At 27.9% G+C, this 57671-nt stretch carries 47 protein-coding genes and 2 tRNA genes; 30 read left to right on the top strand and 19 right to left on the bottom strand.

Annotation, left to right across the window (positions count from 1 at the left end; translation table 11 throughout):
- Positions 1-44: 44 nt before the first annotated feature.
- The 3 genes from F811_RS0108705 to F811_RS0108695 form a co-directional block, all read right to left on the bottom strand.
- On the bottom strand, positions 45-1112 hold the full coding sequence (locus F811_RS0108705; RefSeq protein ID WP_020004864.1) for a M42 family metallopeptidase: 1068 nt from the start codon (positions 1110-1112) through the stop codon (positions 45-47).
- 367 nt (positions 1113-1479) lie between these two features.
- Entirely contained in the window at positions 1480-2157 is a 678-nt protein-coding gene (locus F811_RS0108700) for a FliO/MopB family protein (protein ID WP_020004863.1), read from the bottom strand.
- 13 nt (positions 2158-2170) lie between these two features.
- A tRNA-Ser gene (locus tag F811_RS0108695) sits at positions 2171-2256 on the bottom strand.
- Between the two features lie 172 nt (positions 2257-2428).
- Here F811_RS0108695 and F811_RS0108690 point away from each other — a divergent pair.
- Entirely contained in the window at positions 2429-5548 is a 3120-nt protein-coding gene (locus tag F811_RS0108690; RefSeq protein ID WP_020004862.1) for a type ISP restriction/modification enzyme, read from the top strand.
- 67 nt (positions 5549-5615) lie between these two features.
- Here the strand turns inward: F811_RS0108690 and nagA are convergent, their stop codons facing one another.
- From nagA to F811_RS0108670, 4 genes are read right to left on the bottom strand one after another with little or no spacing between them, the layout of a single operon-like run.
- Positions 5616-7580 carry an N-acetylglucosamine-6-phosphate deacetylase gene (gene nagA / locus F811_RS15685; RefSeq protein WP_020004861.1) on the bottom strand — a complete coding sequence of 655 codons (1965 nt, stop codon included), beginning with the start codon at positions 7578-7580 and terminating at the stop codon, positions 5616-5618.
- A gap of 11 nt (positions 7581-7591) precedes the next feature.
- Entirely contained in the window at positions 7592-8365 is a 774-nt protein-coding gene (locus tag F811_RS0108680; RefSeq protein ID WP_020004860.1) for a sugar phosphate isomerase family, read from the bottom strand.
- Between the two features lie 15 nt (positions 8366-8380).
- Positions 8381-11134, bottom strand: coding sequence for a hypothetical protein (locus F811_RS0108675; RefSeq protein WP_020004859.1), 2754 nt, complete (start codon positions 11132-11134; stop codon positions 8381-8383).
- Between the two features lie 32 nt (positions 11135-11166).
- On the bottom strand, positions 11167-12771 hold the full coding sequence (locus F811_RS0108670; RefSeq protein ID WP_020004858.1) for a coiled-coil domain-containing protein: 1605 nt from the start codon (positions 12769-12771) through the stop codon (positions 11167-11169).
- A 186-nt stretch (positions 12772-12957) separates the two neighbouring features.
- On the opposite strand from F811_RS0108670, the gene secG reads away from it, so the two are divergent.
- A complete protein-coding gene (gene secG, locus F811_RS0108665) occupies positions 12958-13314 on the top strand; it encodes a preprotein translocase subunit SecG (RefSeq protein WP_020004857.1) in 357 nt (118 codons plus the stop codon).
- 251 nt (positions 13315-13565) lie between these two features.
- Here the strand turns inward: secG and F811_RS0108660 are convergent, their stop codons facing one another.
- Together F811_RS0108660 and F811_RS0108655 are read right to left on the bottom strand one after the other, a co-directional pair.
- Positions 13566-14252 carry a hypothetical protein gene (locus F811_RS0108660; protein ID WP_020004856.1) on the bottom strand — a complete coding sequence of 229 codons (687 nt, stop codon included), beginning with the start codon at positions 14250-14252 and terminating at the stop codon, positions 13566-13568.
- Between the two features lie 10 nt (positions 14253-14262).
- A complete protein-coding gene (locus tag F811_RS0108655; protein ID WP_020004855.1) occupies positions 14263-14955 on the bottom strand; it encodes a hypothetical protein in 693 nt (230 codons plus the stop codon).
- A gap of 881 nt (positions 14956-15836) precedes the next feature.
- On the opposite strand from F811_RS0108655, the gene F811_RS17115 reads away from it, so the two are divergent.
- Positions 15837-15965: a hypothetical protein gene (locus F811_RS17115; RefSeq protein WP_281167085.1), complete on the top strand. Its 129-nt coding sequence runs from the start codon at positions 15837-15839 to the stop codon at positions 15963-15965.
- A gap of 255 nt (positions 15966-16220) precedes the next feature.
- Here the strand turns inward: F811_RS17115 and F811_RS0108645 are convergent, their stop codons facing one another.
- Positions 16221-17120, bottom strand: a complete 900-nt coding sequence (locus tag F811_RS0108645) for an ABC transporter substrate-binding protein (RefSeq protein ID WP_020004853.1) — start codon at positions 17118-17120, stop codon at positions 16221-16223.
- A gap of 34 nt (positions 17121-17154) precedes the next feature.
- A complete protein-coding gene (nadD, locus tag F811_RS0108640) occupies positions 17155-17736 on the bottom strand; it encodes a nicotinate (nicotinamide) nucleotide adenylyltransferase (RefSeq protein WP_020004852.1) in 582 nt (193 codons plus the stop codon).
- 127 nt (positions 17737-17863) lie between these two features.
- On the opposite strand from nadD, the gene F811_RS16520 reads away from it, so the two are divergent.
- From F811_RS16520 to F811_RS0108605, 8 genes are all read left to right on the top strand, one after another.
- A tRNA-Sec gene (locus tag F811_RS16520) sits at positions 17864-17953 on the top strand.
- A 114-nt stretch (positions 17954-18067) separates the two neighbouring features.
- Complete coding sequence (gene selA, locus F811_RS0108635) at positions 18068-19423, top strand: L-seryl-tRNA(Sec) selenium transferase (protein ID WP_020004851.1); 1356 nt, start codon at positions 18068-18070, stop codon at positions 19421-19423.
- Positions 19424-19751: 328 nt separating this feature from the next.
- Positions 19752-21569, top strand: a complete 1818-nt coding sequence (gene selB / locus F811_RS0108630) for a selenocysteine-specific translation elongation factor (RefSeq protein WP_020004850.1) — start codon at positions 19752-19754, stop codon at positions 21567-21569.
- 123 nt (positions 21570-21692) lie between these two features.
- Entirely contained in the window at positions 21693-23699 is a 2007-nt protein-coding gene (locus tag F811_RS0108625; protein ID WP_020004849.1) for a hypothetical protein, read from the top strand.
- 29 nt (positions 23700-23728) lie between these two features.
- Entirely contained in the window at positions 23729-24976 is a 1248-nt protein-coding gene (gene hisS / locus F811_RS0108620) for a histidine--tRNA ligase (protein ID WP_020004848.1), read from the top strand.
- A gap of 73 nt (positions 24977-25049) precedes the next feature.
- Positions 25050-26057, top strand: a complete 1008-nt coding sequence (gene mltG / locus F811_RS0108615) for an endolytic transglycosylase MltG (protein ID WP_020004847.1) — start codon at positions 25050-25052, stop codon at positions 26055-26057.
- A 4-nt stretch (positions 26058-26061) separates the two neighbouring features.
- A complete protein-coding gene (locus tag F811_RS0108610; RefSeq protein WP_026364393.1) occupies positions 26062-26403 on the top strand; it encodes a DUF5674 family protein in 342 nt (113 codons plus the stop codon).
- Positions 26404-26412: 9 nt separating this feature from the next.
- Positions 26413-26742, top strand: a complete 330-nt coding sequence (locus tag F811_RS0108605) for a hypothetical protein (protein WP_020004845.1) — start codon at positions 26413-26415, stop codon at positions 26740-26742.
- A 3-nt stretch (positions 26743-26745) separates the two neighbouring features.
- On the opposite strand, the gene F811_RS0108600 is transcribed toward F811_RS0108605, so the two are convergent.
- The 3 genes from F811_RS0108600 to F811_RS0108590 form a co-directional block, all read right to left on the bottom strand.
- Positions 26746-27351 carry an HNH endonuclease family protein gene (locus F811_RS0108600; RefSeq protein ID WP_020004844.1) on the bottom strand — a complete coding sequence of 202 codons (606 nt, stop codon included), beginning with the start codon at positions 27349-27351 and terminating at the stop codon, positions 26746-26748.
- A 74-nt stretch (positions 27352-27425) separates the two neighbouring features.
- Positions 27426-28541, bottom strand: a complete 1116-nt coding sequence (locus F811_RS0108595; RefSeq protein WP_020004843.1) for a M24 family metallopeptidase — start codon at positions 28539-28541, stop codon at positions 27426-27428.
- 18 nt (positions 28542-28559) lie between these two features.
- A complete protein-coding gene (locus F811_RS0108590) occupies positions 28560-29000 on the bottom strand; it encodes a type II 3-dehydroquinate dehydratase (protein ID WP_020004842.1) in 441 nt (146 codons plus the stop codon).
- 308 nt (positions 29001-29308) lie between these two features.
- Here F811_RS0108590 and tyrS point away from each other — a divergent pair, with 308 nt between their 5' ends.
- The 8 genes from tyrS to rarD all read left to right on the top strand — a co-directional run bounded on the left by tyrS (position 29309) and on the right by rarD (position 41846).
- Positions 29309-30499: a tyrosine--tRNA ligase gene (tyrS, locus tag F811_RS0108585; RefSeq protein WP_020004841.1), complete on the top strand. Its 1191-nt coding sequence runs from the start codon at positions 29309-29311 to the stop codon at positions 30497-30499.
- 26 nt (positions 30500-30525) lie between these two features.
- Positions 30526-33465 carry an LPS-assembly protein LptD gene (locus F811_RS0108580; RefSeq protein ID WP_033425247.1) on the top strand — a complete coding sequence of 980 codons (2940 nt, stop codon included), beginning with the start codon at positions 30526-30528 and terminating at the stop codon, positions 33463-33465.
- A 71-nt stretch (positions 33466-33536) separates the two neighbouring features.
- Positions 33537-34967 carry an ankyrin repeat domain-containing protein gene (locus F811_RS0108575; RefSeq protein WP_020004839.1) on the top strand — a complete coding sequence of 477 codons (1431 nt, stop codon included), beginning with the start codon at positions 33537-33539 and terminating at the stop codon, positions 34965-34967.
- Between the two features lie 93 nt (positions 34968-35060).
- On the top strand, positions 35061-37688 hold the full coding sequence (locus tag F811_RS0108570; protein ID WP_020004838.1) for an ankyrin repeat domain-containing protein: 2628 nt from the start codon (positions 35061-35063) through the stop codon (positions 37686-37688).
- A 90-nt stretch (positions 37689-37778) separates the two neighbouring features.
- Positions 37779-38093, top strand: a complete 315-nt coding sequence (locus tag F811_RS0108565; RefSeq protein ID WP_020004837.1) for a hypothetical protein — start codon at positions 37779-37781, stop codon at positions 38091-38093.
- 247 nt (positions 38094-38340) lie between these two features.
- Positions 38341-39375: an NADH:flavin oxidoreductase/NADH oxidase gene (locus F811_RS0108560; protein ID WP_020004836.1), complete on the top strand. Its 1035-nt coding sequence runs from the start codon at positions 38341-38343 to the stop codon at positions 39373-39375.
- A gap of 442 nt (positions 39376-39817) precedes the next feature.
- Positions 39818-40567 (top strand): ankyrin repeat domain-containing protein, encoded by a 750-nt coding sequence (locus F811_RS0108555; RefSeq protein WP_026364392.1) that lies wholly within the window; start codon positions 39818-39820, stop codon positions 40565-40567.
- A 424-nt stretch (positions 40568-40991) separates the two neighbouring features.
- On the top strand, positions 40992-41846 hold the full coding sequence (rarD, locus tag F811_RS0108550) for an EamA family transporter RarD (protein ID WP_020004834.1): 855 nt from the start codon (positions 40992-40994) through the stop codon (positions 41844-41846).
- 43 nt (positions 41847-41889) lie between these two features.
- Here rarD and F811_RS0108545 read toward each other — a convergent pair whose 3' ends face one another.
- Both F811_RS0108545 and F811_RS0108540 read right to left on the bottom strand, forming a co-directional pair.
- Positions 41890-42636 carry a hypothetical protein gene (locus F811_RS0108545; protein WP_020004833.1) on the bottom strand — a complete coding sequence of 249 codons (747 nt, stop codon included), beginning with the start codon at positions 42634-42636 and terminating at the stop codon, positions 41890-41892.
- A gap of 17 nt (positions 42637-42653) precedes the next feature.
- Positions 42654-43316 carry a hypothetical protein gene (locus tag F811_RS0108540; RefSeq protein ID WP_020004832.1) on the bottom strand — a complete coding sequence of 221 codons (663 nt, stop codon included), beginning with the start codon at positions 43314-43316 and terminating at the stop codon, positions 42654-42656.
- Between the two features lie 204 nt (positions 43317-43520).
- Here F811_RS0108540 and F811_RS0108535 point away from each other — a divergent pair, with 204 nt between their 5' ends.
- From F811_RS0108535 to rsmA, 4 genes are read left to right on the top strand one after another with little or no spacing between them, the layout of a single operon-like run.
- Positions 43521-43826, top strand: a complete 306-nt coding sequence (locus tag F811_RS0108535; RefSeq protein WP_020004831.1) for a hypothetical protein — start codon at positions 43521-43523, stop codon at positions 43824-43826.
- An 11-nt stretch (positions 43827-43837) separates the two neighbouring features.
- A complete protein-coding gene (locus F811_RS0108530) occupies positions 43838-44272 on the top strand; it encodes a tetratricopeptide repeat protein (protein ID WP_026364390.1) in 435 nt (144 codons plus the stop codon).
- Complete coding sequence (locus tag F811_RS0108525) at positions 44269-45996, top strand: tetratricopeptide repeat protein (RefSeq protein WP_020004829.1); 1728 nt, start codon at positions 44269-44271, stop codon at positions 45994-45996. Before F811_RS0108530 ends, F811_RS0108525 begins: the two co-directional genes overlap by 4 nt.
- A complete protein-coding gene (rsmA, locus tag F811_RS0108520) occupies positions 45986-46837 on the top strand; it encodes a 16S rRNA (adenine(1518)-N(6)/adenine(1519)-N(6))-dimethyltransferase RsmA (protein ID WP_020004828.1) in 852 nt (283 codons plus the stop codon). Before F811_RS0108525 ends, rsmA begins: the two co-directional genes overlap by 11 nt.
- Here the strand turns inward: rsmA and F811_RS0108515 are convergent.
- Positions 46834-47388, bottom strand: a complete 555-nt coding sequence (locus F811_RS0108515; protein ID WP_020004827.1) for a hypothetical protein — start codon at positions 47386-47388, stop codon at positions 46834-46836. The genes rsmA and F811_RS0108515 overlap by 4 nt on opposite strands.
- A gap of 165 nt (positions 47389-47553) precedes the next feature.
- On the opposite strand from F811_RS0108515, the gene pyk reads away from it, so the two are divergent.
- The 7 genes from pyk to F811_RS0108480 all read left to right on the top strand — a co-directional run bounded on the left by pyk (position 47554) and on the right by F811_RS0108480 (position 54990).
- A complete protein-coding gene (pyk, locus tag F811_RS0108510) occupies positions 47554-48987 on the top strand; it encodes a pyruvate kinase (protein WP_020004826.1) in 1434 nt (477 codons plus the stop codon).
- 178 nt (positions 48988-49165) lie between these two features.
- Positions 49166-50554, top strand: coding sequence for a sodium-dependent transporter (locus F811_RS0108505; protein WP_020004825.1), 1389 nt, complete (start codon positions 49166-49168; stop codon positions 50552-50554).
- Positions 50555-50892: 338 nt separating this feature from the next.
- Positions 50893-51822: an Rpn family recombination-promoting nuclease/putative transposase gene (locus F811_RS0108500; RefSeq protein ID WP_020004824.1), complete on the top strand. Its 930-nt coding sequence runs from the start codon at positions 50893-50895 to the stop codon at positions 51820-51822.
- A 349-nt stretch (positions 51823-52171) separates the two neighbouring features.
- Positions 52172-52513 carry a PaaI family thioesterase gene (locus F811_RS16050; protein ID WP_020004823.1) on the top strand — a complete coding sequence of 114 codons (342 nt, stop codon included), beginning with the start codon at positions 52172-52174 and terminating at the stop codon, positions 52511-52513.
- 175 nt (positions 52514-52688) lie between these two features.
- The gene (gene proC / locus F811_RS0108490; protein ID WP_020004822.1) at positions 52689-53480 is read left to right on the top strand and encodes a pyrroline-5-carboxylate reductase; all 792 of its coding nucleotides are present in this window, start codon (positions 52689-52691) and stop codon (positions 53478-53480) included.
- A 138-nt stretch (positions 53481-53618) separates the two neighbouring features.
- Positions 53619-53981, top strand: coding sequence for a response regulator (locus F811_RS0108485; RefSeq protein WP_020004821.1), 363 nt, complete (start codon positions 53619-53621; stop codon positions 53979-53981).
- Between the two features lie 7 nt (positions 53982-53988).
- The gene (locus tag F811_RS0108480) at positions 53989-54990 is read left to right on the top strand and encodes a galactose-1-phosphate uridylyltransferase (protein ID WP_020004820.1); all 1002 of its coding nucleotides are present in this window, start codon (positions 53989-53991) and stop codon (positions 54988-54990) included.
- Here F811_RS0108480 and proB read toward each other — a convergent pair.
- Together proB and F811_RS0108470 are read right to left on the bottom strand one after the other, a co-directional pair.
- Complete coding sequence (proB, locus tag F811_RS0108475; RefSeq protein ID WP_020004819.1) at positions 54985-56130, bottom strand: glutamate 5-kinase; 1146 nt, start codon at positions 56128-56130, stop codon at positions 54985-54987. The genes F811_RS0108480 and proB overlap by 6 nt on opposite strands.
- Before the next feature lie 141 nt (positions 56131-56271).
- Positions 56272-57522: a hypothetical protein gene (locus tag F811_RS0108470; RefSeq protein ID WP_020004818.1), complete on the bottom strand. Its 1251-nt coding sequence runs from the start codon at positions 57520-57522 to the stop codon at positions 56272-56274.
- Between the last annotated feature and the right edge of the window lie 149 nt (positions 57523-57671).

The raw sequence follows: 57671 nt of genomic DNA, 5'->3' as shown, positions 1-57671 counted from the left end.
TTTTTTTATAGCATAATACCATTTTATTATTTAATTAACTTTTATTAAAATTCTTTTATCTTTTCTTTGTTTAGAGTTTTTATCAATTCTTTAGCAATATCAATAGAAGCTATTATATCATCATAAGAAGCATAACAGTAATGACTATGAGCATATCTTGTTGCTACACCTAATACTACGCTTGGAGAACCTAAATTAGTTTTATGATAAACAGCTCCATTAGTAGAACCTTTTTCACGTACAATCACTTGATGAGCTATATTATTTTTTTTAGCTATTCCTATTGTGTATTTATTTAATCTAGGATTAGTAATCATACCGCCATCAATCACTCTAAGCTGAGAACCTCTTCCTATAGCACCATGGGCTCTATCTCCATAATAAAATGTGTCATCTGCAGGTGAGCCCTCAAATACTATAACCAAATCAGGCTTTACTTTATTTGAGGCTACAGCAGCACCTCTTGCACCTACTTCCTCTTGGGCTGTCATCATTCCAACCAAATTAACATCTAGTTTTTCATCTTTTAAAGCTCTTAAAGTTTCTATTACGCATAAAGCACCAACTCTGTTATCTATTGCCTTAGCACATATACTTTTTGTTCTGTCATCATATCTAAAATCAACATCTGGAGCTATAGGGTCTCCTATTTGTATGCCGAATATTTCTTCAGTTTCCTTTTTACTTCTAGTTCCCACATCAATATACATATCTTTTAATGAAGGAAGTTTTCTTCTATCTTCGTCAGTCATAAAATGAGGAGGTTTTGAACCTATTACACCTTTAACATATTCTCCGCTTGAAGATTTTATTACCACAGAGTTTGATACTATATTAGGTATATGCCATCCTCCTAATGGTATAAAAGATATAGTTCCATTATCATTAATATGTTCTGCCATAAATCCTAATTCATCTATATGACAGTCTAAACCTACTATTGGTTTATTTCTGTCTATTTTATTTAACCCTAAATAAAGATTATTTATAGAATCTCTTTCACTGTCTATAAATGAAGTATTATTCTTTATAACTTTTATAACATCATCTTCAAAACCAGAAGGTCCGAATGCATTAGTTAAATCTCTCATTAAATTCAAAATATCATTCATTGAAATTCCTTTATTAAAATATTTAATTGCAAATATAATAAATCATCTGAATAAAATATCAATTAATAATTAGGTTTTATTATATACCTAAATTAATTTTTTTAATTTAAAATATTTGTAGGGTTTTGCAACACAGCTTCCAAGTTCTTTTATGACGAATGTTTGGCGTGCCGTAGGCAGGCGAGAACCATACTCTGTACGCCTCGCTCTACATGTCGTAGGCAAAGTGTAGTCTAGATTATATTATACATTTAATAAATATTAAAAAAATATAAAGTTCTGTCAATTGCATTTTTTATGGCGTGAAAAAGTTGAATAAAAAATTGACAAACTTAAAAATTTTCAGTATATACTATGTATTAATTTTTTATTTCTGACCATCTTCTTTATTGGTAGGATTATTCGAGTTAAGATCATGAAGTCTTTCTCTTATTTCAGAAGTAGTTTTTAAAGGGTCTTTTTCTTTCATCTTTGGCTGCTTGAACACAGAAAGAGTTTGATTTAATATATTTTTAAAGCTGTCATCTACAATATTATTTTTAGAATTAATATACATCATTTTAATCTGATCTTTAGTCTCTTTATCTTCAATTTTTGAAAGCATATTAATATTATGATCCGATATAGAAACTAAGTACATATCATCAACAATTTCTATTATAGAAACATATCTGTTAGGTGCTAATGGAGTAGTGGCAAGTACTTTTATAATTTCAGATGAACCAGATACTTTTTTTGATTTATTTTTCATATACATAAATACTAAATATATTCCAACTAAAGTAACTATAAAACCAATAATAGCTTTAAAAAACATCCAGCCGTTACTTACTTGGGCTCTGTTTTCTATATTTCTAATATCCTGAAGTATAGCAGGTTCATTAATATTGTTTGTATTGTTTAGCTGAGCATTGAAAAAATTTGTTTCTGTATTTTGTATATTTTCATTAGTAATTATTTGATTAGTTATTGTGTTATTATTTGTTTCCTGAGAAAGCGCTGCCATAAAAACAGCTAGGAATATAATAGAAATTTTTTTAATCATATATAAACCGATGCGGAGAGAGCGGGATTCGAACCCGCGGTAGGGGTTGCCTACGACAGTTTAGCAAACTGCTCCCTTCGGCCTCTCGGGCATCTCTCCATAACTATATATTTTCTCAAATAGTTTTGTTATCATAACATAAATATAATTTTTAGTCAAGTTCATATTTAATTAAAGTTTATTTTTTATTAGTTTGTTATTAGTTTGTATAGATGTATAATTTTGACAAATGGTATATTTTTTATTATAATATAAAATTAAGGATTATATTATGATTAAAGAACTATATTTATATTTAGAAGGCATAAAAGATATAACTACTGAAGATAAAGAGCATAGTTATAGAGCTTCTTTAGAGAGTTTATTAAATGGTATGAAAAATCATCTTAATTTTAATAAGATAAATATAAAACATGAACCAAACAATGATAAAGAGGGCAGAGGAGCACCTGATTTTTTAGTTACTATTGATTCTCTTGTTTTGGGCTATATTGAAAATAAAAGAGTAAATGCCAATCTTGATGAAATTATTAAAAGCGAGCAGATAAAAAAATATCTTCTTTTGAGCGATAATATTATAATTACGGATTATTTGAGATTTATATTAATTGATGAAAACTTAAATATTATTGATGAAGTTAGAATATGCGAATTAAGTGAGATTAAAAATTATAAAAAAATTAAACTTGAAGAAGTAAGTAAAAAACTTTCAGATATATTTAAAATATTTTTCTCAAGAGAGCCTAAACCTATAAATACAGCTTTAGAGTTTGCAGATGCTTTAGCTATGCGTACTAGAATATTAAGAGATGATTTATACGAACTTGAAAATAATAATCATATAGAGCGTTTATATAATATATTTAAAAGTACAATTTATTCTCAAATAGATTTTGCAGACTTTTGCGATAATTTTGCACAGACACTTACTTATAGTTTGTTTTTAGCAAGACTCAATACTAATGAAAAAATCGATTTATATAATGTGACTAAGTTTATACCTAAATCATTTCCATTAATAAGAGCTATGAGTAAATTCCTTCAGGATTTGGAAGAGTTAAATATTAATGACTTAAAAACTATAGAATGGCTTTTAAATGAAATAATAAATATAACTAATCATATAAATATTGTATCTATTGTAGAAGAATTAAATAAATATGATAATACAGTTTCGCAGAAAGATCCTTATATGCATTTTTATGAAACTTTTTTGTATAAATATAATCCAGAACTTAGAGAATTAAGAGGCGTTTATTATACTCCTCAAAGCGTAGTTAATTTTATTATTGATTCTATAGATATAGTTTTAAAAGAGTATTTCAATAAAAATAAAGGTTTAGGCGATGCATTAGAAAAAGAAACTAATATAACTCTTTTAGATTTTGCTACAGGAACAGGTACATTTTTACTTGATTCTTTTAGAAAATCTTTATCATATTATCAAAAAAACTCTGTTAAATATAACCCTAAAGAATTAATAAATAAATTTTACGGCTTTGAGTTTATGATAGCACCGTATACAATAGCACATCTTAAAATATCTCAAACACTTAAAGAAGAGTTTAATTATAATTTAGAAGATGATGAGAGATTAAATATATTTTTAACTAACACTTTAGAAAATATAGATTTAGATGAGAGCAAAGGGAAAAACAATATATTTGAAGAGCTTAATGAAGAGATGAACCTCGCACAAAAAACAAAAGAAAAAGAGATCCTTATAATAACAGGCAATCCTCCATACAGCGGAGCAAGTGCCAATAAAGGTATATTTGAGGAAGAGGTGAGAAAAGAATATAAAGACGGATTAGAATCTCCTCCTTTGGCTATAACAAGAAACGGTAAAGTAGAAAAAGAGAAAAATCCTAAATGGCTTCTTGATGATTATGTGAAGTTTATAAGATTTGCACAGCAGAAAATAGATAATCAAAAGGCAGGCGGAATATTCGGATTTATTTCTAATAACTCATTTTTAGATAATCCCACTTTCAGAGGTATGCGTTACAGCTTATTAAAAAGTTTTGATGAAATATATATTGTTAATCTTCATGGCAATACAAGAAAAAAGGAAGTATGTCCAGACGGCAGCAAAGATGAAAATGTATTTGACATAATGCAGGGCGTAAGTATAAATATATTTTTAAGACATACCCAAAATATAGAAGATGAAAAATTAATTAATGTAAACTCTATCACACATAAATACAGCAGAGAAAATGCAGCAGTTTATTATTATGACTTGTACGGAAAGAGAGAGTATAAATATAATTTTCTTCTTGATAATAATATAAAAAGTATAGAGTGGAGTAAATTAGAATATAAAGAGCCTTTCTTTTTGTTTGTCAAACAAGATGAAGAATTACGCGAAGAGTATGATAAATTTTATAGCGTAAAAGATATGTTTAGAATTTGTAATGTTGGTATAGTAACATCAAAAGATTCTGTATTAATAGGTTTAAACAAAGATAAATTGGAAGAGCAAGTCAAAAATTATTATAATGAATTTGATAGTTCTTTTATAGAAACTATAAATTACCGTCCTTTTGATAAAAGATTTGTATATTATGATACAGATAAAATAGAAAGGGCAAGAAAAGATATAATGGAGCATTTTCTAAAATATAATAATATAGGATTAGTATGTGATAGAGGTACTAAATTAAAAGAGATATCAAATATTTTTATTTCTGATAATTTGATTGATTTACACCTTGTAGGTTCTGGCAGTTATATATTTCCTATTTATATATATGACACACCTAATGCTAGAAAGGTTATTCAGTCTCAAGATTATGGAGATACTGTTTTATTTAATAAATCAGCTTCAAACCCTTTTGAAAATTCCAACAAAATAGAAAATTTTACGCTCAATTTTAGAAATTTCATCGACAAAAAATACGGCTCTCATTTCCCGCCTGAAGATGTTTTGGGATATATTTATGCTATACTCTTTCACAAAACTTACAGAACTAAATATATTGATTTCCTAAAAATAGATTTTCCTAAAATTCCTTTTACTGATTCTAAAGATATATTTATAAAATTAAGTTTTCTAGGTACTAAGCTTTACAATCTTCATTTGATGAAAGACAATGATTTGAATGCTGATATAGGAGAGGGTTTATACAAAGATGACAAAAATAACAAAATAGAAAAACCTGTTTATAATGAAAAAGAAAATAAACTATTTATTAATAAAACTCTTTATTTTGATAAAGTTTCAAAAGAAGTTTGGCTTTATAAAATAGGAGGCTATCAGGTATTGGATAAATATTTAAAATCTCATAAAGGCGAAGATATTGATTACTCATATTTTCAGAAGATTATACAGATTTTGTATAAATCATTGATTATAGAAAGTGAAATTTCGGCTATTGATTTTTTGTAAATAAAAGGCTTTAACTAAAATATATTTAATCAAAGCCTTTTTACAAACATTTATATTAATTTTTTATTTAAGCATGTGTTACCCATTCATGGTCATAATTATACTCTTTGTAGTTTCCTTTAAATACCACACCTTTTACTATTAGGTTTTCATCTAGTATCACTAAGTCAGCAATATGTCCTTCTTTTATTCTGCCGTATTTGTCATCTATACCCATAACTTTAGCAGGATAAAGCGAAGCCATTTTTAAAGCCTCTTCTACAGCAGCACCTACATGATTAACTACATTTCTTACAGATTGACTCATAGTAATTGAAGAGCCTCCCAAAGTACCATTATCATCAATAAGTCTGTTGCCGTCTCTGTGTATTTTTTTACCAGCCCAAATATACTCTTTTATCTCTGGGGCAGCAGCAGGAGCTATAGCATCAGTAACTATACATATATGACCTGTTTTTAATTTGTAGGCAAGCTCTACTGAGGCAAAATCACAATGCACACCATCACATATTAAACCAGCATACATGTCTTTAGTTTCAAGTACCGCTCCGACAGCACCGGGCTCTCTTGAACCCCAAGGACGCATAGCATTAAATAAATGTGTGGCAAAAGTTATTCCATAAGGTATTTTCTCTTTTATTTCATTGTATGTGCCGTTGGTATGCCCTACCGATACTACTTTACCAGCAGAAGCAAAAGCCTCTATAACTTCACCGTTTACCATTTCTGGTGCTACAGTAACCATTACACATTTTGAAGCATTGATTTTTTTTACCATCTCCATATTAGGCTCTCTTATAAACTTCTCATTGTGTATGCCTCTTTTTTCATGCGATATATAAGGACCTTCAAAATGTATTCCTAACACACCCATTACAGATAAATCTTCTATGTTATTGAATAAATCTATAATTTTTATCATATATTCATCACTGTTAGTAATGACTGTAGGTAAATATGAAGTACAACCGTATCTTTGGCAAACTTCATTCATATTTTTTAATGTTTCAACTGTTGGAGAAGCATTAATATCATATCCTCCAATGCCATTGACTTGTAAATCTATATATCCGGGAGCTACTATTTTTCCTCCTAAATCTATTCTAGTAATAACAGCATCAACATCTATTTCCTTTTCAACGCTTTTAATAACATTATTTTCTATAACAATACAATGTCCTTCTATAAACTTCTCACCATCAAATATTTTAATGTTTGTAAGAGCATAATAAGATTTATAAAGTCCTTTAATAAGCTCTTTAGGGTGAAGACTTTTGCTTTCTAAACTTTTAGCATATTTATAAGTTTTTACTTTCAAATCGCTGCTTGATTCCTCATCGGCAACAATTATAAGTTTTTTATGCTCCTGAAGTACAGAAGTAGGGTAGAACTGAGTAATAGCACCTTCCACACAATGAGCCAAAGCATCAGACACTTCATATCCGCTAGCCATTACAAGTACATATTTAGCATTAAAAGCCTCTTCAAAACCTAAAGTAAGTCCTTCTCTAGGAAACATCTCTATAGGCATATCAAACTTTTTAGCTTCATAGCTTCTTATTATTTCGCTTATTTTTTTATCCCTTACACTTCCTTCTAGTGAGGAGCTTGGAGTATTAAGAAGAAAACTTCCATCTTCTGCTAATGTATCTATTAATAATGTTATATTTCCTAATTCTTTTATCAAATTAGCCATTCTTTTGGCTTCTTCTTTTCTGTTTGCAACATTGCTGTCAAATAAATGCACATTCTCTCTAGGTATATCTATAAACTTTAAGAAATTATCCTCTAAATATTTCTGCGATATATTTGAGTCTATATATTCTCCAGATGAAACTATATGTATATTTTTGAATGATACTATATTGTCATTATAAAAAGATAATAGTTTTTGATAGTATGATTTATTAACATATCTTAAAGGAAAAGATAATACGAAAGGCTTATCAGTATCCGAATAATCTAATATACATTTTACTGTATAATATGCTGCCCATTCATAAACGCTTTCATTTGTAATAATGATTCTCATATCTATACTCCTTATTTTATATTTTTTTCTATTTTCATAAATACAGTTTGGCTTGAAAGTCTTAAAGAGGATTCATAATCAGCTATTACAGTAACATCACTATGTTTTTGAAGTTTGCTTAAAGGATATGAATCACTTATTCCATGTTCTAGGCATTCTCTTAAAGAACATGACTTTTCTATACCAGATGATGTAAGTAAAACAGTATCTACAATATCTATAAATCCCATACCCATGCTAAATACTGTAGTAGGTACTTCCTTATCTTCTGAAAATCTTTTTTTTATTTCGCTTATGGAATGTTCGCTTAAAGTTTTTATTCTAAACAGTGATGATAATGATGACATTCTCTCATTACCTGCTGAAGTAGAATCTGCTGTAAGAGAATACCATATAACATCAAATCTGCCTATTTTTTTGATAATTTCAAGCTGTTTATCCATTTGAGATTCGTCGCCCTTTCCATCAAATAAAAAAACATTTTCTTCTGGTATATCTAATTTTGATATAAGATTTTCCCTTAAAAAATATGCTTTGCTGTTTTTGTCAGTAGGGGAAAGTCCTATATATTCAGACTGCTGAAATATAAATATATTTTTGAAATTTATTTTGTAAGATTTAATATTTTCTATTATAGATTTATAAATATCTTTTGTATCATATTCGCTTGAAACAGATATATATAACTTTTCTTTTTTTTCCTGTTTCTTTTCTAAAAAATGCAGAATATGTTTAGCTGTAAAGTCAATATAGTCTTTATATGAATTAGCGATATATATATTCATAAAATAAGTCCTTTATTAATATGAACTTATTATAACATTTTCCCTATTTTCTGTATATACTATATTGTTTATTTTATTTGTATTATCTGAAGTATTTTTGTAGTTTTCTATGTTTATATTATAATCTTTGTATCCTGCTTTAAAGTTTAAATTTGTGCTTGTAAAGCTGTTTACAGTAATATTAGTATTTAGAATATTTCTTCTCATAGCTATAGGAACATTATTTTTAGGCATTGTTGTTACTATCACCCAAGGCTCAAACCTTTTAATATTTTCTTTTGTAGCAACTTCAGCTCTGTATAATATATTATTTCCTATATTAGTTTGAATAACCTTATACTCTAATTCATTTTGAGATAATACTTCCACATATGTAGATGAATAATTACCTTCTATAATAAATTTATTATTTTCAAGTACCATAGGAAGTTTTGAATTAAATGCCCATTTATATTTATATCCGTAAACATGATATTCTCTAGTGATATCAGGTAAGGCTTCAATATCTTCTTTTATTATCAAAATATTAGGTTTTAAATAATAAAATCTTCTGTCATAATTTTTTAGATTTATAGTATAAGTATACTGCTGATTTGCTTTAGCATGTGCATAAAACATTTTGTAATAATTTGTTATACTTTCTATATATGAATAGCTTCCAGTAATCTCTTCTATTTTCTCATTATCTATAGATATACCGTTATGAAAATCAGCATCTTTAAATAATTCATAATTGTTAGTATCAAAATTATATCCTAACTCATCAATTATAGAATCCCCGTAATTGTAATAAACAAAGCTCATTCTGTCATTATGATTAAGACCGAAAGAATCATTAACATTTCTTCCTTTTGCGTATATTGCTAAATAAGGAGCATTAAGAGTTTTTATATTTTCATTGTATATGGCTGTTTGTATTTTTTTTAAGAGCAATGTTTCATATTGAAATTCGGGATTAGAAGGCACATTGTCTCTAAGATAATAATTATTCCACATTAATACATAAGGCAGATATCTTAAATTTACAGATTCACTTTGTGCAAATACGGCATAATTTTTATATAATGGATTTGCACACATTTTACTTAAAAGCTCCATAACAGCACTTCTAGCACCAGTATCAAATCTTAATCTGCTTCTGTTATCTATGGCAGTGTATCCTATAGGCAATGTGTATCCAGAAGGATATCCTACTATAGATAAATACTTTCCTATATTTTGAAATGATTCTAAACTAAAAGCATCAAATATTCCAACATTTTTTAATGATAATGCGTATGTAAATATAGGAAGAATGGTATCAAATGCTTCACTTATAGAAGATTTAAAACTGCCGTCTTTTTCAAACATAGAAAATATCATTCCATTAATATAATTCATAGCAAAATAATGCCAATTTCTAATTTGATCCTGATTAACATTTTCATTTAGCATGTTTATAGCTATTAATCCCAATGCTGAAGCGTATTTTATAGTGTCTTTTTTTCTATATTCTGCAGGATTTTCAATTATATAATTATAAAGAGTTTCTCCATATTTAATAAACTCCTGTTTCATTAAAACTATTTCTTCTGGAGAAAACTCATCATACATCAAATCAAAAGGCATAAGAAGAGAATTAGCCAATATAGTAACAGCATCTATTTCTTTATAATTCGGTATATTTGCTTCATCTATGTTTACTATATCCCTTATCATCTGTTTAATTTCATATTTTAATAAATTATTATTAGGTTCAAATGCTGCTTTTAATGACATAAGCATAGCATGAGAAGGAAGGTCTTCAAAGTTCAGTTTATTAGTATCATTATTATTTGTGTACGATATATTATTAACTGACCATTTTCCCATATTTGAAGCTGTGTATAATTTGAATGCATTTATATTTCTAAGTAGGGTAGATGCTTGAAGGCGGTTTTGTCTGTATAGTAAATTATATAAAACATCAAATGTCTGTTTATCTATAAATACAAATGGTCTTTTTATATTAAATGTTTTATTTGTTATTGGTACTATTTTTGTACTGCTGTCATCTATAAAGAAATGATATATTCTTCTTAAATTTGTGTCTCCGTTTTCATCGAATGCTATATACCATTTTCCGTTTTCTAATTGATTGGTCATAGAAAAGAAACTATTATTTCTTAATGTATATTCATAGCGTGAAGAAAAAGAAAGCTCTTTTGATACGGATATTCTTGTAAGTGTAGTTCTTTTATTAACCATTATAAAAGGAGGATTACTTTTAGCTATATGTCCGCTCTCTGGAAGTATTAAGGCAATATTTTCTCTTGAGACTCTTTTATCCTCATTTTCTGCTATTGCAATTTTTACTGTATCTTTAGTATCCGTATTTCCTATGCTTTTTATACTTACAGAAAGCTCATCGATTTTATCTTTTTCTAAAGGAGGATTAAAATTAGTGGCATATATTGTAAGGTTTATATTTCTATTAACTAATGGATTTTCTATATTAAATGTTTTTTTTATATTATTTTCATTTACTTCTATATTTAATTGAATAGGTATATTGTCTGTGTCTATATTGTAAGTTAATATTATGCCGTTTTGTATTTTTACTGATTTACCATATTTTAATGATATGTATTTAGGATATTGTTTATTATATTCTGGGTATGAAATAGTATATGAATTATCTCTTTTGTCATAAACTGCTTCTATTTCTCTGTCATATATTTTCTTTTTAGAACAGGAAAAGATAATAGGTATTATCAATATTATTAATACAATTTTTATAATTTTTTTCATTACTATTTTTTATATCCCCAATTTTTTGTATACTATTCCATTCTTACTCTATGAAGACCTCTTAAATAGTAAGTAATGTCTTGTATATTTTTATCTATCATTTGCTTGTATTCATCAGGTATATTTTGATCTCTTATGAGTTTGAACATTTCAAGACCTTCCTGCAAATTACCGAACAAACTTATTCTAGCAGCATTTCTTAATATTCTTTTATATTTAGAATAGTATGTATTTTCTGGCATATTATCAAAACCATAAGTAATTACAAGTTTCTTCTCATAATCATCTATGTCATCTAAAAGCTTCATTCTCATAGTAGGAGTTTCGCTTGCAGGTTTAAGCTGAGTTTCTGGTTTTGCTAATTTAGCACTTTCTTTAGGGGCTTCTACTTTTACTGTAATATTAGGTTGCTGGGCTGGTGTTTGAGGAGCTTGTGCTGTGTCCTGAGGAGCTGCAACTATAGTCTGTCCGCCTGAAGGAGGAGTATATCCCTCATTAATTTCTACACGGCTATTTTCTATTTTATCTATTATAGTAAAAGGTCTTTTGCTTAAATTTTCATCTTTACTGCTGTCAGAATCTTCAAGTCTGTTTTCAACTAGATTTTCTAATTCTTCAGAGGCTTTATTTAATCTTTCTTCACCTTCAGACATTATAGGCTGTGCTTCAGAACTTTCTTTTTCAATCTCTTCTCTTTCTTTTTCTTTCTGCTCCCTGTAATCGTCCATAGCAGCACATAATAGAGTAGCCAATTTTGTTATGCCTTCTTCTGTTTTGGCATCCATATTAGAAAGTAAATTGCCGTTTTCTTCATTATTATCTTCATCATCAGCAAGATAGCTTTTTTTCATTGTTGAAGCTATATCTTTTGCAGAGCTTTTTATATCGCCTCTTATTTCTTTTAATTTTTCTTCTTCTTTTTTTAGAAGTTCTCTTTTTTTATCTAATGCTTTTGATTCTTTTTCTATCTGCTTTAATATTTTTAAGTTTTCTTTATATTGTTCTTTATCTTCTTTTGATAATTTATTAGTGTTTTTCTTAGCATTTTTTAATTCTGATACTGCTTCTTTTAATTTTGCTTTTAATTCTTTTTTCTCCTGTTCTGATTCAAGTAATTGTTCTCTTAGAGCTTTTATTTCTTTTAATGTTTCTTTATCAGTTTTGGCAGTTTTTGAGGCAGTTTCAGTTTTTGATTTTAAAGCTTCTTTTGCTTTTTGTTTTAATTCTTCATTTTTTAATTCTATTTTTCTTTTTTCTTCTTCTAATTTTTGATTAGTTTTTTCTAATTTTTCTAATCTTTTTTGAAGTTTATTAATTTCAGCATTGCTATTTTGAGTTTTAGCAGGTATAGATTTTTTTGATTCTAAATCTTCTATAATTTTTTTATATTTATTTTCTATTTTCTTTTTTTGTATATCTACAACTTTTTTGTATTTTTGATTAAGTTCTGCTATTTTTTCTTCAGACTGTTTAAGTTTTAATTTTAATTCTTCAGACAATTCTTTGTATGAAATTCTGCCTGATACTTTTTCTTCTGATACTGTTTTTTTTACTGGTTTTGCAGTTTTAGTAGTTTTTGATACTGCTGAAGTTTTTTTAGCTGTATTTTTTTTTGTATCTGTTTTTTTTACTGCCATATAAAGTACCTGCCGTTATATTTTAATCCTTATTAGTATTAACGGAAAAAATCAAAATTTAATAAAGAAAAATATTTATATATATTATACATTAAATTTAATACTTTTAAACACTTGAAAAATATTTTATAAATGGTATAATTATACGAAATAATTTTTAATTAATAAAGTTTTAAGGAAATATATATGAATGCTTTGCTTACTTTAGGAATAGTTGTTTATTCTATAATATGCGTGTTATTAATATTGCTAATTATTATACAAGGCGGTAAAGCAGAAGGTTTATTTTCCAGTGCTCAGGCTAATGTTTTGGGAAGCCAAAGAGGAAATGCCCTAACTAAAGCTACTACTTTTCTTTCTACTATATTTATAGTGGGTGCTCTTCTTATATCTGTTGCTATAAGTACTCAGAAAACTGCTTTTGAAAATGTAACTACTAATACAGCAACTACTACAACTCAGCAGCAGCAGCAAAATACTCCTTTGTCTGCTCCTACTAATACTGAAACTTTACCTAATAATACTGCTTCTTCTAATCAGTAAATAATATTGTTTAAATATATTAAATCATATTTAGTTCTCAGATTATAATATTATTTCTTAATATGTATTTTTGGTGTTTGTATATAGTATTCAATTTTAATAAAAATAGTTTTACTTCTTAAAAAGTAGATTATAATGATTAAAATTATTATTGTCATAAATTAGTTTTGGAATAAGACTATTATTTTTTGATTAAAAAAAATTGCATACTATTTTTTAAGCATGCAATTTTTATTTTAATTATATAATAATTATCTGTTTACTAAATACGCTCCTATTTGAAAACCTATATCAAATGCTGCTATTGATTCTTTATCTACAGATATATCTTTTAAAAGTCCGTTTTTATCTATATTGATAGGGAAGTCATAATTAGCATATAATCCTAAAGACATCATGAATTTTCCTTTTGTTTTTATTAAAAAGTCAAGAGAAACTTTAACATAAGGTATATAAAAAGTTTCAAATGAATCTTTTATATCTCCAAAATCTAATGAGTATTTGTTGTAGCTGTAGGCATCTCCTTCTTTAGAATATTTTAAAGATAATGGGATTTTTATACCGCCTCCAACACCTATAGAAACAAAACTTATATTAAGTCTTGGAAATAATCCGAATGATATACTATTAAAGTTATAATTTTCTAAAAGTCTTCCACCGTTTACAGTATATTTTAATTCATATTTATCTTTATTGTATCCTATATCAAGCAGCAATGCTGAGGACAAAAAATCATCGTATCCCCAAAATACACCGGGCTGAAATGAAAAAGATGTTTCAAAATCTCTAAAGTCAGTTGTAAATATTTTGCTTCTGTCAGTTGTAGCACTGCTTGCACCAAAACGCCCTACAAAACCTACAACAAAATCAGCAGCGTAAATATTATTTAATGGTAGTAAAAATATAATACTCATCAAACAAACTATTAATTTTTTCATAAAAAACTCCTTAATAATAATAGTCTCTATCTAAACTTATATTTAAATAATAACCAAATTGAACCCCTATATCAAATGCACTTATGGAATCTTTGTTTATTATTGTATCATTTATATAGTTATTATATTGAAAATAAAGAGGAAAATCATAATTTGCATATACGCCTACTAATAAATAATTAAATATAGTAAAGTCAAGAGAAACTTTTATATATGGTATTACAGCTCTTTCAAATATATCGTTTAAATCTCCAAATCTAAATCCGTAACGTCTGTATTTATTATATGATTCTAATTTATAAGTAGCATAAACAGGTATTTTAATTCCGACTCCAGCCCCTAATGATATGAAGCTGAAATTAAATCTTCCATATCCTCCAATTAAAAAACTTTCAAATTGATAATTTTCTGTGGCTCTTTTACCTTCTATTGTATATTTAAAATCATAAGCATCATGACAGTATCCTAAATCTAAAAGTAGTGATAAAGACATAGATGATGATAAATCTTTATTAATACCTATTGAAAAAGAAAGCCCGCTATCAAAATCTCTGAAACTGGACGGAAATATCTTTGATGAATTAGTATTTGCCCCGCTAATACCAAATTGACTTACAAGACCAATTGCTAAATTAAGAGCATTTAAATTATAGGTAAATGCTAGTAATATGAAAAAACTTGCAAAAAGCAGCCTTTTTCTCAAAATATAAACCCCCATTTATAATTTGTACCTATATATAGTATACTATAAAAAATATATAAAGTCAATTAAATAAAATTATAATAAAAAATATAACGTATATGTAATTATATATAAATATGAAATTTCTGTATTTTTTTATAATTGCGGCTATTATATTATGTATGTAATTAGCAATTATTATAATATTAAAAATTATAACGAATATATATGAAAATGATGAAGTATAGATTTTTAGGCAAAATACAGAAAATATTATACCAATAGTATTTGATATTATATATATAATCTGAGTAATCAATTTGCATTCTTTATCTATCCTAAATAAAAACATGTTTATTATAAATAATACTTGAAATATAATACAGACATATAATAAAATATTATGATTATTAAATAAGTTATAAATTATAATCAATATAGAAGCAGTACTTATAAATAAAGATAAAGTCCTAGAAATATTTATTGATAATTTTGTATTTGGCATTTTATTATATATTATATAAGAAAAATATATTACTGAAACTGTAATCAGAGTAAATATAGAAAGTAGTATCTTTATATTTTTTAAGTTATTTTTTAATAGAGATTTTACAAGTATTTTTATATCTATTTTGCCGTTAAAATAGAGTAAAGCAAATACTGTTCCTATTATTAGAAACATAATGAAAAATATAAGAAAACTCCATATAATAATCTCTGCGGTCATAGTGTAGAAATCGTATAAATTATTAAGTTTTTTTATATCATATTTTATATATGATAAAGCGGATATGAAAAGCATAATAAAGTTTGCTGCCGTTATATGAACTATAAGATTTATAAAAAGTTTGGTATTCTCTAAAGGATTTAATAATACTTTATATTTTAAATTGTATAAATAAATGGCTGTTAAAAAAATAAGTACAAATGATATTAATATAGATTTAACACTTATAGGATTTAATACAAATAAAAATGTGAATATAAAAAAAGTTAATGGAATTAAAAAAGAGAAAAATATTTTTATATAAAATATAAAATTCTCACTTAAAACAGTTTCTAGTAATGCTAAATTGGTATCAGAGTTAATTTTTGGAATATTGATGCTAAATATAGAAATAATATATATAGAAGATATTAATAGTATAAAGCTAATGCCTATAACTATATTAAAGTTTCTTATTATATTTTTATAAGCATTAGTATTTATATTATTTTTATCAATGTTTTCCACTTTATCAAAGCCTTATAGATTATTTTTGTATTTGATTTTTTTATATTATTTTTTATTTTTCTATATAATAAAAGTTATCATTAGGTATTTTGCCGCCTATTAATTTTTTATCAAAATTATACAAAAAATTATAATAGCTATTTAAAGCGAATTTCATTTTTTCTCCATCATAAAAAACTAATCCCATTCTGTTTAATCCGTAATATGCAGCTTCAGCATTTATTATCATGTTTCTTTCTTTTATAAGATTTTTCATTTCTTCTTTATTGTTTATAATATAATCAGTAGAGTTTTTGTATTCATTTAATATTTCTTTTACAAGCATTTTATTATGATTTATAAAATAATTTTTTGCTATAAGTACAGCTACAGGGTAATCATCAATATATTTTGACATTTCAACAACTATATGCACATCTTTATTTTCAAGCATTGCAGATGATACAAAAGGCTCTGGAAGTATAGCTATATCCGCATTTTTTGATGCTACTGCTTTTGATAAATCTGGATTGCTTAAAGAATAATTAATATTAACATTTGGAATTTGCTCTTTTGAAATTAAATACTGAAGCATTAAATCAGGTGCGGCTAATTTAGTACCGCAGTATACAGTATTATTTTTTATATCGTTTATAGTTTGTATTTTATTATTAGCAGATACTATAAAAAGTTTTGTTTCTGATATTACGGCTATAACTTTATAATCTAATTGTCTGTTAAAAATTATGGCAGCCATATTAGCAGGTATTGCCGCTATATCAGCCTCTCCTTTAACTATCAATGAAAGCATATTATTTGGGGCATTTACAGTATTTATAGTTATTTTATTGTAGTCTTTCATCATTTTTAAACCGCCTATTCCAGTAGGTCCGTTAAGAAGATACATTTTTTGAGAGTAAAGGCTGTTTATAAAAATAAAAAGTATTATTAATATTAATTTTATATTTTTCATATTATTCTCCTATATTATTTTATGTTTATGCAATTTATAAATACAATTTTTTTGATACTATATAATCATAAACTTTATCTTTTACAAAATATCTAAATCCTTTTTTTTCTTTTATTCTATCTCTGATGAGGCTTGAAGATATATCTATACGCGGAGCCATTATTACTTTGATATTGTATTTATCAATATGTTCTTTATATAGGTTTTTATCGTCTTCTCGGTTTACAACAGTTATGTCGGATATTTCAGAAATTTTTTGAGGTTCTCTCCATTTATCAAAATCTCTCACAAGGTCAGCACCTATTATAAGACCGATTTTTCCTTCAATATCATAATTTTTATATAGATAATTCAATGTGTTTATAGTATATGAAACTCCATCATTGTTAAGTTCATATTCATCTAATAAAAATCTTTCATCATCTTCTATAGAAAGTTTAAGCATATTGAGCCTGTCATCATTTGATACTTTTCCGCTTATATTTTTATGCGGAGGAATCTTTGCTGGTATAAAAATTACTTTATCATAATTGCAGTTAGTTATAACAGTATCAGCAAGTATTAAATGTCCAAGATGCGGAGGGTCAAAAGTTCCTCCTAAAATAGCAATTTTCATTTATGATAATCCTCTTTTTATTTAATTATATTTTAATAATGATAATTTGCAATATATTAATAATTGGTGAAATAAATAACAAAAAAAATTGACATAAAATAAAAAATGATATATTATTGTATTGCTTGGAGGTAGATGAGGCCCGGTGGTCTCCGCGCTCTTCAAAAGCGTTGGACGCTATAGCAGCGTTGGCAGGTTCAACTCCTGCCTCTTCCGATAAATAGGCGGCTGTAAAAAGTATAGTATGATTAAATTACTACTAATAATGAAAAATAGTCTCTTATCTTGAAGTATATTTTATTTTTTTATATAAAAAAGAGAGGGACTAATAATGAACAATAAATTCAACTTGGTACAAACCAATACAGTATTAGAGCATGATTCTATAAAACCATATTATGAAATTCTTTCACGTCCAATTATAGCAGATATTATAAGAGATACTTTAGATAAACTAAGAATAGAACTAAAAAATAATCCTAATTTTTCTCCCACCAAAGATGATATAATAAAACTTTGTGAGAAAAAAATAAAACAGAAATCTAATCTCCCAATAAAAAGAGTAATTAATGCCACAGGCACAATTATGCATACCAATTTGGGACGTTCTCCTATAGATTCAGAAGTTTGGGATAAAGTTAAGCTTTTAAATATATGCAGCAATAATCTTGAATATAACATTAATAATGAAGGCAGAGGAATAAGAGGCGAGTTTTTGTATTCGCTTTTAGCAAAATTAACTGGTGCCGAAGATGCTTTGGTTGTTAATAATAATGCAGCAGCTGTATTTTTAATATTAAAGACTTTGGCTACTGATAAAGAGGTTATTGTTTCTAGAGGAGAGCAGGTTCAGATAGGCGGAGGTTTTAGAATACCTGATATATTAAGAGAGGCAGGAGCTAAACTTGTAGAAATAGGTACAACTAATATAGTAACTATAAAAGATTATGAAGAAGCTTTAAGAGAAAATACTGCTATGATACTTAAAGTACATGCATCAAATTTCAAAATAAGAGGATTTGTTAAGCACCCATCATTTAAAAAGATAAGAGACGCTATACCAAATAATATACCATTAGTTTATGATGAGGGAGCTGGAATATTTGATGAGAGTATGAGTGAAGAAGAGCATGTAAAATCAGCTTTAAGAAGCGGAGTTGATTTGGTATGTTTTTCTGGTGATAAAATGTTTTCAAGTGTGCAGGCAGGTATTATAGTAGGAAAGAAAGAATATATAGAGAGAATATACAAACACCCTTTGATGAGGGCTTTCAGATGCGGGAAAACTGTACTTTCCATATTGGAAAAAAGTGTTATAAAAAGACTTAATACTGAAGGGCAGTTCAAAGGATATTGTGAGACTTTATTGTCAGTTAAACCCGAAATCATAAAACAAAAAGCTTTAAAAATCATAGAAAATATTGAAGGCTTTGAAGTTATTGAAGAATTGGTTGAAACAGGAGGCGGTGCTATGGCCGATACTTTTTATCCGTCTTATGCAATCAGTTTTAAGCCTAAGGATATAAAAGCCGTTATTAAGTTTATGCATAATTTGGATGTGCCTATTATACCGAAAGTTAAGAAAGATTCTGTATTGATATACGTTATAACTATAAAAGATGAAGATATAGATTATGTAAAAGAGGTTTTAATAAAAATAAAGAATGGTAATTTTTTAGCAGTTTAATATTGAATGTGAAAATATTATAAGGATAAGTTTATCACTAGCAATTATTATAATGCTAAATATTGTGAGCGTCTAGTAAATTTATTTATCATACAGCAAATAGCTAACAATTTTTATTAGAAGCAATAAAAAATTAGCCGAGCCAGCCATACCAATGGCACAGATGTGTGAATAAATTTATTTATTCACTTTTTTAATGCGAGGCGACCAAGTAGGCACCCTTACGGGTGACATAGCAATGAACAAGTGAGCCGAAGCCAGAAAATAAATTTATTTATTTGCTATTTATAGGCGTAGGCGAACATAGCAATAATAGGAGTTTCATAGTATGAACAGAATTATAGGTACAGCAGGGCATGTTGACCATGGTAAATCGGAATTAATCAAAGCATTAACAGGTATCGCTATGATGCGTTTGCCTGAAGAGAAAAAAAGAGAGATGACTATTGATTTGGGATTTGGTTTTTTCAAGCCTAATGATGATATTACTATTGGTGTAATAGATGTACCAGGTCATGAAAGATTCATAAGAAACATGGTTGCTGGTATGTGGAGCTTGGATTTGGTTATGCTTGTTGTTTGTGCCAGTGAAGGCTGGATGAATATGACAGAAGAACATGCTAAAGTAGCATTGTCTCTTGGTATAAGAAATATTATATGTGTAATGAATAAAATTGATCTAGTTAATGAAGAGAAATTAAAAGAAAGTGAAGAAGATATTAGAAAGAATTTATACAGAATATTTAATAAGGATATAGAGATAGTAAAAGTTTCTGCCTTAAACGGCACTAATATAGATTTATTAAAAGAAAGAGTTACAGATATATTAATTAATGAAAAATATGAAGAAGATATAAAAACGCATATTTATGTTGATAGAGTTTTTTCTATAAAAGGTGCTGGTCTCACTATTACTGGCAGTATTAAAGGAGGCAGTATAAAAAGAGATGATACTCTAATACATTATCCTACAAAAAAAGAAGTTGCTATAAGAAATATTCAGTCCTATCATGAGGACAGAGAAATAGTATATGCAACATCCCGTATAGCTATAAATTTAAAAAACATAAAAAAAGAAGAGATTAGAAGAGGGCATCTTTTATGCGATAAAGACGAAACAGTATTTTTAACAGATGAGATAATACTGGAATTAGTTCATAACAGCGATGTAGAATATTTAAAAAAGATAAAAAATGCAGAGTTTGCTATAGGTACTGAATGTGCGGTAGCTCAGATAATACCTATGTATAAGAGGGCTGTTTATAATGATGCGGATAAAAAGATAAAAACTGATGTTGATATTAGGGAAATAGATGATAGGTTTATAAGATTAAAATTTGATGAGCCTATATCAGTATTTTGGAAAGAAAGAGGCATATTAATAAGTCATGGCGGAAGCAATATAATAGGTACTGGAGATGTATTTTGGGGCAGCAAAACAACACCTCAGATTAGAAAAGGTATAATGGATAATGCCCATGACTTTTTGGGTAAAGTAAAAAGAGATAGATATACTGATTTGGTTATGTCGGTAAATGGATATTCTATTGCTGTAGGAAAACTTCCAGACTATGCAGTAAGTATATCTAATTATTTTGTGAAAAAGGATTATTTAAATAATCTTCTTGAAGAGTCAAAAAAATTAATAGATTCTAAAAAAGATGGGTTTTCTTTTGAAGATATAAGAAATCATCTCAATATAGATAATGCCTTTACAAAACCTTTTATAGATTATTTAGTTCAAAATAAAATCATAATGCCTTTTAATAATATATACAAGAAATATAGCCAAAGTATTGATTTAACTAATTCTCAGAAATTATTATTAGATAAACTAAAAAAAGAAGATTTAAACGGATTAGATGAGAAAGCCATAAAGACATTTCCTAATGGAATGAAAGATATAAAAGTATTATCTGCTTCTAAGCAGGCTATGTATCTTGAAGAGGGTATATATTATCATATAGATGTATACAATAGAGTAAAAAATTTAATAATGAAAAATTCTAAACCTAAAGATATTATAACAATAGCCTTTGTCAAAGAAAAAACAGGTCTTTCAAGAAAATATGTAATACCGCTTTTAAATGCTTTGGAAAGAGAAAAACTTCTAAAGCGTCAGGGTAATGATAGGGTGGTAATTTAATATATAGTCAAAAATCAAAGTGCATTATACTTGATATTATATTTTTTTATAGTAAAATATGATTAAGTTTTTTAACAGATGTCGATATTTTAACGAATAGTATAAAAATATTTGGAGATAACAATGAAAAAAATCATTTATACTGCATTGGCATTACTTTTTTCTTTGCCTTTATTCGCCCAAAATAATATAACATTTCCAGAATATATAGAGGATTTGCAGGATAAAGCTCCTAAAAGATCTATAGAATGGTTTAAGAAAAATGGTTATTCTTATGAATATGGAGTTAATAGATATGTTTTTGATTTTTATAGAGGAGTAAGCAGATATTTATCATTTGTAAAGTTTAAGGCAGCTAGAACAGAAGTTAATAGGGCAGCAAGTGATTTCAGACAGGCTTTAGAACTTCCTAATGATCCAGTATACTCTTATAATGACAGAGCATTTTTGTATATAGGAGGCATACTTACTATTTTACCGGGAGATAAAGAACTTCCAGCAAGAATATTCAAATATTATGCTGATAACTGTAAAACTTCAAATCCTAATTATGCTACAGCTATATATTGGAGTATGTATTTAAGCTATATAACTCCTATGGTATACAGCAGCTATTATGAAACATTAGATATACTCTCAAGAAATCCAGAAAACACAATATACGATTATTTTACAGGCGATAATAAAAGTATTACAGAAATGATGAAGAATTTAAAATCTCCTGAAAATATGACGCAAAGAGTTTATGAGTGGACTACTTCAAATATGGATGTGTATACTCTTATTAAAAACTCTATTCCTATACTTCCAGAAGAAGAAGGATTATCTACATTTACATCAGAGAAGTTTGCTGTTTTTGAAAGATATGCTCCTACTAAGGAAATTGAAGATATAGAAAAAGAAATAGAAGAAAAAAATGAAGAAGATTTAGTAGAAAATAGGGTAGCACCTGAAGAAAAGAAAGAGTTAGATGAACTTCAGGATATAGCTAAAAAAGAAAAAACACCTGAAAATGCTTCAAATAGAAGAATACCAGCTATAGAAGAAGAAATACTTGATGAAATAGTAATAGAAGATCCAGAGGTTATACCTAGTGAAGATGCAGAAAAAATATTATATCCATTAACTATTTTAATAGATAAAAATCCTAATAATGGGAATATAGGTGTTGATATAGAAGACTATTCATTTAATACAGATATTTCTACTAATTTTATTATAGAAGTTTCAGAAGGTACATACGATGCTTATATATCTTTTGGAGATAAATTATATACTAATAGTGTAAAAGTAGAAAAAGACAAATATAATTTATTTTCTATAATAATAGAAGATCATTATACTAATGAAAATACTAATATTTCAGAAGAAAATAAAGAGGATGCTGAAGAAACTTTAACAAATAGTAATGAAGTTAGCGAAACATTGGAAGAAGAAAATACAGAAGATGTTTCTTTAACTGTAGGAAAAGAAAATACACCTGTTAATAAATATGACGGCAATGCAGAAAATACTAGAAATATAATAAGAGAAGTATTATCAAGACCTGCAAAAGTTGCAACAGATTGGTTTAACACCAACCCTTATAATGAATATATGGGAATATCTGTAGAAGAATACACTTACTATAGAGGCGTTGCTTATTACTCAAGATTTTTAAATGAGGGCAGAAGATCTTCCGAGTTTGCAGCTCAGGCAAAATCCGATTTAACATTTGCGTACAATAAAAAAGATAATTCTAATCTTTTGATGAGAACAAGACTTTATTTGGGTGCTGTTAATTTATTTGCCTATAATGATTTATATGAAGCTGATAAAATGTTTGCTGAAGTAGGTTCTTCTCTTACTGAAGATCATAGATATTACCCTACAGTTCTTTATTGGAGAGCTAGAATAGGTGTTGCTGATGAGACTCAGAGAAATAATTTTATAAATATACTTGCTTCAAAACCTAAAGATACTCAAATACTTGATTATTCTTCTACTATGTTTAAAGATTTATCAGTTATGCCTTCTTATGAAAATAAAATAACAGGTATAAGAGCAGTAAAAAGTTCAAAACCTTTATATGAACCTCCAAAAAATATTTCCAAAGCTGGAAGCAGTAAAACACAAGAGATTTTAAATTAAACAATAAATTAATACTAGGATAAGTTGAGATGTTAGATATAAAAAAACCAAGAGGAACTAATGACTTTTTCTATGATTCTTCCAAAAGATTGGAGTTTATAGAAAATAAGATAAAAGAGATAGTAAAACTTTATGGATACGGCAGAATAAGAACTCCTTTATTTGAATATACAGACCTTTTTACAAGAGGAATAGGAGAAGGTACTGATATTGTAGGAAAGGAGATGTTTACTTTTGAAGATAGGGGAGGACGTTCTCTTACTTTAAGACCTGAAGGCACAGCATCTGTGGCAAGAGCATATGTAGAAAACTCTATGCAAAATGAGTTTGCTATAAATAAATTATTCTATTTAGGCACTATGTACAGAGCTGAACGTCCTCAGAAAGGAAGATACAGAGAGTTCAATCAATTCGGTGTAGAATGTATAGGAGGAACTTCTCCTTTAATAGATGCTGAAATAATTCTTCTTAACATAAATGTATTAAAAGAATTTGGAATTGATAATGTAAATCTTTTAATAAATACAGTAGGCTGTTCTAAATGTAAAGGAGCTTATAATAATGCTCTTAAAGAAGCTATAGGAAGCAGAAAAGATGATCTTTGCGAAACTTGTCAAAAAAGATATGAGGGAAATATTTTAAGAATATTAGACTGCAAAAATGAGAAATGCAAAGAAACTATAAAAGACATACCAAAATTTTATGATTATGTATGCGATGAGTGTAAAGAGCATTTTGATAAATTATGTGATGAGCTTACAAGAATAGGTCAGAACTTTACAGTTGATCATATGCTTGTACGCGGGCTTGATTATTATACAAAAACTGCTTTTGAAGTGCAGACTAATGCATTAGGAGCTCAAAGTGCTATACTTGGCGGCGGAAGATATGATAATTTGATTGGTCTTTTCAATAATGGTAAAGATGTTCCTGCTGTAGGAAGTGCTATGGGTATTGAGAGGCTTTTGCTTGTGCTTGAAAGTAAGGATAATATTATTACAGACAGACTTGATGTTTTTATTGTTGCTTTTAAAGAGACTGAAAATAATGTTTTGAAAATTATGCAGACATTAAGAGCTAATAATATAAGCTGTGATTATGATTTTGCATGCAAGTCTGTAAAAAGTCAGTTTAAATCTGCAAATAAAAGAAATGCCAAATATGCTTTAGTTCTTGGAGAAGATGAGTTAAAAAGAGAAATGTGTAAATTAAAAAATATGGACACTGGCGAAGAGAAAGAAGTATCGTTAAATGATATACATTCCAATATTAAATGATATTAAAAACTTATTACATAAAGATTAATCATCTGTTTTAATCTAAAAATAATAATTTATATAGAGAATAATTATGAAAAAATTGCTTATTATATTAATAATATTAGCTGCCGTAGTATCGGCTTCTTCTGCGGCATTTATACAATACATGATTAGTCCAGTAGGCGGTGATAGTGATAAAGTATATTTTGAAATAAAGCAGGGAGAAGGTGCTTCTACAATAGCTAAAAAATTAGAGCTTCAGGGACTTATAAGAAATTCAAAAATATTTGTTGCTTTTGCTAAATATCTAAAATACGACAGAAAACTTTTAAGCGGATATTATCAGGTAGATAGAAGTATGAGTATGATAGATATTATGAAGCATCTTAACAGCGGTAAGCAGGCTATGGTAAGACTTACTATTGCTGAGGGAAAAAATATTTATGAGATAGGTGCTTATCTTGAGGCTCAAGGCTTTACCACCAAAAAAGAATTTTTAGAAGTATGCCATGACAAAGAAATACTACAAAAATACAATATTCCTTCCGACAGTGTTGAGGGATATATATTTCCTTCCACATACTATATAGTTAAAGGCAATCCTACAAAAGTATTGGTTACATATATGATAGATTCTTTATTTAAACAGTTTCCAGATTTAGAAGATAGAGCTAAAAAAATAGGACGCAGTGTTCATGAAGTACTTACTATGGCTTCTATAGTAGAAAAGGAAATGGGGCCTTTAGATGATCCTAAACTTATATCTTCAGTATACTATAACAGATTAAATATTGATAAAAGACTTGAAGCAGATCCTACTACGATATATGCTATGACATTAGTAAAAGGTGATTATATAGAAAAACCAAATCTTAAATATGCTGACCTTCGTATGGAACATCCTTATAACACATATAAAAATACTGGACTTCCTCCTGGACCTATATGTTCTGCTGGTGCTAAGGCTATAGAGGCTGCTTTAAATCCTGCCGATACTGATTATATTTTCTTTGTTGCTGATGGCACTGGTAAACATGCTTTTTCTGTTACTTATGAAGAGCATGTTGAAAATATTAACAGATATATTTTTAAGAGATAAGTTTATGATTATAATAAAAGATAGTATTGATTTAGAAGAGATAAAAAGTATGCTGGGGAATTTTTTTCCAGAAATGGTTAAAGGTGTTGTTGATATAGAAAAAAAATATTTGGCATTAGACGCTGAGCTTCATAGTGATTTAGAGGCTTTATTAATAGAAAATGGATCTTCTCAAAGGGATTTATGGGGAATTAATATATATCCAGAATTAGAGGATGAAGATTTTATAGAATTTGATTCTCTTATAAATATACGCCCTATAGATAATAATAGAACAAGATATGTTGAAGATGAGAATATTAGAAATGATATAATAAATATTGTTAATAACATTGTAAAAAGATAGGGTGATGTTATGGGATATGTACATAAAGATTTAGCTAACGGCAGATGGAAAACGTTCACTTTAGCACAGCAGATGGGCAATATTGGAAGCGAAGTATACAGAGCAATACGTTTTAAAAAGAAAAATAATATAGAGTATTCTAAAAATGCAGCTTACAGAGCATTAGAATTAATTGATTTAACTATAGAAGCACAATATAAAAAGCATAGTATTAAAGAGTTTACAAGACTTAGAGAGGTTATATGTGATTATCTTCTTGGGAGTAATGAATTTCATACAGATGAAAGCATTATGAAATATTTTGACAGCTTTGCTTATATGGCTAATAAAAATAAATAATAATCATTTTCCTCTGCATACTCGGTTTGAAACTTCATCAAAACCTTCTTCTATAGTAAGCCCCCAATCAGTTTTTATTTTATACCATTCACGTACATATTCGCATTGATATTCTTCATTAGGAGGCAGCCATTCAACTGGAGATTTATCGCCTTTAGAACGATTTGCTCCTTTTGATACTGCTATTAAATGATTTTCATTTTTCATATAATTATAATATTCGTTCTTCTTTTCTTTACTCCAATTACTTGCACCGCTTTCATAAGCATTTTTTAAAGGCACTAAATGATCTATATCCAAATCTCTTGCATTGGTAAAATATTTGCCTGTAAACTTATCGTACCATTTTCCTGATATTACTCTGTTATTTGATATAACTGGTTTTATTAGCGACTCTCTTGCAAGTACTTCATGTCTGGTATTAAGTCCATCATTATCTTCATCAATCCAATCTCCCCAATCATCTCTATTATATCTTGTTACAGTTTGTTTTTGAGTTTTTTCTGTATCTTTTTTAATATATATATTATTATAATAGTAGTAGATAGATGCAATTATAATAATGAGTATTATTATAATTGGTGATGATTTTTTCTTTCTTCTTGCCATATATTTTTCCTAATTAAAATATTATAACTATTTTTATTTAATATATATCTTAAAAAGAATAAGTCAATATTTTATTATAATACTATAAGGTCTGTAGGAGTATTATTCATAGAAACACCCCCTTCTTTAGTTACTATTACCATATTCTCTATTCTAACTCCGCCCAAATTAGGTACATATATACCTGGCTCAATTGTAACAATAGATCCTCCGTCAAGTATATGGTCAACTAGAGGTGAAAGTCTAGGAGATTCATGTATTTCAAGACCAACACTATGACCAAGTCCATGTCCGAAATATTGTCCGTATCCATTACTTTTTATAATTTCTCTTGCGGCATTATCTACTTCTTTTCCTAATACTCCAGAATGTACAGCTTCTATTGCTTTGAGATGAGCTGTTCTTACTATATTGTATATTTTACTCATCTCTTCAAAATGCTCTCCTTTGCCGAAGAAAAATGTTCTAGTGATATCGCTTTTGTATCCGTCTTTTGACAAACCAAAATCCATAAGTATATTATCGCCTAATTTCAATTTTCTATCCGAAGGCACACCATGAGGAAGAGAAGTTCTATCTCCAAAAAGCAAAATAGTATCAAATGCTGTTTTATCTCCTCCTTCCTTACGCATTTGATATTCAAGTTCGGCTGCAAGTTCATTCTCTGTAACACCTTCTTTTACAAATGCAAGCATTTTAGTCATGGCTTTTTCAGCTCTATTTAAATTATCTTTTATTATTTTAATTTCTGCTTTTTCCTTTACCTGTCTTATAACATCAACATCTATTTTGCTTATTCCTATTTTTATAGAACTATTAACCATTGCAGAAACTATAGCTTCATATTCAGCAAGATAAAGTCCGCTTTTAGCAGCATATACTTCTTTTATGTTGTTTTCTTTGCAGAACTCGGCCAAAGCATCAGCATATGTAGTAGCTACAAGTATAACAGTAGTTTTATGTGTAACTTTTGTAGCATGTTCAGAGTATCTTGAATCTACAAATAAATATTTTTTTCCGCTGCTGATAAGAAGCCAGCCTGCAGTGCCTTTAAATCCTGTTAGATAAAATATATTTTCATTTTTGGTTATGAGCAAATTTTCTTTTGTCAGTTTTAATAATCTGTTTAACCTAGAATCATAATCAAATTTTTTGTTTTCACCGCTTTCATTTAAAGTCAATTTACACATTTTCAAACTCCGTTTATATTAATCATTTCTTTTTTGTATAGAGAGCAAATGAGCCAAAGCTAATATATAACTATTATCTCCGAAACCTGTAATTACACCTAATGCTATATCAGATAAATAACTTTTAGCCCTATAACTTTCAGCCGCATAAACATTTCTCATACTCACTTCTATAAATGGAATATTTGTTGCAAGAAATGCATCTCTTATTGCTATAGAAATATTGGCATATGCTCCTGCATTTATGATGATGTAGTCTGTACTTTCATCATAAGCTCTGTGTATTCTGTCTATTATAGCTCCTTCATGGTTTGACTGAAAGAATGATACTTTAGCACTGCCTAATGCTGCTTCTTTAATTTTTTTTTCAATATCGCCCAGTGTTGTATTTCCAAAAATTTCGGTTTGTGCTGCACCAAGCATATTTGTATTAGGACCGTTGATAACTAATATATTCATATAAGCCTTTTATAAAGAATTTTGATTTTTATTAATAATATACCTATTATAAAAAAAATCAAATGTCATAATTGTGTTATGTTAATTTGTAATTCCTAATTATTGTATTTTTTAATTATGATATTAATATGTATAATGGTTATTGATACAGTGATATATCAATTCGCTTAAACTTTATTATTGCATAGTCATCATTTTATTGATATAAAATTAACATAATAAAAAATCATATTTGACTTTAATTAAAATTTACATTATTATTAGTATCTGTATAATAATATTTTTTATTTATAAAAGGGTTAATCATTATGGAAAAATACACTGTAGAAGAATCTATAGAATTAATTACACGCGGTATAAGCGAAGTTATAGGACTTGAAGAAATAAAAGAAAAATTAAAAAGCGGAAAACAATTAACAGTAAAAGCGGGTTTTGACCCTACAGCACCAGATATACATTTAGGTCATACTGTACTTTTAAGAAAGATGCGACATTTCCAGTTATTAGGTCATAAAGTAGTGTTTTTAATAGGAGATTTTACTGGAAGAATAGGGGATCCTTCTGGAAAAACTAAAACCAGACCTAGACTTACTTTAGAAGATGTATTAAAAAATGCTGAAACATATAAACAGCAGGTTTTTAAAATTTTAGATCCAGAAAAAACTATAGTAGAGTTTAATTCTAAATGGCTTGAAAAAATGAGTTTTGCTGATGTATTAGGATTAACTTCAAGATATACAGTGGCTCAGATGATAGAAAGAGATGATTTTTCTAAAAGATATAAAAATGGTCAGCCTATAAGCATTATGGAGTTTTTGTATCCTTTAGCTCAAGGGTATGACTCTGTTGCTTTAGAATGCGATGTTGAACTTGGAGGTAACGATCAGAAATTTAATCTGCTCGTAGGAAGAACTTTGATGAAGGAATACGGATTGTCTCCTCAGGCTGTTATAACAGTTCCTTTATTAGAAGGACTTGACGGTGTAGAGAAGATGAGTAAATCTCTTGGTAATTATATTGGTATATATGACAGTGCTAAAGATATGTATGGAAAGGCTATGAGCATACCAGATAATTTGATTTCTAAATATATGGAGCTTCTTACTGATATACCTATAGAAGATATAAAAAATTATACTAAATCTATGGAAAGCGGAGAAAATCCTAGAAATATTAAAGGAATATTAGCAAAAGAAATTGTTAAAATATACCATGGAGAAGAAGAAGCAAATAATGCTGAAGATGAGTTTAAAAGGATATTTAGTTCAAAGGGGCTTCCTGATGAAATTGATGAAGTGTCAGTTAATAAAGATGATAATATTTTAAATATATTATCTGTTTGTATGCCTTCAGAAAGTAAATCAAATTTAAAAAGGCTTATTTCTCAGGGAAGTGTTAGTTTGGATAATGAAAAAATTAATGATATAAATACTTTAGTTTCTAAAGAGGGTATTTTAAAAGTTGGAAAACGCAATTTCTTTAAAATTAAATTTTCTTAAACAAAAGCTGTATTTTAGAGGATATAATGCGGATTTTAATTTTGCTTTTATTTACATTTATATTTAATGTATGTTTGTATGCACAAGATACGAATACTCAAAACGCTAATAATAATGTAAATAATACTGCTGCAGCTAATAATGTAGGTGAAAGTGCAATAATGCAGATAAATAAATTTGATGCAAGAAAAAATCCTATATCCTTTATAAATTTAGTAAACTTTACACCATATTATGTACTTCAGGAATATGCCAGAGTTAATAATATAGAAATCTATCCTTATGATACAGAATCTACTTTAAGAGCTAGGATTATAGAAAGACAGGTTAATATAAAGCAGGAGGTTATAACTGATAAAGACCAGATAAAAGAAGTAGCAAGAAATACCATAAATAGAGGAGGTGCTCAGGTAGAACTTATAGGGGCAGATTTTGTTGAACGTTATGAAATAAAAGAGGCAGAAGAAGAGCTTATATCATTATATGGTAATGTTACTATGAGAATGTATAATAATACATTGATAGCAGACAGGGTTGTATATAGCTTAAAAACAGGGGAGGTATTTGCTGCTGGAAATTTAAAGGTAGAGTCTGGAGAAACTACTCTTAATGGCGAGTGGTTTATGCTTAACAGAGAAAATAAAAAAGGTGTTTTGTTTGGGGGCGGTACCAAGTTTATGGGATTTACCGTTGAAGGACGTGTAATAAAATTTAATGATCAGGATTTCTTTGCTGAAAACAGCAGCGTGAGTTTTTCACGTCTTACTCCAGTAGCCCATGACTTTTTAACAAGCAGAGTTTATCTCTGGGACAATAAGAAGATGATGGTATTTAACAGCATTTATAGAGTAGGCCGTCAGCCAGTATTTTATTTTCCTTTATTTCTTCAGAACTATATGGGTACAGGTATAATATCTTCTTTTGGTGAATCGTTGAGAGAAGGTGTTTATATTCAAAATTATAAGATATTTAATTTATACGGAGTGCAGCATAAAATAAGATTTGATGCATATCAAAAATTAGGTTTTCTTATAGGTGATGAAATAAGGTATACTAGTCAGTATCAGGATTTGTCATTAGATGCTATGTTTGCTTTAGGAAGGCAGTATTATTTACTTGATTCTTATATTACTTCTAGTATAGGTTATGGTACTAGGTATGTTAACTATTTTGCTTCAGGTGAAGGCGGAAAATTTGTACCTAGATACAAATTTCAATATGATCATACCATTCAGTTATACAGCAGTCAAAATATTAATAGTTATATTACAGGAAAACTAAATTTAAATAGCGATTTGTATTTTAAATCTGATTTTTATAATCAAAGAGGTCAGTTTGATATATTAACATTCTTTACATCCGTTACAGGCAATTTGCAGGATATAGGTGACAGCTATCCAGAATATTATACAGAAAACTCGGTATATGTTAATAATAATATTTACGGCGTTAATTTAAAAGTTGGTGCTGAATGGGATTTGCAGGCTGTAAGGAATATTTCTGTAGACGTTAATACAAATTTTGACTACTATATGCCTAAACCGTATAAACTTATTCTACCATCTGTAGAAGCTAGTTATAGTTCTGTATTTGGAGATGAAACTTCATATTATTTTCCAGGTCTTAACCTTAATTATAGTTTGAGAGGCAGTTATAATCATACTATTAATTACAAAACTTCTGAAGGTATTGCTTTTTATAATAATCCTATGTTGGACGAACAGCTTAATGATAAACTTGCTGAAAGAAATAATTTAAATTTATACGGTTCTATATCAAGAAACTTTACTAATGATTTTATTAGATTTGTCCCTAATATTAATATGGAGTATTCATATCAAAATAGTATTGATCCTACAGCAGAAGATTTGATTTATGATAAAGATAATACTTATTTGGGATTGGGAACTGGAATGAATTTTTCTATGTTCTTGCCTTATACTATTTTACCTTATAATTTCACGCATTATTTTGAGCCTACAGTAAGATGGGATACTACTTATACATTAAATTATAGATTTAAAGAGAAATATATAGATACTGATGCTATTGGTTCTCAGGTAGGGGAGTTTAATAATCATAACTTTACTACAAAGTTTACACTGGGTGGTACTGGATATAGTTTATTCTTTATTCCAGACTTAAATCTTAATTTGGAAACTTCTATAAGAACTGGTTATGATTTTATACCTACATACAACTCTGAAACTAGAACTTATCAGGTAGAATTTTCTACCAATAAAATGCTTACTACTGAAGTTGGAGCTTCTGCAAGGCTTTTATATAATCAGTCTTACATATCGTATGATATATCAAGAAATTTATTAGGTACTAATTTAACAGTTAATCGTATTAATTCTTATTTTCATTTTCCAATACCTCTTGGAAAGATAACTGACTGGATATTAATAAAGAATAATAAAAAGCCTTTTTTTGATGGTATAATTAATGATTTTAATTTGTATTTTGGTTTTTCTTTTACTCATGATTTTATTAATTACAGATACAATACAGCTGCATTTACTTTTGGTATAGAGCTTCAAGTTTTGGATCAATGGAGATTTAGAATAGCTACTACAAGTGCTAATGAAAAAGCATACAGATATATAAAATCATATGCAGAAAAAGAAAATGAGACTTGGGTTAATCCTTTTTGGGATATTATTAATTCATTTAATTTTTCAGATTCTCAGAAACGTACAGATAGTTTATTTAAATTAAAGTCAATAGAAGCAAGCGTTTGGCATGAATTAGATGGCTGGCAGATTCTTGCTACATTTGCGGTAAGACCTTCAACACTTCCTTCTGACATTACATCAGGTTCTGTAAAAGGGATTTATTGGGATAAAGAGTTTTGGATAGAATTTACTCTTACTGACTTTCCTAATGTTGGACTTCCTAGAAAAGAATATAATCTTAATAGTACAATTACCGATTTGCAGGAGAGTGCTGCTACTACTCAATAGTGTATTTTTCTTTATTACTTATATTATTTATAATTGTTTTATAATGCAGTATATATATGAGAGTTATTATTATGAAAAATATTTTGATTATTTTATTCGTTTTTAGTGTATTTATTTATGCACAGGATATTGAAAATCTTGAAAATATTATTGAAGATTATGAAGTTTTAGAAAATGATTATTATTATAATAGATTAGATAATGATGAAGTTATAAATAATAATCTAGAATATACTGATGTGTATGAGGCAATTGATAATAATGATTTGGAATATATAAAAACAATTATAAGTAATAGTGCCGATATTAATACAAAACTTCCAGATAATTATGAGGATAATTTAGGCGGTGCTACTCCTTTACTATATTCTATATATAAAAATAACAGATATATAACAGAGTTTTTAATAGAGAATGGTGCAGATTTATCCGTAAAAGATTTTAAAACTTGGAACAGTATAATGTATGCGGCTGCTTTTTCTGATTTGTATACATTGTCACTATTGGCAGAAAAAGACAGCACTTTGCTTGACACAAAAACAGAGTTTAATGTAACACCTCTTCATGCAGCAAGTGATTATAATAACCTTGAAGCTATAATGTATTTATGTACGAATTCTAATATAGATATTAATGCAAGAGATATTGACGGCTGGACTCCTCTTTATTATGCAGCTCATTCTAAAAGTATAGAGGCTTATAATTTGCTTATAATGCTTGGGGCTGATAGTACTATTGCTGATAATAATAATGTGCTTCCAGAAACTGTTTTAACTAGAACCATAGAAGAAGAAAATAATGAACTTAGAGATATTGATATTGAATTATTTAAAGCTATAGAAGTTGATGATTATAAAACTATTAGATCTCTTATAAATAGGGGGGCTAATATTAATGCTAAAGATGGTTACGGTTTAAGTGCTTTGCATTTGGCTATAAAAAATAACAGCATAGACTCTCTCAATACACTTATTGTCAACAGAAATATTAATTTGGAATCTAAACTTCCAGAAGGTTATTTTACTCATTTGGGTGATAATTCAAATGACGCTGTGTATATAGGTAAAGCTACTCCGCTTATTTATGCCATATTTAAAAGCAATGGGAGCAGTAAAATAGTAAATGCTCTTATAAGAAAAGGTGCTGATGTTAATGCTGTTGATGAAGAGGGCTGGAGTACTTTTTTATATGCAGCTGCTTTTGGAAACAGTTCAATATTAAGAAGTATTGTATCTAAAAATAAAAATCTTGTTAATAGCAAAACAAAAGATAATGTTACTCCTCTTCATATGGCTGTTGTTTATGATAATATAGACAATATAAAATATTTGGTTAGAAATTTAAAAGTAGATATTAATGCTCAGGATAATGATGGCTGGACTGCTCTTTATTATGCTGCTGCAAACAATAAAAAAGATGCTTATAATCTGCTTTTAAGATTAGGTGCTGATAAAAATATAGCAAATAATGATGGATTAAAACCTGCTGATGTTTTGAAATAAAAGATAATTGTTTATTGTTATTAATAATTTATTGATATATAATTATGTTTACTTGTGATTGAATATTCGTATTGGAGGAACTTAATTTTTATTATGAAAAAAGTATTATATGCTTCTGTACTCTTAATTGTTTTTTATATAAATATTTTTGCTCTTACTTCAAAGGAAGAAGAGTTTTTTAAGGCTGTAAAAGAAAATAAATATGAAGCTCAATTAAAAAATATTTTGAGATATAAAATTGATTTAAATGCTGCAAATGAAAGAGGATTAACTCCGCTTTTGTATGCTATTGAATGCGGTAATGAAAGAGCTGTAAGAGTATTGCTTGAGTACAGCGAAGTTAATATTGAATATAAACTTCCAGACGATTTTGCAGATTATCCGTATATAAATAGATACGAAGGCGACAGTTTTAATATAGGAGGAGCTACTCCTTTAATGTTTGCTATATTTAAAGGAAATGCCAGAATAGTTAAACAGCTAATAGATAAGGGGGCTAATGTTAAGGCTAGAGATAATGAAGGAACTTCTGTATTTTTATATGCATGCGGTTTTGGGGACGGAAATATCATAAGAATGCTTCTTGTAAGAGACAGAACTTTAGTAAACGATAAAACTCCTAATAGCAATATTAACGGACTTCATTATGCGGCATCTCTTAACAATTTAGAGACTATTAATTTTTTAATTAAAAATGTTGATATGAATATTAATGATAGAGATTTAAACGGCTGTACTGCTTTATATTATGCTGCTTATCATGGAAAAAAAGAGGCTTACAATCTTCTTATTAAACTTGGTGCTAATAAAGATATAGGAGATAATTACGGAGTTAAGCCTGAATATATTTTATCTGGAGGAAGTTCTGCTGTTGATTTAGGTGATGATAACAATGAAGAAAATAATAATTCTCTTACAAATACTTATGAAGAGAATATGTATATAGCAAGAATTATTGAAACATCAGACACTAATGCTTTAAGAAATATAATGATGTATTCTAATTTTAATATGAACTCTGTAATTACAGAATATGAAACTCCTCTTACTTATGCTATACATCTTGGCAAAGATGATATAGTTAATCAGATTTTTAGATATAAAATGTATAATACTAATATTATCAATATAGAAACTAGTTTTATACCAGAAGGCGAAGTATATTTTGATGAAAGTACTAATGGAATAGAAGCTGTAGGCAATGTATATTTGGGAGATGCTAGTCCTTTGCAGTATGCTATATTCAAAGGAAATATTAATATAATAAACACTCTTTTAAAACTTGGTGCTGACATAAACAGAAAAGACAGTTTAGGAAATAATGCTTTAATGTATGCAGCAAGTTATGGAAGTGCAGAAGTTATTGATACGCTTCTAAATTACAGCAGTAATTCTTACAGAGTTGTTGATATATATGGTGATACTCCCTTGCATAATGCAGCAGCATTGGGAAATACTAATACTTTGACAGCCATTATGAATAGAACTCCTATTAATATAAATGCTCAGAATATTGATGGTAATACCCCTTTGCATTTTGCCGTAAAAAATCATAACAGCAATACATACAGATTTTTACTATTAAAAGGTGCTGATTATACTATAAAAAATTATGATGGAAAAACTGCTTCTGATTTATTATATGCAGATGGTATTGAGAGTATAGATAGCATTATAAGTAATGATACTAATTCATTTACCAATATCTATACAAATGATAAATTGAATAAGATAAATACTAATAATACAAACTTAAATGATACAAATAATTATATAGAATATACTAATTCTATTAATCAAAGCAATAATATGAGTACTAATTATTCTTCGGAAAGTTTACCTTATGATGATATAGAATATACTAACAGCATTAATAATGAAAACACATTTGATAATGTTAAGGCAGTTAATGCTAATACTTTTGCTGATGACTTAATATACGAGTATAGTGATGAAGGAATTACTGAAGATAATTCTGATGATTATGTAGAGCCTGATACAGATGATGATTATTCAGAGTATTATAATGCAAGCCAACCTTTATTTGAAGCCATATACAATAACAATGTTTCTGATGTATTGAAAGCTGTTTCAAATGGTATTAATATAAACTCAAGAAATGAGGAAGGTTTTACTCCATTACTTTATGCTATTAATTATGACAGACTTGAAATTATGAAAGCTCTTTTAAGCTATAGTAATATTATAGATATAGAAATGCCTCTTAATAATTATACTAATATATATTCTATTAAAGGAAAAAATTTCAGCGGAGAAGTATTATTTAATGGAACCACTCCTTTACAGTATGCTGTATATAAAGGCAATACTAATGCTGTAAATCTTCTTATAGAAAATGGGGCTGACACAAAGAAAAAAGATTATAACGGATACTGCAGTTTATTTTATGCTTCGGCCTTTTCTGACGCTAATATGATACATTTTTTATTAAAAAAAGATCCTTCTCTTACAAGAGAAAAATCTTTAAGCGGAAGAACGGTTATGCATTTTGCTGCTTTATATGGAAATGATGAAGCCATATCATATTATTTATCTAATACATTTTTAAGCATTAATGCCAAAGATAATGAGGGAAACACTCCTTTGCATTGTGCCTGTGAAAAGGGATACTCTTCCACTATTGACTTGCTTGTTCAAAGAGGTGCAAAAACTGATATAAAAAATAACGAAGGATTAACCCCTGCTGATATTACTAGTTAAAATAAATATGATTATTATATATTTAAATACATAATTGTTTTGTAAATGCTGAAATATAAAAAATATTAATCTACAAAAAATGGAGAACTAATGAAAACAATTTATAAAAATATGATAAAATATTCTTATATTGGTATGTGTATTTTTTTCTTTTTACTTTTTGCTAAAAAGGAAGATATCACAGGTACTATTAGAATGGTTGGAACTTCAATATTTCCTAGTATTGTTATAAGTACAGAAGAGAGAGATTATTATTTTGATAAAAAATTTTTTGATGAATATGCCCAGTATGTAGGACAGAATATTACTGTAACAGCTAAAGTGAAAAAAGATACTATATGGCTTGCCGATAGAAGTAAATCATTTGACAGATATACTATTAAATGGGTTGAAAAGAAAGAATAGTATTTTTTTATTAGTATGTTTTTGATAATTTAATAATAATTCTTATGTGTTTTTCACGCATTTTTTACAAACAAATGTATTATATGTGTTATTTATATTGATTTTTTTGATATTCACATATAATTATACAACAGGTATATTTAAATTAATTATATTGTGAAATTGAAATATTAAAAAAATTGTTATATACTATATAGTACTATATAAAGAATGTTTAATAATTAATTTTTTATAAAGGAGTTATTTTATGAAACCAGAAAAAAGCAATCTTTTTACACCTTTAAAAATAGGTAATCTTGAAATAAAAAATCGTGTAGTAATGCCTCCAATGTGTATGTACAGTGCAGAAGACGGATATGTTAATGATTGGCATATTCAGCATTATGCTACAAGAGCTATAGGCGGAACAGGACTTATTATTGTTGAAGCTACTGGAGTACTTCCTTATGTAAGTTCTATCACTGATAATGATTTAGGTATATGGGACGATAAGTATATTGATGGTTTGAGCAAACTTGTTAAAGCTATTAAAGACAATGGGGCTTTGGCGGCAATACAGATTAACCATGCTGGAAGAAAATGCGAATCTGTAAAAATAGATAAAATATATGCTCCTAGTGCTATAGCATTTAATGATAAATACAGAACTCCTGTTGAGATGACTCAAGATGATATTAATGAAGTTGTTGATGCATTTGTTAAAGCATTTGTAAGAGCCAAAAAAGCTGGTTTTGATATGATTGAAGTGCATGCTGCTCATGGTTATTTGATTTCTACTTTCTTATCACCATTATCAAATAAAAGAACTGATGAATACGGAAAAAACAGAGCTAAAATTTTGGAAGAGATTTTAAGAAAAGGAAAAGAAGCTGTAGGCAAAGATTATCCTATACAAATAAGAATATCTTCTTATGACTGGAAAGAGGGCGGAAACACAGTGAAAGATTTTGTAGATATGTTAAAACCATTAGAAGAACAAGGATTATTTGATTCTATCAATGTTAGTACAGGAGCCGTTACTGCTGATGGTAAAATCATACCTTATGAAGGCTATCAAATACCTTTCTGCAGAGAAATTAAACAATATATGAAAGTTCCTTGCATAGGTGGAGGACTTTTAACTGATGCTAAAATGGCTAATATGATAGTAAGAAACGGTGCTGCTGATGCTGTATATATTGGAAGAGAGATTTTAAGAAATCCTTACTGGGCATTACAGGCTGCAAGAACTTTAGGTATTGATGTTCCATTCCCTAAACAATATGAAATGGCTAAAAGATAAAATAATATATAATTAAATATTTTTTTGATTATAATATTCAAGGCTTAATTATGCTTATCTATATATGCATAATTTAAGCCTTTTTTATTTTTATTTAGTTTTAAATATTATTTACTCCTTGATATATTTTTATTTAATAATAAAATTGTTATATATAAATTTTATTAGACTTGTTTCAGAAGTACTTGATAAGATTCAGCATAAAATTATCTAATTTTAAAATTAGAAATATGATGTTTTACATGTTGTATAAACTATTGTTTTATTATATAAACATTCAGTCCTTTTGCTTCTTTGGGTCACCAAAAGAAGTGGGGTTTTGCGTAAGCACGCAGAGCGGTGGGCAAAGCCCCAACTATAATTAAAAAAATATTAAATTAAAAAACTATAAATATTAAGAAATTTAGTTTTGAAACAAGTCTATTAATGAAATAATATAATTATGAAGTGCTTATTAATTGTAACGGCTTTATTTATTTGTATATGCCTTAATATTTTTTCATTTACTCAAAATGAAAATGATTTACTAATGGCGGCTGAAACTTCAGATACTGTTTCGGTTAGAAATATACTTAACAGAAAAGACGTTGATGTTAATGTGAGAGATAAATATGGTGTTACTCCTTTAATGCATGCTGTATTTAATAAAAATATCTATATACTGGAATTATTATTAAAAAATAATGCTGATACTGATATTAAAAATGACAGCGGTAAAACTGCTTTAATATATGCTTGTCAGTCTGGAGATTTTGATATTATACAAATGCTTATACTGTATAATGCGGATATTAATATAACAGATAATTATAAATCTACAGCTTTAATGTATGCAGCAAATAGCAGTACTAACATTATAACATTATTAGCGGAGTCTGGTGCTGATATTAATGCTCAGAACTTAGACGGCAAAACTGCTTTGATGTACAATGTTTTAAATAGTGCTGATGTTAATATGATTAATCTTTTTATTAGTTTCAAAGCGGATATTAATATTCAGGATATTCATGGTTATAGTGCTTTGATGTATGCTGCTATACTTGATTATAGAAATTTAGTTGAAATATTAATAGAAAATGGGGCTGATGTAAATAAAAGAAATAATTATAATAAAACCGCTTTAACTATGGCAGAAGAAAATAAAAATTATAAAATGGCAGAGATTTTAATTAAATATGGTGCTGTAAGATAGACATTCATTTGTTAGACTTGTTTTAAAAGTACTTGACAAACAATTTTATAAGTTTCTTATTTTATGCTAAATTAAATAATATTAATTATGATTTAATTAAATGTTTTATATGTTGTATAAATTCTATGTTTAAACTACAAAATGCAGTTCTTTCGCCACAGGCGTACAGCGTATGGTTCTTTTATACCACGTCACAGGCGGACAGACATCATAAAAGAACTGGGGTTTGGCACGACTGTGAAGCCCCCAACTATAATTAAAAAATATTAAATAAAAATTTATAAATATTAATAAATTTAGTTTTGAAACAAGTCTATTATAAATTTATTAATTTTTATAAATTAATCAAAAAACTTAAATGCAGTATTGAAAAAAATTTTTTAAGTCTTATTATATATGCAAAAAAATATATGGGATACATCGTATGTCTAAAAATAAATCGATACTTCTTGCAGCGTCAGCTTATATAATTTGGGGACTTCTTCCAGTATATTGGAAAGCAGTTCAGAATTTTGATTCGGCATTTGTTTTGGGTATTCGTGTTATAACTACTTTCATATTTACTTTGATAATAATTATTTATAAAAGAGCCAATCTTTACAGAGGTGTAAAACCTTTGGTATCCATAATAATAGCAGGTATTTTTTTAGGTGTAAATTGGTATTTATATATTTATACTGTGAACTCTGGTCATGTTCTTGAAGCTGGACTTGCATATTATATAGCACCGATTTTAAGTATACTTACTGGAATAATATTTTTTAAAGAGAAAAAAACAGCATTAGAATATGCCGCTATAATTTTGATGTTTATAGGTATGATTTATCAAACTATTACATTAGGAAAGCCTCCTATAATGGCATTTTTTATAGGACTTACTTTTTCTATATATGGTATATTCAAAAAAATGACAGTATATTCAGGCTGGGAGAGTTTATTTTTGGAGACGGCTGCTATACTTATTCCTTCAATAATTTTAAGCAAAATATATTTTCCTTCTTCGCCTCAGTCTGTTTCTTCTTGGGTAACTTTGATGTTTGCGGGTATTGCTACTGGTATACCTCTTTATTTGTATGCTAAAGCGGCTAAAGGTCTTGATGTTTCTACTCTTGGATTTTTACAATTTTTACTTCCTTTAATTGCTACTTTGCTTGCAATTTTTGTATACAAGGAAGAAATTAATGTAAATAGGGCAGTTACACTTATTATTATAATAATTGCTGCTGTGCTTTATACAATATCAATATTTAAAAATTCTGCTAATAAAGATAAAATATAAAGAATATTTGTATGTTTTTTATATATAAAAATATATATATAAATTATTTTCTTATGCTCTTTTGGAAATATCTTGATAAGTCAACAGGTGTATCTTCAAGCCAAGATGACATGATGCATTCATATCTTCCTTTGCTCTTGCTTAATTTATATATCTGATATTCTACTCTGTCATTTCTTCCGCTTATTTTTTCTCTTGACTCAACAAGCATTTCATATATCCCATCTCCGTCAATATCTTCAAATATATTGTCCATTTGAGTTATTACAGAACTTTTCATAGAATTAATTTCTCTATAAAATTCTATATCAGCTATAAACTTTATACTTGCTCCGTCTATTCTAAACATATACATGTATATATCTTTGTCTTGTCCATTGTCATTGATAATATAATATTTTATAATTCCTATTTCATCTTTTCTGTCATAGAAATTTTCTAAATCTACAGCAGAGTTTTTTCCAAATCTGTCTGTGCTGTATGAAAACTCTTCTTTATCATTATTATATATGCAAATTTTATTTCCCTGAGTAGATGATACTAAAGCTATAAATTCATTTCCTTCTATAGGGAGAACATCAGCAATAACTATAGAGTTCACATTGTATCCTTTTTTTTCTAAATCAGATTTTAATTTTTCAGCCTGAGTATAATCGGCATTATTTATATTTTCACTTTTATAGTATACAATTTCTCCATTGCTTGAAAGATTAAATAAACTTTGCACATCAATTGCATATAGATTAAAAGTTAATGTCAAAGAAGCTATGATTATTAATATTTTTTTCATAATTTGTTATCCGTAATTTAAAATTTTATATCAGTAAATTCTATTTCAGAGTTTACCTTTCCGTCAGAACTTTTATATTTGATAATTTTAGGCAGAGTATAATTTTCTATATTTTCATAACTGATACTTACATCGTATATTTTAGATTTTTTATTATAATACTCCGCTTTTTCTATTAATAAAATTTCTTTATCAACAGTATATACCACACTATAATTTTGATTTTCTCCTTTTGCTCTTAAAGTTATTTCATATTTATTTTTACTTTCTTCTAAAGATTCAAAAGTGAATTTTTTTGATAAGGAATCATAGCTTGATGAACTGCCAACTAAAGTATAAAATCCTATAGTTTCTAAAGCACCTTCAAATACAGAAAACATATTTCTATAAAAACTATCAACATTTTCTAGTACTATAGAAGGTGTGCCTCCCTGAGTAAAAGAAAATTTTAATTTTATATCATCTTTAGTTTTTGTATAACTTTTTGCAGGAATAGTATCAATTTGTCTTTGTACTATTTTTCCGCTTATATATGCTTCAAAATGTTTTGGATACACAGAAGAATATTTATCTTTCATTTGTGTATATAAATCCTGAAAGTTAATAGCGGTGCTTTCCTGAGAGTATAAAGCAGCTGTATATAGTATAATAATTATTAATGCTGTTTTTATATATGTCATATTAGCAATTTTCGTAAAAAAATTAATTTTAAATATTATTTTTTTAAATATACTAAAATAATAAATTAAAAAATTATGTAATGATTATCATACTTAAATATTTGTGAAATTTTTTAACAAATTAGTAATCTTGACTTAAATCTTAAAGTTTGTTATACTTTTATTATAAAATAATTAAAACAAATATATTTATGGTAAGTATTTATGAGCGAAGAACAAAATGAACAAGTGTCAGAAACAGGCATATATTGTGCTAACTGCCGATATTGCGTATTGTTTAGAAAGTCAAGCGGAGTAGACGGCAACCAATATTTGCTAAGAGTAAAATGTACACAGGAACAATGGCGTAAAAAACTTGGCGAAGAAAAAATGTACAAGTATTTTACAGTTGCAAGAAGAACGGTTGAAAAGTGTGATGACTATAAGGAAATGGGTGATTTAAGAAGTTTCCTAAAGGCTTTACGCAAAAGTCTGCCTGTTCGTGATGAGGTATATACTATAAAAAAATAATGGATTTCTTAGTGAAAAAAAGTTTTGTTTTTTTAGTTATACTTGTTTTTTTATTAGCTTCATGTGCCTCGGCGGTTAAGATATCTGTTGAAGAAGAGAGATATCCTAAAATAATAGCTGAGAAGGCATATACTGAATTTGGTAATAAAAACTACAAGACTGCTATAGCTTATTATCAGTATATAATAGATAATTTTGATAGAGAAAACTATAGTAAAGATGTGGCTTGGGCTTATTATGAAATAGGTTTCTGCTACTATTATCAGAAAAAGTATGAAGAGGCTTTAACATATTTTGATATAGTTATAAATAATTTTACAGTTTTACCTCCTAGAATTTTAGCTCAAAAGGTTATGCAGGATATTTATGATAAAAAACCTAAATTGAAACCAGCAGAGATAATAGAAGAGGAAGTAGAAGTTATTGAAGAAAATATAGACTCATGAGAAAAGAACATAGCATTACTACTAGACTTATATTAAATTTTTTAATAATGAGTATTATAGGTATAGCTGTTATATTAATAATATATGTTTTATATTCCAGAGGCGAAGGCAGAGATTATTCTTTATTTACATATATATTAATAAGTTTAATATTCTATAAAACTTACATGCCGTATATAATATCTTTATCTGTATATTTTGCTTTCTTTAAAGCTAGGTATCTATATCAGGAAAATATATCAAAAGTTATAGCAGCTCCTATAACCGTCATTATAATTTTAGTCATATTTTATACCCTATATGATTATTCTTTTGTAGATTCCTTTATTTCTATTGTAAAAGAGCATAATGCTTCTAGGGATGCGATGGCATATTATGAATACGGACTAAAACTAAAAAATGAAGCATATGAAAAAGCTAAAAATGAACTTGTCAGCGGTAATTTAGATTCTGCTGCTTATTTTGCTGAAGAGGCATTATTTTATGATAGAAATGACGGTAATGTACTCCTTCTAATAAAAAGCATACAGGAAGAAAAAAGAAAAGAGCATGAAAGACTTCATCAATTAGAAATAAGCAATATTAATAATTTAATAAGACTTGGTACTAGAGAGTTTAGCTATTCAAATTATTATGAACCTTCTAAATATTTTAATCAGGTTATTGCTTTGGATAAATATAATCCTTTAGCCTTATATTATATAAATAAAATCAGCATTGCAAATAATCAAAAGCCTAAGTATGCAATTACTACAACAGAAGAGGCATCTGTATATGGAAGATTATCAGATGTTATTACCCTTTATGAAAATGGAAGATTATGGGATGCTTATTATGGAATTTCTAAATTGTATATGGAAGCTCCTAATATAGCGGAAGTTGATAATTATTATTCTATTATCAGGGATTCTATAAGCAGATATGATTTCTTTATTAGGGAAGCCAAAGAGGTAAGAAATGCTTATATCAATAATCCAGACATACTGCAGTATACATCTGCATTAAACCATAATGGAATAAATTTAATGCTTGATAAAAACACATTGCTTTCATCTTCAAGCAGTGCTGTGTTTAAAAATAGTTTTTATATATTTGATGTTTCTATTATAAAATTTGATGATGAATTAAAAATTGTGAGCTGTAATAATTATTTATACGGAAAAATAGCTGAAGCATTTAAAGCTACAAATAATAATAAAAATATTATATTAAAAGCACGTTTTGATACAAATAGAAATGATTATATTTACAGTGATACTAATAGTTTAGTTATTCCTATTTCAATATCTTACAGTACTTTAGATATTATTAAAAATTATACTTCTTTGGAATTAAAGTATATTAATTTATCGGATTTATTTACTTTAAGGAAGGAAATTAAAAGATTTGGATATTCAGATAAAGAAATTAATCTTGAATTAATAACTAAAAATATAGAACCTATTACATATTTATTATTATTTCTTATAATAGCATATTATTCATTTAGATATAGGCTTTCTATGTCTCCTTCAGGTACTTTTCATATATATAATAGAGTTACTGGAGTAGTTGGTACTATATTGCTTGGGTTGGTATATAGGGTAATAGTTGGATATATATCTATGCTTCTTGTAATGCTTTCTCAAATTGCTCTTAGTGTGATTATTATTGTTGCTGCTGCATTTATTTTGATACTGATTGTAATATTCCAAATGGCTAGAATTCCGAGAGATGTTATATAATTTATATTCAAAGAGAGAAATAACAGAATATTTAAAAGAGAAGTCTATATTTCCAAATAAAAATAGAGGTCAGAATTTTTTATGTGATAGAAATATTGCATATAATATAGCATCTGTTGTTCCAAAAAATTATTTGAGAGGCGAGTTTTCTTTAGAAATAGGCGGAGGGCTTGGAGCTTTAAGCAGTATGCTCATAGATATATATAAAGAAAATCTTACTATAGTAGAATATGATAATGCCTTGTACAATCATCTAAAAGAAAGATTTAATAATATTAATATAATTCATAAAGACATATTAACTTTTGATATATCCGATTCTGATAAGAAATATGATGTTTATGGTAATATACCATATAATATAGCAAGCCCTATAATGGAATGGTTATTACAAAAATCTTACGGTAAATGGAACTATGCAGTATTTATGGTTCAAAGTGATTTTGCAAATAGACTTATAGCTAAAGAAGATACAGAAAATTATTCAGCTTTAACACTATTTGCTAATTTTATGTCGGATGTAAAATTTGAGTATAATGTTTCTAAAGAGGTTTTTTATCCTATTCCAAAAGTTACATCGTCTATTATAAGTATTACTCCAAAGGAGGTTGATATTTCTATGATAAATGTATTTAAGTTAGTTTCAAAAACATTATTTCATAACAGAAGAAAAACTATAAGAAATAATTTTATTAATTCTCCATATATTGATAATATAGATAAAAATAATATAGATGAAATACTTGAAAAATCAAATATTGACGGAAATGTAAGAGGTGAAACTTTAAAATTGGATAAAGTAATTAAACTTTCCAATATATTAAAAGAATATATTAATTAATCATTTGTATTATTTTCTATTATTCTGACAGATTTTATAATGTTGTTTATTTCTTTATCATCTTTTTTGCTGTTGGCATTATACATACATATTATTTGAAGTATGCCGTTGTCATGAAGCATTGAAAATGATTTGTGGTAAGTTTTATTAGGTCCGTAATAGAAACTTAGCAAAATTTCATAAGCATTATCAAAACCTTCAGCAGCACCTTCATTTACTATCTGAAATTCCTGAACAGCATTATTATTTTTCAAACCGTTTACTATATCATTTCTAGCTTTTTCTAAATTGATTATACCAGTGTATGCCGCTTTATATTTTTTATATGCTGCAGTGTATATTGCTGTTGTTCTCTGCACTCCGTATGAATTATAATATTCTACCGTATTATCAGTATCTACAACTTCACCTAAAAAATTTTCTGAAAAATCTTCAGGCACATCTATTGCTACATTATTAAGAATAATTGTTTTAGTTCTAGGTTTGCAGGCATATAATGACAATGCCAATAGAATAGTAAAAAATATTATAGATATATTTTTTGTAAGCATTGTTTTATTATATATTATAATACATATTTTTAAAGTAAAAAAATCATTTTATATAATTATTTTTTATAAATCTTAAAGATTTTTTTTTAACATTGCTGTATAATTTTTTATATTTATATAATATAAGATTTATGGGAATAAAAATTACAAGTAAAGGAAATATGAATGAGAAAAACTAAAATAATAGCTACTTTAGGACCAAGATGGTCTAGTGAAGATATGGTAAAAAAAATTATAGAAAATGGTGCAGATGTATGCAGATTAAATTTTTCATTTGGGGCTTATGAAGAACATTTAGAGAGAATCAATATAATAAGAAAAGTTTCTAAAGAATTGAACAAACCTGTAGCAATATTAGCGGATATGCAGGGACCAAAAATAAGAATAGGAAAATTAAAAGAACCTATAGCAGTAAAAGAGGGAGATATTGTAAAATTAAGCGGATATAAAGAAACTAATGATGACAGTATTATTACTACAACACATTCTAATATAGCACATGATGTAAAAAGCGGATCTATGCTTTTAATAGCTGATGGTACTATACAACTAGTTGTAGAATCAAGCGATGAGGCTTCAAAACTTGTGGTGTGCAAAGTTATAACTGGAGGTACTATATTAAGCAGCAAAGGTATTAATTTACCGGGTGCCCATGTTACTACAGAAGTTTTAACAGAAAAAGATATTAATGATGCATTATTCTGTGCTAAAAATGGGGTAAATTATTTGGGAATGAGTTTTGTTAGGCGTGCTGAGGACGTTATAAGGCTTAGAAAAATTTTAGATGATAATAATTTTCAGCATGTTGGCATAGTATCAAAAATAGAAAATACAGAATCGCTAGAAAATTTGGAAGAGATAATAAAACATTCTGACGGCGTTATGGTAGCAAGAGGTGATTTAGGAGTAGAAATACCATTCGGAGAGGTTCCTGTTTGGCAGAAAAAAATATTAAAAATGGCAAATGATTTGGGTAAAATTACTATAATAGCTACTCAGATGCTTGAAAGTATGACAAAAAGTCCAGCACCTTCAAGGGCAGAGGCGAGCGATGTTGCTAATGCTGTACTAGACGGAACCGATGTTGTTATGATGTCTGCTGAAACTGCTTCTGGAGATTATCCTATAGAATCAGTTAAGGCTATGGTTTCTATTGTAGAGGCCGCTGAAAGATCTATGACTAAAACATCTCATGATAATATGAATTTATTAGACAGAGGAGTAAATGATGCATTAGCTGATAGTGCTTCATACTTATCATACAGTTTAAACAATAAAGTAATAATTGCTCTTTCTAGGTCTGGAAGAACTGTAAAAAACTTATCTAAAAAAAGACCAAAAACTCCTATAGTATTTATGTCGGCTGATACTAATTTATGTAATAGTCTTGCTATATGTCATAATGTTTATACTATACTTATGCCTGAAGATTTAAACTTCAGTTCTGGAATTAGTCATGGCGGACAGATAGATATACTTGAAGATACTATAGTTAAACATAATTTAGCTAATCATGGTGATACAGCAATAGTTGTCAGCGGAAGCAAATGGCAGGGCAGATGGCAGGAAAATAGTGTTCGTGTGGTAATTATACACTAATTTATATATTATATTTTGTTTGGGATTGCTAATATTATTTTAGTAATCCCTTTTTTATGAATTTAAAAAAATAATTTTATGTTTGTAACAAAAAATTTCATATATTTAAATATTACTACTTGAAGTAATATTTAAATATTGTATAATATATAGATACTAATTTTTTGGAGCTCATAATATGCATAATGAAAAAAGAGAAAAATTATCGAATAGGCTTGGTTTTTTACTTGTGTCGGCAGGATGTGCTATAGGACTTGGAAATATATGGCGATTCCCTTATATAACAGGTAAATACGGCGGAGCTGCTTTTGTTCTTATCTATCTTATATGTTTAGCAGTAATAGGTTTGCCAATACTTATAATGGAGTTTAGTATAGGACGTGCAGGCGGAAGAGATATTGCAGGTTCTTATAAAGTATTAGAGAAAGAAGGCTCTAAATGGCATTTAATAGGATATATTCAAATGCTTGGCTGTCTTATACTTATGATGTTTTACACCAGTGTTACAGGCTGGACTATTACATATGCTTATTATATGGCAACGGGTGCTACATTAGGCTTAAGTCCGGACGGAGTTGCACAGTTTTTTGGTACTATGCTTTCCAATCCTAAAATAATGGTTATTAGTTTATTTATAGCTGTATTTTTAGGTACATTAATATGTTTTAAGGGGCTTCAGGCAGGTGTAGAAAAATCATCAAAGTTTATGATGTCATCATTATTTGTAATAGTTATAATATTAATAATAAGGTCTGTAACTTTGGAAGGTGCCATAGAGGGAGTAAAATTTTATCTTCTTCCAGATTTATCAAAAATTTTTCAAGGCGGTGTAGGAAATTTATTTGAGGTAATATATGCGGCAATGGGTCAGGCATTTTTTACTTTAGGTATTGGAATAGGCAGCATGACAATATTTGGAAGCTATATAGGAAAAGAAAAATCTATAACAAATGAATCTATAATAATAGTTATATTAGATACATTAATAGCACTTCTTTCAGGTCTTGTAATATTTCCAGCTTGTTTTGCCTTTAATGTAAATCCTGGTGAAGGTGCGGGTTTAGCGTTTGTTACTTTGCCTAATATATTTAATTCTATGCCTCTTGCTAGATTATGGGGTACTTTATTTTTTATATTTTTGGCAATGGCTGCTTTAACTACTGTTGTAACTGTATTTGAAAACCTAATAGCTTTTACTATGTCTGAGTTTAAAATGCCTCGTAATATTGCTTCTATAGTAGTTGGTATAGTTGTATTTGTATGTTCTCTTCCTACTGCTTTGGGCTTTAATGTATTATCATTTATACAGCCTATGGGAGCAAATACAAGTTTCCTAGATTTATTTGACTTTATAGTAAGTTATAATTTGGTTGAGCTTGGAGGGATATATATAATAATATTCTGCGTTTCTAAATATGGTTGGGGCTGGGATAATTTTATTACAGAAGTTGATTCTGGAAGCGGAATAAAGTTTCCAGTTATATCAAGATTTTATGTAACTTATATACTTCCTATAATATTATTTGCTATGTTTATTATTAATTATATATATAAATTTTTTATTTGAAGTTAATTATTAATAAACTTTGATTTATACGGTGTAAATATGTTTATTCATATTTGCACTGTTTTTATTATTAATATTAAAGTTATTTTAAAACTACTTGACGGGATTATCTTAAAAATTATTTAATTTTAAAATCATATACATAATATTTTAAATTTTTTATAAATTATATTTATATATAGCTGTAAAATACGTTCTGATTTGTATTGTTTTGGTCATATCCAGCTGACTTTCTATGGTTGTAAAAAGTGGTATTTTTTGTAGAATAAAGCCGAGTAAATATTTTTTAATAAAAAATCATTTTTGACAAAATATAATTGTTTAGGTATAATAAAATTATGAAAGATTTAGATAGATTAAAACATATATTAAATGAACCTGTTACAGTTGATAATTTAAATAGAATCAATGACTATTTTATACGCTATTTATTTTCGCATGTCGGTAATGAACATATAGCTTTAAACTTTATTAATGCCGTATTTAAAGATTTAAACTTTGAAACTTTTAAGAAAATAGAAATACTTAATCCATTTAACATAGCAAAAAATTACGATGAAAAAGAGTCTATAGTTGATATAAAAGCAACAACAGAAACAGGGATAACTGTTTTAATAGAGATACAGTCTAGGGGAAATGAAGATTTTATAAAAAGAGCTTTATACTATTGGGCTTATAATTATAGCTCTAGTTTAAATAGAGGATCTTTTTATGATGAATTAAAACCAACTGTAAGCATCAATATTACAAATTTTATACTTACAGATGAAGATAAAGTGCATAGCTGTTATGTATTAAAAGAGTTAAATAATAATAAAATTCTCACAGATCATTGTCAATTGCATTTCCTTGAACTTCCTAAATTCAATTCAAAAGACATTTCTGTAATAGAAAATATAGACAATATACATAAAGAATTTATTTCTTGGATAAAATTTTTTAAGGGGGAAGATATGTCAGTCTTGATGAAAGAAAATACTATATTTGAAGAAGTAGAAAAGAAGTGTCATACATTTGTCAATGATAGCCCAGTAATGGATAAATATAAAAAGAGAGAAGTGGATACTTACTTTTTTAATAAGAGTATAGAGTTAGATATAAAGAAGGCTAAAGAAGAGGGTATTAAAGAAGGTATTGAAAAAGGTATTGAAAAAGGTATTGAAAAAAACAAAATAGCAATAGCTAAAAATTTAAAAAAATCTGGTTTAGATATAAAGTTTATAAGCGATAACACAGGCTTGAGTATAAAAGAAATAGAAAATTTATAATTTAATAAATAATATTTGCGTTATTTATTACAACATATTTTATTTTTTATATAAAATATGACTATTGAATGTTATTAATAATTTATTTGATTTTATTTTTATACTGATTTTTTTATTTGTATGTTTAAAAACTGAAAAGTTATTTATAATATTTTAGTGTATAAAATAATATTACTGCATAAAATTGAAATGGTTATAATGTTATGTTAAAGCTATTATTTTATCTGTCAAAAAAGTTTTTTCACAATATCATATAAAAGATTGTTTAAAATCGTTATAATTGTTATTATAGTGTAATATGGTGTAATATATAGAAATAATTTTTAGTAAGAGGAGTTTTTATAATAATATGACTAATGAAGAGATGTTTAAAAAGGTTGAAAAGAGATTTTATTCACAGGATTTTTTATCTTTTGTCGGAATGAAACTTGAGCATATAGAGAGAGGAAAAGTTATTATATCATGCGAAAATAAAAAAGAGTTTTCTCAATATTTAGGATATATGCATGGAGGAATGGTTGCGGCATTAGCTGATACTGCAGGCGGACATGCAGCTGCAAGTATGCTTGAAGAAGGGTATAAAATAGTGACTTCTGAACTTAAAATACATTACTTAAAGCCTGTTGTTGCAAAAAAAGTAATAGCTGTTGGAGAAGTTTTAAGTGCTGGAAAAAAGTTAATAATAGTATAATCAGTTATCAAAGATGAAGAAGATAATATGCTTGCTAAAATGATAGCGACTATGTTTGTAATAGATCCTTCTTAAGTTTTAAAAATAATATATCAAAAATATTATTTACTATTTGTAATTTTTATTAGTTTATAAAATTAGATACTATAAAATTATATTAAAAAGGAGATTAAATATGATAATAGGATTTATCGGTGCTGGTGCTATGGGAGGAGCTTTAATAGAAGGCTTTATAAAATCTGGAATAGAGTACACTAATATCATAGCCAGCGTAAAGACAATGGAAAAAAAAGATTATCTTGAAAAAAATCTTGGAATAAAAGTTTATACAGATAATAGAAAAGTGGCAAGTGAGGCTGATGTTTTATTTATAGCGGTTAAACCTTATATGGTTAGTGCAGTGGCTGCTGAGATATCATCATCTATTAAAGTTGGTGCTACTATTGTAAGTGTTGCAGCTTCTGTAAGTAAGAGGGATTTATCAAGGCTTTTTAATGGAAGCAGAATTGTAAGAATAATGCCTAATACACCAGTAAAAACATGCAATGGTTTTATATCAGTTGTTGAAGCAGAAAATAAAGTTGTAGAAAATGGTGTTGTAGAGCTGCTTAAACGAGTAGGAATGGTTAAGGTAATAAAAGAAGAGCAGATACATGCCTATAATGCTATGGCAGGCTGTTCACCAGCTTTTATGTATATATTAATAGAGGCTATGAGCGATGCAGGAGTATTAATGGGTATAGACAGAAAAACATCTATAGAAATGGCTGCTCAGGTTTTTAAAGGTACTGGTGCTATGGTATTAGAATCTGGAAAACACCCTGCACAGTTAAAAGACGGAGTGTGTACTCCAGGAGGACTTACTATTAAAGGTGTTGAAGTCCTTGAAGAAAAATGTATGAGAAGCGGTCTTATAGAAAGTATTATTGCAAGCTATAATAAATCTATAGAAAGTGAAAAAAAGTAAAAATTGTGTTATAATATACATGTATAGTATGATTTTTTTGTCATAATATATAAAATTATAATAATCAAATTGAAAAATTCTATTTGACTTTTTTAATTCAATTATTATAATATCAATATAAGATATATGGAGAAAAATATGCCTAAAAAGACAATATTAGTTTTAGACGATGAAAAAAGCATTAGAACTCTGTTTGAGGAAGAGTTTAAAGATGAAGGCTATGATGTAGTATCTACAGACAGCGGAGAAGAAGCCTTAGAAATGCTTGATAAAGGTACTCCTCATATTGATTTAATAACTTTAGATATAAGAATGCCTAAAATGGACGGATTAGATTTTTTGGCTAAAGTTAGAGAAAAGCATAGAGAGCTGCCTATAATAATATGTACAGCATATAATAATTATAGACATGAGTTTTCTGTTTGGAATGCTGATGGTTATATATTAAAATCAGGCAATCTTACAGAGATTAAGGACAAAATAAAAAGACTTATAGGTTAAATAATTTATGCCTCATATACGCAAAGATCCTGTAACTAAGCAGTCTGTTATCATTTCAGCAGAAAGAACAGGAAGGCCTAGTGATTATGTTAATTTGAATGAAAAGCATGTAGTCAATTCTGAACTAAGCTGTCCTTTTTGCAGAGGTCACGAGATGAAAACTCCAGACCCTGTTTATACAGTTTATGCTGAACAGGAAGAGATTTGGCAGGTTAGAATAGTACCAAATAAATATCCTATAATATCTGAGACACATCAAAATGAACTGCCTAAAGAAAACAGCCTTTTTTGTGCCAGCAGTTCTAAGGGCTTCCATGATGTTATCATAGAACACCCTAATCATTATTTTAATTTTTATCATGCCCAAACTGAAGATTTTTTCTATATTTTCAAAGCAGTTATGATGAGACTTAGAGACTTGGGTAAAAATGAAGGTATGCTGTATAGTCTTCATTTTAAAAATTTTGGTCCTGAAGCGGGCGCTAGTCTTTCACATTCTCACTCACAGATTATAACAACTCCTTTTATACCAGTTCAAATGTTAGATGAAATTAACGGTTCTTTTGAGTATTATAATGAAAATAATAGATGCGTATATTGCGATATTATTTCAGAAGAAAAGAAACTTAATGAAAGGGTAATATATGAAAATAATAATTTTATAGCCATTGCTCCTTTTGCTTCAAGGTCTCCTTATCAAATATATATAATGCCTAAACATCACTCTAATAGTATAATATACGCTTCAAGTCCGAATATACTTGATTTTGCTTCTATACTTAAAAATATCTTTGACAGATTATATAAACTTCTAGGCGAAGTGAGTTTTAATTATGTACTTCATACTCTTTTACCTGTGTTTAATGATAAATATAAGTATTCCAGCCATTGGTTTTTGGATATAATGCCTAAAATGAGTAAACTTGCAGGCTATGAATTAGGAAGCGGAGTATTTATTAATTCTATTACACCAGAAGATGCAGCAGAACAATTGAGAAATGCTTTATAATATTACTATATGATCTCTGGTAATAACAGCATCATAATTTTTATAGCCTAATATTTTTAATATATCATCAGAATGATGACCGATTATTTTTTCTACATCATCAGAACTGTAATTAATTATTCCTCTTGCAAATTCATTTCCATCTTCGTCTATAATGCTTACTATATCGCCTTTTTTGAAACTATTAATTACCTTTGTCACACCTATAGGAAGAAGGCTTGATTCTTTTTCAAGTACAGCCTTTTTAGCACCTGCATTTACTTTTAATTTTCCTATTATAGTTGTGGCATAAGCAATCCATCTTTTTTTTGTAGGAAGTTCATTAGTTTCTTCTACAGGGTAGAATATAGTTTTATCTTCGCTTTCAAATATGTTATTAAGTACATTAGGTTTTTTACCATTTGCTATAAATAAAGCACATCCAGACCTAGTAACTATTTTAGCAGCCTGAAGTTTTGTTTTCATTCCTCCTCTTCCGCCTTTAGAAGCGTCAAGACCAAGATTTTCTATTTCTTTGGTAACTTCAAATACTTCATGTATAAATTTGGCATTTGGATTGGTTTTAGGGTTATCATCATAAAGACCGTTAATATCTGAAAGTATTATAAGCAAATCAGCATCAAGTTCGCTTGCTACTAAAGCAGAGAGTTTATCATTATCAGAAAAACTTACCTGAGTAACATCATATAATTGTTTAAGCTCATCACTTGATACGGTATCATTTTCATTTATTATAGGTACAACTTTATATTTTAAAAGCATATTCAAAGTAGAATGAAGATTAAGATATCTTCTTCTGTTTGAAAAATCTTCTTCGGTAAGAAGTATTTGAGCTGTAACTATATCAAATTTTGAAAATCCGTCTTCATATATAGACATAAGCTGAGACTGTCCTATAGCAGCACAGGCTTGTTTTAAAGCTACTTCGTCTAAATCCTGCACATTAATTTTTTTAGCCCCAAGTCCTACTGCTCCAGAAGTAACTATCAATACTTCTTTGCCCATTCTATGAAATTTTGCTATAGCCTCTATGAAAGAATATATTCTGGCTAGAGAAATATATCCTTCATCATTTCTTAAAACATTAGTTCCGAATTTGAATACTATTCTATTTATATTATTTAAATCTATTTTTTTCATAGCAAGTATTATAAATTATATATATAAAAAAATAAAGTTATAATTTATGATTATTTTAAATTTATTTATAATATCATGCGATTATTATAAACAAATCTAAAACAAATCATATTAAGCAATGATTATTATTTTTTATTGTAATTATTTGTTTCCCCATACACCGCCGAATTTAAAGCTTAAACCTAAATAAAAATCATTATCTACTGTATAGTGTCCATTTTTTTCATTATATGATATAACTCCAACTTGGTTTCTATTTTCTAATTCATAATATTGATAATTATTTTTGTATACTGGGTCATAGGTAAAAGTATCAGAAAGCATAATTTTGAAATCATCAGTTATATTAAAAGTTATTCTTAAGAAAGCTCTGTATTTAAGCTGATAAATATCTTCTGCATTTGAATATATATTATTATCATGTACACCGAAATGTGCTGTTATATCAAATTTCCATAATCTTCTGGCTTCAAAGAATATAAATCCGCTCATTCCGTAATATGGTTTTGATCCGTTAAATGTCTGCACAGAAAAATCAGTATAATATCCGTCATTAAAATGAGGAGTATTTGTATTATCTTCACCGGGGAAATATTGATTATATACTCTTATACCATGTCTGAACCAAAAACCCTCAATTCCTACAGTAAATCTTCCATCTCTTCCATTTCTAAAGTAAAAAAATGCATTAATGCTGTCTCCCCATTCTTTGATTGGCTGAGAACCTATTTCTGTAACTATGCCAGCTACTCCAGTATTTACATAGTCATTGCTGTATGCTACCTTAGCCATAAGTCCTTTAGAAGAATTAGCATCAAGTCCCATTTCACCATTAACCATTCCTACACCTATAAATACCCCAAAGAAATTGGCTTCTACCATTAATCCAGTATCGTATCTTGGTATAAACTGAGTATCATATCCTATAGGCATATCTCTTGGTCCAGAAAGTACAGTTGCTTTATTGCTGCTTACTGTATGATAATAAAATAGGGTAGGGAAGTATGAAGTCATCGGTATATTTTTTGTATATGGTTCTAAAACTCCTACTCTTATCCCTACATATTTGAAATTTACAAATATATTCATCTTTGAAAAATCAAATACTGGAGGAGACATATCCTTATAAAATCTTGCTTTATGAGATAATGGCTCATAAAATCTTACATTCATATTAGCCTCTATATAAGCATATTTATATTCTTTTATGTAGTTTAAATCTCCGTATAAGAGTACTCCCAATGTATCCTCATTTCCAGTCTGTTCTATAAGATCGCTCATTCTTCCGTATGCTACCATTTCTAAAGAGGCTGATAATTGTCCGTATCTTTTTATATTATTAGTATTTGTTGTCTGAGAATATGCATTGTATTTAATGACACTGATTAACATAATACAAAAACAAGAGAAGTAAAAAATTTTTGCTATGGGTATTAACTTTTTATAGTGTGTTGTGTGTTGTGTGTTGTGTGTTGTGTGTTGTGTGTTGTGTGTTGTGTGTTGTGTGTTGTGTGTTGTGTGTTGTGTGTTGTGTGTTGTGT

Source organism: Brachyspira innocens ATCC 29796 (assembly GCF_000384655.1).
Lineage (GTDB): Bacteria > Spirochaetota > Brachyspiria > Brachyspirales > Brachyspiraceae > Brachyspira > Brachyspira innocens.
This window is presented reverse-complemented; position numbering and strand designations above follow the sequence as displayed.

Excerpts from the sequence above, each read along its gene's own strand:
- F811_RS0108540 (WP_020004832.1), bottom strand. The coding sequence starts at position 43,316 with ATGACATATATAAAAACAGCATTAATAATTATTATACTATATACAGCT.
- F811_RS0108570 (WP_020004838.1), top strand. The coding sequence starts at position 35,061 with ATGAAAAAAGTATTATATGCTTCTGTACTCTTAATTGTTTTTTATATA.
- hisS (WP_020004848.1), top strand. The coding sequence starts at position 23,729 with ATGTTAGATATAAAAAAACCAAGAGGAACTAATGACTTTTTCTATGAT.
- F811_RS0108625 (WP_020004849.1), top strand. The coding sequence starts at position 21,693 with ATGAAAAAAATCATTTATACTGCATTGGCATTACTTTTTTCTTTGCCT.
- F811_RS0108595 (WP_020004843.1), bottom strand. The coding sequence starts at position 28,541 with ATGTGTAAATTGACTTTAAATGAAAGCGGTGAAAACAAAAAATTTGAT.
- F811_RS0108600 (WP_020004844.1), bottom strand. The coding sequence starts at position 27,351 with ATGGCAAGAAGAAAGAAAAAATCATCACCAATTATAATAATACTCATT.
- F811_RS0108555 (WP_026364392.1), top strand. The coding sequence starts at position 39,818 with ATGAAGTGCTTATTAATTGTAACGGCTTTATTTATTTGTATATGCCTT.
- F811_RS0108525 (WP_020004829.1), top strand. The coding sequence starts at position 44,269 with ATGAGAAAAGAACATAGCATTACTACTAGACTTATATTAAATTTTTTA.
- F811_RS0108575 (WP_020004839.1), top strand. The coding sequence starts at position 33,537 with ATGAAAAATATTTTGATTATTTTATTCGTTTTTAGTGTATTTATTTAT.
- mltG (WP_020004847.1), top strand. The coding sequence starts at position 25,050 with ATGAAAAAATTGCTTATTATATTAATAATATTAGCTGCCGTAGTATCG.
- rsmA (WP_020004828.1), top strand. The coding sequence starts at position 45,986 with ATGTTATATAATTTATATTCAAAGAGAGAAATAACAGAATATTTAAAA.
- nadD (WP_020004852.1), bottom strand. The coding sequence starts at position 17,736 with ATGAAAATTGCTATTTTAGGAGGAACTTTTGACCCTCCGCATCTTGGA.
- F811_RS0108580 (WP_033425247.1), top strand. The coding sequence starts at position 30,526 with ATGCGGATTTTAATTTTGCTTTTATTTACATTTATATTTAATGTATGT.
- F811_RS0108560 (WP_020004836.1), top strand. The coding sequence starts at position 38,341 with ATGAAACCAGAAAAAAGCAATCTTTTTACACCTTTAAAAATAGGTAAT.
- rarD (WP_020004834.1), top strand. The coding sequence starts at position 40,992 with ATGTCTAAAAATAAATCGATACTTCTTGCAGCGTCAGCTTATATAATT.
- F811_RS0108485 (WP_020004821.1), top strand. The coding sequence starts at position 53,619 with ATGCCTAAAAAGACAATATTAGTTTTAGACGATGAAAAAAGCATTAGA.
- F811_RS0108705 (WP_020004864.1), bottom strand. The coding sequence starts at position 1,112 with ATGAATGATATTTTGAATTTAATGAGAGATTTAACTAATGCATTCGGA.
- nagA (WP_020004861.1), bottom strand. The coding sequence starts at position 7,580 with ATGAGAATCATTATTACAAATGAAAGCGTTTATGAATGGGCAGCATAT.
- F811_RS0108610 (WP_026364393.1), top strand. The coding sequence starts at position 26,062 with ATGATTATAATAAAAGATAGTATTGATTTAGAAGAGATAAAAAGTATG.
- F811_RS0108470 (WP_020004818.1), bottom strand. The coding sequence starts at position 57,522 with ATGTTAATCAGTGTCATTAAATACAATGCATATTCTCAGACAACAAAT.
- F811_RS0108535 (WP_020004831.1), top strand. The coding sequence starts at position 43,521 with ATGAGCGAAGAACAAAATGAACAAGTGTCAGAAACAGGCATATATTGT.
- selB (WP_020004850.1), top strand. The coding sequence starts at position 19,752 with ATGAACAGAATTATAGGTACAGCAGGGCATGTTGACCATGGTAAATCG.
- F811_RS0108590 (WP_020004842.1), bottom strand. The coding sequence starts at position 29,000 with ATGAATATATTAGTTATCAACGGTCCTAATACAAATATGCTTGGTGCA.
- F811_RS0108700 (WP_020004863.1), bottom strand. The coding sequence starts at position 2,157 with ATGATTAAAAAAATTTCTATTATATTCCTAGCTGTTTTTATGGCAGCG.
- F811_RS16050 (WP_020004823.1), top strand. The coding sequence starts at position 52,172 with ATGACTAATGAAGAGATGTTTAAAAAGGTTGAAAAGAGATTTTATTCA.
- F811_RS0108545 (WP_020004833.1), bottom strand. The coding sequence starts at position 42,636 with ATGAAAAAAATATTAATAATCATAGCTTCTTTGACATTAACTTTTAAT.
- F811_RS0108480 (WP_020004820.1), top strand. The coding sequence starts at position 53,989 with ATGCCTCATATACGCAAAGATCCTGTAACTAAGCAGTCTGTTATCATT.
- F811_RS0108670 (WP_020004858.1), bottom strand. The coding sequence starts at position 12,771 with ATGGCAGTAAAAAAAACAGATACAAAAAAAAATACAGCTAAAAAAACT.
- secG (WP_020004857.1), top strand. The coding sequence starts at position 12,958 with ATGAATGCTTTGCTTACTTTAGGAATAGTTGTTTATTCTATAATATGC.
- proB (WP_020004819.1), bottom strand. The coding sequence starts at position 56,130 with ATGAAAAAAATAGATTTAAATAATATAAATAGAATAGTATTCAAATTC.
- pyk (WP_020004826.1), top strand. The coding sequence starts at position 47,554 with ATGAGAAAAACTAAAATAATAGCTACTTTAGGACCAAGATGGTCTAGT.
- proC (WP_020004822.1), top strand. The coding sequence starts at position 52,689 with ATGATAATAGGATTTATCGGTGCTGGTGCTATGGGAGGAGCTTTAATA.
- tyrS (WP_020004841.1), top strand. The coding sequence starts at position 29,309 with ATGGAAAAATACACTGTAGAAGAATCTATAGAATTAATTACACGCGGT.
- F811_RS0108660 (WP_020004856.1), bottom strand. The coding sequence starts at position 14,252 with ATGAAAAAATTAATAGTTTGTTTGATGAGTATTATATTTTTACTACCA.
- F811_RS0108515 (WP_020004827.1), bottom strand. The coding sequence starts at position 47,388 with ATGCTTACAAAAAATATATCTATAATATTTTTTACTATTCTATTGGCA.
- F811_RS17115 (WP_281167085.1), top strand. The coding sequence starts at position 15,837 with ATGGCTGTTAAAAAAATAAGTACAAATGATATTAATATAGATTTAACA.
- F811_RS0108675 (WP_020004859.1), bottom strand. The coding sequence starts at position 11,134 with ATGAAAAAAATTATAAAAATTGTATTAATAATATTGATAATACCTATT.
- F811_RS0108645 (WP_020004853.1), bottom strand. The coding sequence starts at position 17,120 with ATGAAAAATATAAAATTAATATTAATAATACTTTTTATTTTTATAAAC.
- F811_RS0108500 (WP_020004824.1), top strand. The coding sequence starts at position 50,893 with ATGAAAGATTTAGATAGATTAAAACATATATTAAATGAACCTGTTACA.
- F811_RS0108565 (WP_020004837.1), top strand. The coding sequence starts at position 37,779 with ATGAAAACAATTTATAAAAATATGATAAAATATTCTTATATTGGTATG.
- F811_RS0108690 (WP_020004862.1), top strand. The coding sequence starts at position 2,429 with ATGATTAAAGAACTATATTTATATTTAGAAGGCATAAAAGATATAACT.
- F811_RS0108605 (WP_020004845.1), top strand. The coding sequence starts at position 26,413 with ATGGGATATGTACATAAAGATTTAGCTAACGGCAGATGGAAAACGTTC.
- selA (WP_020004851.1), top strand. The coding sequence starts at position 18,068 with ATGAACAATAAATTCAACTTGGTACAAACCAATACAGTATTAGAGCAT.
- F811_RS0108505 (WP_020004825.1), top strand. The coding sequence starts at position 49,166 with ATGCATAATGAAAAAAGAGAAAAATTATCGAATAGGCTTGGTTTTTTA.
- F811_RS0108680 (WP_020004860.1), bottom strand. The coding sequence starts at position 8,365 with ATGAATATATATATCGCTAATTCATATAAAGACTATATTGACTTTACA.